49 protein-coding genes and 1 pseudogene are annotated in these 55,679 nt (G+C 70.9%); 18 read left to right on the top strand and 32 right to left on the bottom strand.

The features are described from left to right. The coding region (locus ABT360_RS22495) for a DUF6461 domain-containing protein (protein WP_351819281.1) at positions 1–121 on the bottom strand (121 nt) is incomplete at its 3' end. Positions 122–266: 145 nt separating this feature from the next. Between ABT360_RS22495 and ABT360_RS22490 the strand changes: the two genes are divergently transcribed. After that, a complete protein-coding gene (locus ABT360_RS22490) occupies positions 267–1,469 on the top strand; it encodes an amino acid deaminase/aldolase (protein WP_351819269.1) in 1,203 nt (400 codons plus the stop codon). Between the two features lie 7 nt (positions 1,470–1,476). On the opposite strand, the gene ABT360_RS22485 is transcribed toward ABT360_RS22490, so the two are convergent. The 4 genes from ABT360_RS22485 to ABT360_RS22470 form a co-directional block, all read right to left on the bottom strand. Beyond that, entirely contained in the window at positions 1,477–2,376 is a 900-nt protein-coding gene (locus ABT360_RS22485) for a DUF2510 domain-containing protein (RefSeq protein WP_351819266.1), read from the bottom strand. Positions 2,377–2,495: 119 nt separating this feature from the next. After that, complete coding sequence (locus tag ABT360_RS22480; RefSeq protein ID WP_351819263.1) at positions 2,496–3,278, bottom strand: 3-oxoacyl-ACP reductase; 783 nt, start codon at positions 3,276–3,278, stop codon at positions 2,496–2,498. A gap of 6 nt (positions 3,279–3,284) precedes the next feature. Further along, the gene (locus ABT360_RS22475; RefSeq protein ID WP_444852304.1) at positions 3,285–4,691 is read right to left on the bottom strand and encodes an aldehyde dehydrogenase family protein; all 1,407 of its coding nucleotides are present in this window, start codon (positions 4,689–4,691) and stop codon (positions 3,285–3,287) included. After that, complete coding sequence (locus ABT360_RS22470; protein ID WP_351819253.1) at positions 4,658–6,022, bottom strand: glutamine synthetase family protein; 1,365 nt, start codon at positions 6,020–6,022, stop codon at positions 4,658–4,660. Before ABT360_RS22470 ends, ABT360_RS22475 begins: the two co-directional genes overlap by 34 nt. A 78-nt stretch (positions 6,023–6,100) precedes the next feature. On the opposite strand from ABT360_RS22470, the gene ABT360_RS22465 reads away from it, so the two are divergent. The 3 genes from ABT360_RS22465 to ABT360_RS22455 all read left to right on the top strand — a co-directional run bounded on the left by ABT360_RS22465 (position 6,101) and on the right by ABT360_RS22455 (position 9,096). Continuing rightward, positions 6,101–6,847 (top strand): FadR/GntR family transcriptional regulator, encoded by a 747-nt coding sequence (locus tag ABT360_RS22465; RefSeq protein WP_351819251.1) that lies wholly within the window; start codon positions 6,101–6,103, stop codon positions 6,845–6,847. A gap of 113 nt (positions 6,848–6,960) precedes the next feature. Further along, positions 6,961–8,403, top strand: a complete 1,443-nt coding sequence (gene eat, locus ABT360_RS22460; protein WP_351819248.1) for an ethanolamine permease — start codon at positions 6,961–6,963, stop codon at positions 8,401–8,403. 12 nt (positions 8,404–8,415) lie between these two features. Then, positions 8,416–9,096 (top strand): gamma-glutamyl-gamma-aminobutyrate hydrolase family protein, encoded by a 681-nt coding sequence (locus ABT360_RS22455; RefSeq protein ID WP_351819245.1) that lies wholly within the window; start codon positions 8,416–8,418, stop codon positions 9,094–9,096. Positions 9,097–9,108: 12 nt separating this feature from the next. On the opposite strand, the gene ABT360_RS22450 is transcribed toward ABT360_RS22455, so the two are convergent. Further along, positions 9,109–10,008, bottom strand: a complete 900-nt coding sequence (locus ABT360_RS22450) for a LysR family transcriptional regulator (protein ID WP_351819242.1) — start codon at positions 10,006–10,008, stop codon at positions 9,109–9,111. A gap of 71 nt (positions 10,009–10,079) precedes the next feature. Between ABT360_RS22450 and ABT360_RS22445 the strand changes: the two genes are divergently transcribed. Beyond that, positions 10,080–11,201: a TDT family transporter gene (locus tag ABT360_RS22445; protein ID WP_351819239.1), complete on the top strand. Its 1,122-nt coding sequence runs from the start codon at positions 10,080–10,082 to the stop codon at positions 11,199–11,201. On the opposite strand, the gene ABT360_RS22440 is transcribed toward ABT360_RS22445, so the two are convergent. Together ABT360_RS22440 and ABT360_RS22435 are read right to left on the bottom strand one after the other, a co-directional pair. Continuing rightward, positions 11,119–11,844 carry a helical backbone metal receptor gene (locus ABT360_RS22440; protein ID WP_351819237.1) on the bottom strand — a complete coding sequence of 242 codons (726 nt, stop codon included), beginning with the start codon at positions 11,842–11,844 and terminating at the stop codon, positions 11,119–11,121. The genes ABT360_RS22445 and ABT360_RS22440 overlap by 83 nt on opposite strands. Continuing rightward, a complete protein-coding gene (locus ABT360_RS22435; protein WP_351819234.1) occupies positions 11,844–12,386 on the bottom strand; it encodes a helix-turn-helix domain-containing protein in 543 nt (180 codons plus the stop codon). The genes ABT360_RS22440 and ABT360_RS22435 overlap by 1 nt, the downstream gene beginning before the upstream one ends. Positions 12,387–12,618: 232 nt before the next feature. Between ABT360_RS22435 and ABT360_RS22430 the strand changes: the two genes are divergently transcribed. The 3 genes from ABT360_RS22430 (at position 12,619) to ABT360_RS22420 (ending at position 15,543) form a co-directional block, all read left to right on the top strand. Then, entirely contained in the window at positions 12,619–13,524 is a 906-nt protein-coding gene (locus ABT360_RS22430; protein ID WP_351819278.1) for a 5'-3' exonuclease, read from the top strand. Between the two features lie 47 nt (positions 13,525–13,571). Continuing rightward, on the top strand, positions 13,572–14,423 hold the full coding sequence (locus tag ABT360_RS22425; RefSeq protein WP_351819231.1) for a siderophore-interacting protein: 852 nt from the start codon (positions 13,572–13,574) through the stop codon (positions 14,421–14,423). 175 nt (positions 14,424–14,598) lie between these two features. Next, positions 14,599–15,543 carry an ADP-ribosylglycohydrolase family protein gene (locus ABT360_RS22420; protein WP_351819228.1) on the top strand — a complete coding sequence of 315 codons (945 nt, stop codon included), beginning with the start codon at positions 14,599–14,601 and terminating at the stop codon, positions 15,541–15,543. Positions 15,544–15,615: 72 nt separating this feature from the next. Here the strand turns inward: ABT360_RS22420 and ABT360_RS22415 are convergent, their stop codons facing one another. From ABT360_RS22415 to ABT360_RS22365, 11 genes and pseudogenes are all read right to left on the bottom strand, one after another. Continuing rightward, positions 15,616–18,438 (bottom strand): DEAD/DEAH box helicase, encoded by a 2,823-nt coding sequence (locus ABT360_RS22415; protein WP_351819225.1) that lies wholly within the window; start codon positions 18,436–18,438, stop codon positions 15,616–15,618. A gap of 155 nt (positions 18,439–18,593) precedes the next feature. Beyond that, positions 18,594–19,550 (bottom strand): twin-arginine translocase subunit TatC, encoded by a 957-nt coding sequence (gene tatC, locus ABT360_RS22410; protein WP_351819223.1) that lies wholly within the window; start codon positions 19,548–19,550, stop codon positions 18,594–18,596. 63 nt (positions 19,551–19,613) lie between these two features. Then, complete coding sequence (gene tatA, locus ABT360_RS22405) at positions 19,614–19,898, bottom strand: Sec-independent protein translocase subunit TatA (RefSeq protein ID WP_351819220.1); 285 nt, start codon at positions 19,896–19,898, stop codon at positions 19,614–19,616. A gap of 211 nt (positions 19,899–20,109) precedes the next feature. Then, the gene (locus ABT360_RS22400) at positions 20,110–20,307 is read right to left on the bottom strand and encodes a hypothetical protein (RefSeq protein ID WP_351819217.1); all 198 of its coding nucleotides are present in this window, start codon (positions 20,305–20,307) and stop codon (positions 20,110–20,112) included. Between the two features lie 20 nt (positions 20,308–20,327). Continuing rightward, complete coding sequence (locus ABT360_RS22395; protein WP_351819214.1) at positions 20,328–20,576, bottom strand: hypothetical protein; 249 nt, start codon at positions 20,574–20,576, stop codon at positions 20,328–20,330. A gap of 219 nt (positions 20,577–20,795) precedes the next feature. Next, positions 20,796–21,752 (bottom strand): helix-turn-helix transcriptional regulator, encoded by a 957-nt coding sequence (locus ABT360_RS22390; RefSeq protein ID WP_351819211.1) that lies wholly within the window; start codon positions 21,750–21,752, stop codon positions 20,796–20,798. A 15-nt stretch (positions 21,753–21,767) separates the two neighbouring features. Further along, positions 21,768–22,724, bottom strand: a complete 957-nt coding sequence (locus ABT360_RS22385; protein WP_351819208.1) for a helix-turn-helix transcriptional regulator — start codon at positions 22,722–22,724, stop codon at positions 21,768–21,770. Positions 22,725–22,908: 184 nt separating this feature from the next. Then, positions 22,909–23,280, bottom strand: coding sequence for an FKBP-type peptidyl-prolyl cis-trans isomerase (locus ABT360_RS22380; RefSeq protein WP_351819205.1), 372 nt, complete (start codon positions 23,278–23,280; stop codon positions 22,909–22,911). Between the two features lie 46 nt (positions 23,281–23,326). Next, positions 23,327–24,307: an FKBP-type peptidyl-prolyl cis-trans isomerase gene (locus ABT360_RS22375; RefSeq protein ID WP_351819202.1), complete on the bottom strand. Its 981-nt coding sequence runs from the start codon at positions 24,305–24,307 to the stop codon at positions 23,327–23,329. A 586-nt stretch (positions 24,308–24,893) separates the two neighbouring features. Then, positions 24,894–26,252 (bottom strand): annotated as a pseudogene (pafA, locus tag ABT360_RS22370) (Pup--protein ligase); the annotation flags it as partial. Between the two features lie 9 nt (positions 26,253–26,261). Beyond that, positions 26,262–27,542 (bottom strand): MFS transporter, encoded by a 1,281-nt coding sequence (locus ABT360_RS22365; RefSeq protein WP_351819199.1) that lies wholly within the window; start codon positions 27,540–27,542, stop codon positions 26,262–26,264. 455 nt (positions 27,543–27,997) lie between these two features. Between ABT360_RS22365 and ABT360_RS22360 the strand changes: the two genes are divergently transcribed. Further along, entirely contained in the window at positions 27,998–29,017 is a 1,020-nt protein-coding gene (locus tag ABT360_RS22360) for a LacI family DNA-binding transcriptional regulator (RefSeq protein ID WP_351819275.1), read from the top strand. Between the two features lie 52 nt (positions 29,018–29,069). Here ABT360_RS22360 and prcA read toward each other — a convergent pair whose 3' ends face one another. From prcA to arc, 5 genes are all read right to left on the bottom strand, one after another. Then, entirely contained in the window at positions 29,070–29,831 is a 762-nt protein-coding gene (prcA, locus tag ABT360_RS22355; protein WP_351819196.1) for a proteasome subunit alpha, read from the bottom strand. A gap of 49 nt (positions 29,832–29,880) precedes the next feature. Beyond that, positions 29,881–30,726, bottom strand: coding sequence for a proteasome subunit beta (gene prcB / locus ABT360_RS22350; protein WP_351819193.1), 846 nt, complete (start codon positions 30,724–30,726; stop codon positions 29,881–29,883). Positions 30,727–30,876: 150 nt separating this feature from the next. Beyond that, the gene (locus ABT360_RS22345) at positions 30,877–31,095 is read right to left on the bottom strand and encodes a ubiquitin-like protein Pup (RefSeq protein WP_016325855.1); all 219 of its coding nucleotides are present in this window, start codon (positions 31,093–31,095) and stop codon (positions 30,877–30,879) included. Between the two features lie 168 nt (positions 31,096–31,263). Beyond that, positions 31,264–32,775 carry a depupylase/deamidase Dop gene (gene dop / locus ABT360_RS22340; RefSeq protein ID WP_351819190.1) on the bottom strand — a complete coding sequence of 504 codons (1,512 nt, stop codon included), beginning with the start codon at positions 32,773–32,775 and terminating at the stop codon, positions 31,264–31,266. A gap of 269 nt (positions 32,776–33,044) precedes the next feature. Next, positions 33,045–34,811, bottom strand: a complete 1,767-nt coding sequence (gene arc, locus ABT360_RS22335; RefSeq protein WP_351819187.1) for a proteasome ATPase — start codon at positions 34,809–34,811, stop codon at positions 33,045–33,047. 232 nt (positions 34,812–35,043) lie between these two features. Here arc and ABT360_RS22330 point away from each other — a divergent pair, with 232 nt between their 5' ends. Then, positions 35,044–35,355, top strand: coding sequence for a ferredoxin (locus ABT360_RS22330; RefSeq protein WP_351819184.1), 312 nt, complete (start codon positions 35,044–35,046; stop codon positions 35,353–35,355). A 4-nt stretch (positions 35,356–35,359) separates the two neighbouring features. Here the strand turns inward: ABT360_RS22330 and ABT360_RS22325 are convergent, their stop codons facing one another. From ABT360_RS22325 to ABT360_RS22310, 4 genes are all read right to left on the bottom strand, one after another. Beyond that, the gene (locus ABT360_RS22325) at positions 35,360–35,935 is read right to left on the bottom strand and encodes a hypothetical protein (RefSeq protein ID WP_351819181.1); all 576 of its coding nucleotides are present in this window, start codon (positions 35,933–35,935) and stop codon (positions 35,360–35,362) included. Between the two features lie 194 nt (positions 35,936–36,129). Next, entirely contained in the window at positions 36,130–37,017 is an 888-nt protein-coding gene (locus tag ABT360_RS22320) for a tRNA (adenine-N1)-methyltransferase (protein WP_073758328.1), read from the bottom strand. An 18-nt stretch (positions 37,018–37,035) separates the two neighbouring features. Further along, positions 37,036–38,283, bottom strand: coding sequence for a site-2 protease family protein (locus ABT360_RS22315; protein WP_351819178.1), 1,248 nt, complete (start codon positions 38,281–38,283; stop codon positions 37,036–37,038). Positions 38,284–38,362: 79 nt separating this feature from the next. Continuing rightward, the gene (locus ABT360_RS22310) at positions 38,363–38,629 is read right to left on the bottom strand and encodes a hypothetical protein (RefSeq protein ID WP_351819175.1); all 267 of its coding nucleotides are present in this window, start codon (positions 38,627–38,629) and stop codon (positions 38,363–38,365) included. On the opposite strand from ABT360_RS22310, the gene ABT360_RS22305 reads away from it, so the two are divergent. After that, positions 38,628–39,413, top strand: a complete 786-nt coding sequence (locus ABT360_RS22305) for a RecB family exonuclease (RefSeq protein WP_351819173.1) — start codon at positions 38,628–38,630, stop codon at positions 39,411–39,413. The genes ABT360_RS22310 and ABT360_RS22305 overlap by 2 nt on opposite strands. Before the next feature lie 124 nt (positions 39,414–39,537). Further along, positions 39,538–40,209 (top strand): response regulator, encoded by a 672-nt coding sequence (locus ABT360_RS22300; protein ID WP_064069109.1) that lies wholly within the window; start codon positions 39,538–39,540, stop codon positions 40,207–40,209. A gap of 77 nt (positions 40,210–40,286) precedes the next feature. Here the strand turns inward: ABT360_RS22300 and ABT360_RS22295 are convergent, their stop codons facing one another. The 4 genes from ABT360_RS22295 to metH form a co-directional block, all read right to left on the bottom strand. Further along, the gene (locus ABT360_RS22295; RefSeq protein WP_351819169.1) at positions 40,287–41,876 is read right to left on the bottom strand and encodes an ABC transporter substrate-binding protein; all 1,590 of its coding nucleotides are present in this window, start codon (positions 41,874–41,876) and stop codon (positions 40,287–40,289) included. Between the two features lie 63 nt (positions 41,877–41,939). Continuing rightward, complete coding sequence (locus ABT360_RS22290) at positions 41,940–43,538, bottom strand: ABC transporter substrate-binding protein (protein ID WP_351819166.1); 1,599 nt, start codon at positions 43,536–43,538, stop codon at positions 41,940–41,942. 479 nt (positions 43,539–44,017) lie between these two features. Continuing rightward, positions 44,018–44,719 (bottom strand): HAD family hydrolase, encoded by a 702-nt coding sequence (locus tag ABT360_RS22285; RefSeq protein ID WP_351819164.1) that lies wholly within the window; start codon positions 44,717–44,719, stop codon positions 44,018–44,020. A 136-nt stretch (positions 44,720–44,855) separates the two neighbouring features. Beyond that, the gene (gene metH / locus ABT360_RS22280; protein ID WP_351819161.1) at positions 44,856–48,389 is read right to left on the bottom strand and encodes a methionine synthase; all 3,534 of its coding nucleotides are present in this window, start codon (positions 48,387–48,389) and stop codon (positions 44,856–44,858) included. A gap of 235 nt (positions 48,390–48,624) precedes the next feature. Between metH and ABT360_RS22275 the strand changes: the two genes are divergently transcribed. From ABT360_RS22275 to ABT360_RS22250, 6 genes are all read left to right on the top strand, one after another. Then, complete coding sequence (locus ABT360_RS22275) at positions 48,625–49,389, top strand: IclR family transcriptional regulator (RefSeq protein ID WP_351819272.1); 765 nt, start codon at positions 48,625–48,627, stop codon at positions 49,387–49,389. Between the two features lie 234 nt (positions 49,390–49,623). After that, positions 49,624–50,415: an MIP/aquaporin family protein gene (locus ABT360_RS22270; protein ID WP_351819159.1), complete on the top strand. Its 792-nt coding sequence runs from the start codon at positions 49,624–49,626 to the stop codon at positions 50,413–50,415. Between the two features lie 30 nt (positions 50,416–50,445). Beyond that, on the top strand, positions 50,446–51,972 hold the full coding sequence (gene glpK / locus ABT360_RS22265; RefSeq protein ID WP_351819157.1) for a glycerol kinase GlpK: 1,527 nt from the start codon (positions 50,446–50,448) through the stop codon (positions 51,970–51,972). A gap of 6 nt (positions 51,973–51,978) precedes the next feature. Then, positions 51,979–53,589 carry a glycerol-3-phosphate dehydrogenase/oxidase gene (locus ABT360_RS22260; RefSeq protein ID WP_351819154.1) on the top strand — a complete coding sequence of 537 codons (1,611 nt, stop codon included), beginning with the start codon at positions 51,979–51,981 and terminating at the stop codon, positions 53,587–53,589. Positions 53,590–53,679: 90 nt separating this feature from the next. Next, positions 53,680–54,381 (top strand): FadR/GntR family transcriptional regulator, encoded by a 702-nt coding sequence (locus ABT360_RS22255; protein ID WP_351819152.1) that lies wholly within the window; start codon positions 53,680–53,682, stop codon positions 54,379–54,381. Between the two features lie 141 nt (positions 54,382–54,522). Next, entirely contained in the window at positions 54,523–55,578 is a 1,056-nt protein-coding gene (locus ABT360_RS22250) for a PAC2 family protein (protein ID WP_351819149.1), read from the top strand. Positions 55,579–55,679 lie beyond the last annotated feature (101 nt).

Below are 55,679 nucleotides of genomic sequence, written 5' to 3'. Positions count from 1 at the left end.
TCAGGCCGAAGCCGATCTCACGCATCACGGGGACCAGGTCGTCCGGGGTGCTGCCGTACCTGTCGGTGGGCCATTCGAAGCCGGTCCGAAGCTCATCCGCCCCCCTCGGTGTCGTCCGGATCGCCTTGCGGGGCAGGCCCGTTCGTCAGCGCGTGGGTAACTCTACGGGCTGCGGCCGCGTGGACGGGAACGAGGCCGCAGGTCGGGGCGGATCTGACCGGAACATCCCCCTACCCCCAAGTAGGCGGGTCTGGCAGGCTCTGGCCATGACTCCCCGTGCCGCTGACCGAGCCCGGTACGACCGGGCCACCGCCCACCTCGACGCGCCCGTCGCCGTCGTCGATCTGGAGGCGTTCGACGCGAACGCCGACGATCTGGTCCGCCGGGCCGGCGGGAAGCCGATACGGGTGGCGAGCAAGTCCGTGCGCTGCCGGGCGCTGCTGGAGCGGGTGCTGGCCCGGGACGGGTTCGCCGGGATCATGTCGTTCACGCTGGACGAGTCGCTGTGGCTGGCGCGGGCCGGGTTCGACGACGTACTACTGGCGTATCCGTCGGCAGACCGGGCCGGTTTCTCGGAGCTGGCGGGGGACGCCAAGCTCGCCGGCGCGGTGACCGTGATGGTGGACGATCCGGCTCAGTTGGACCTGATCGACCAGGCGCGTGGCGGGGGTTCGGAGGAGGTCCGGGTCTGCCTGGAGCTGGACACCTCGCTGCACCTGCTGGGCGGTCGGGTACGGATCGGGGCGCGGCGTTCGCCGCTTCGTACACCGGCGCAGGTGGCGGAGCTGGCACGGTCGGTCGCACGCCGTCCGGGGTTCCGGCTCGTGGGGCTGATGGCGTACGAGGGCCATGTCGCGGGGGTCGGTGACGCGATCGCGGGGCGGCCCCTCCGCTCCCGTGCCGTGAGGTTGATGCAGGCCGCGGCCCGGAGGGAGCTGGCGGCGCGGCGGGCGGCCGTGGTGGCGGCGGTACGGGCGGTGGCGCCGGACCTGGAGTTCGTCAACGGGGGCGGGACGGGCAGCGTTCAGCACACCGCCGCCGAGGACGCGGTGACCGAGATCGCGGCCGGGTCGGGGCTGTACGTGCCGCGGTTGTTCGACAACTACACGTCGTTCGCGGGCCGTCCTGCGGCGCTGTTCGCGCAGCCCGTGGTGCGCCGGCCAGGCGTCGGTGTGGTGACCGTGCTGGGCGGCGGGTACCCCGCGTCGGGTGCGGCGGGGGCGGACCGGTTGCCGGTCCCGTACCTCCCGGAGGGGTTGCGCTACGACCCGCAGGAGGGCGCGGGCGAGGTGCAGACCCCACTGCTGGGCTCCCCCGCCGACGATCTGCTGATCGGCGACAAGGTGTGGTTCCGGCACGCGAAGGCGGGCGAGCTGTGCGAGCGGTTCGACGCGCTGCACCTGATCGAGGGCGACCGGGTCACGGCGACCGTACCGACGTACCGGGGCGAGGGCCGGACGTTCCTGTGACCGGCCCTCACGGCCCGATGGTGCTGCCGACGCCGCCTCCGGTCGAGCTGCCGATCGGACGGATGCCCCGGGTGATCTCGTCCATGGTGGTGAGCGGCAGGGCGCCCGGCCCGGCGGAGAAGGCGAACCGCACGATGACGGGCGACTCGCTGCCGAGCGAGGAGGGGAACACCAGGGACTGGACGTAGCCGCCGGGGCCCTGGTCGGTGGTGACCTGCCAGCGGACCAGGTAGCCGGTGCGTCCGGCGACCACGGCGGGGCGCTGGGCGAGCACCTTGTGGGAGCGGATGCCGCCGTGGGGCCGGGCGCCGAGGGTGTCCTCGCCGAACGCGCGTTCGGCGGCCTTGGCGATGTCCTCCTTGGCGATGGCCTCGGGGTCGGTGGTGCCGGTGGCCGTGGCGGTGCGGGAGGACACCGAGCCGCGCTTGCAGGAGCGGTTGCCGAGGGCGGGACACGGGTCGTCGGCGACCGTCGACACGGTCGGCACGTCGTCCGAGCCGAACTCCGGCTCCTCCCAGCCGTCGAGGATGGGCAGGGTGATGCCGTTGAGCTGGTCGACGACGACCGTGGGGTCCTCGGTGGGGGTGGCCGTCGTGAGCGTGGGCGCGGGCCCGGAACTCGTGGCCGGCGGCGGCGCGGGGCTGTTCCTGGCGTCCACGGGCGGCTGTTCGCCGGGACCGAGGACGACCGCCGCCACGGCGATCACCGCCACCACCGCAACGCCCGCGCCGGCGAACGCGACGAGGCGGCCGGTTCGCCGCGCCGGGCGCGTGGCGGCCATGACGGTGGTGGGGGCGCCGGTGCCGGCCGCTCGGGTGTGGCCGGTCCAGGCCGTGCCGTCCCACCAGTGTTCGACGGCGGGGTTGCCTGGATCGGGGTACCAGCCGGCCGGGGTCGTCATGCTCATGCGGTCACTTTAGGGGGCGTGCACGGAGTCTCTCCGATCCGGTACGACGCTCCTGGTGCATGCAGGACAGCCGGGCGTCCTGCGACGCCCGGCTGTCCTGGTGGCGGGAGAGAGGTGACCTACAGGGGGGTGACGTACGCGCCGGAGATACCGCCGTCGACCAGGAAGTCGGTGGCGTTGATGAAGGAGGAGTCGTCGCTCGCGAGGAACGCGACGGCGGCCGCGATCTCCTCGGCCTCGGCGAAGCGGCCGGCCGGGATGTGGACGAGGCGGCGGGCGGCGCGCTCGGGGTCCTTGGCGAACAGTTCCTGGAGGAGCGGGGTGTTCACCGGTCCGGGGCACAGGGCGTTGACGCGGATGCCCTCGCGGGCGAACTGCACGCCCAGCTCACGCGACATCGCGAGGACGCCGCCCTTGGAGGCGGTGTACGAGATCTGGCTGGTGGCCGCGCCCATGATGGCCACGAAGGAGGCCGTGTTGATGATGGAGCCCTTGCCCTGGCGCTGCATGTAGGGAATCGCGGCCTTGCAGCACAGGTAGACGGAGGTGAGGTTGACCTCCTGGACCCGCTTCCAGGCCTCCAGACCGGTGGTGAGGATGGAGTCGTCGTCGGGCGGCGAGATGCCCGCGTTGTTGAAGGCGATGTCGACGCTGCCGTAGGTGTCGTACGCGGTCTTGAACAGCGCCTCGACGTCTTCGGCGTCGGTGACGTCGACGCGTACGAAGGTGCCGCCGACTTCGTCGGCCGCCGCCTTGCCGGCCTTCTCGTCGATGTCGCCGCAGACGACGTTGGCGCCCTCGGAGGCGAGGCGGCGAGCGGTGGCCAGGCCGATGCCGCTGCCGGCGCCGGTGATGACGGCGGTCCGGCCGGTGAGGCGGCGGCACACAGTGTTCTCGGTCATGTCGGGTCAGGCCTCCGTGCTGATGAAGACGTTCTTGGTTTCGGTGAAGGCGGTGAGGGCGTCGGGGCCGAGCTCGCGGCCGAGGCCGGACTGCTTGTAGCCGCCGAAGGGGGTCCAGTAGCGGACGCTGGAGTGGGAGTTGACGGACAGGTTCCCGGCCCGGACCGCGCCGGAGACCCGCAGCGCGCGGCCGATGTCGCGGGTCCAGATCGAGCCGGACAGGCCGTACTCGGTGGCGTTGGCGAGCCGGACGGCGTCGTCCTCGTCCTCGAAGGGCAGGACGACGGCCACGGGTCCGAAGACCTCCTCGACGGCGGCGGGCGCGTCGGGCGCCAGGCCGGTGAGGACGGTGGGCGGGAACCAGAAGCCGGGGCCTTCGGGAGCCTTGCCGCGGATGGCGGCCGCGTCCTCGGGGACGTATCCCCGCACCCTCTCCAGCTGCGCGCGGGAGATGAGGGGGCCCATCTGGGTCCTCTCGTCCGACGGATCGCCGACGACGATCTCCTCGATGGCGGGCGTCAGCAGCTCCAGGAAGCGGTCGTACGCGCCGCGCTGGACGAGGATGCGGGTGCGGGCGCAGCAGTCCTGGCCGGAGTTGTCCAGGAAGGACAGGGGCGTGGCGGCGGCCGCGGCCTCGATGTCGGCGTCGGCGAACACGATGTTGGGGCTCTTGCCGCCGAGTTCGAGCGTCACGCGCTTCACCCGGTCGGCGCAGGTGGCCATGATGCTCTTGCCGACGCGGGTGGAGCCGGTGAAGACGATCTTGGCGACACCGGGGTGCTCGACGAGCGCGTTGCCCGCGACGGCACCCGCTCCGGGCAGCACCTGGAAGAGGTGCTCCGGGAGGCCCGCCTCCAGGGCGAGTTCGGCGAGGCGGAGGGCCGTGAGGGGCGTGGTCTCGGCGGGTTTGAGGACGACCGCGTTCCCGGCCGCGAGGGCGGGGGCGGTACCCCAGGCGGCGATGGGCATGGGGAAGTTCCAGGGGGCGATCACGCCGATGACGCCGAGGGGTTCGAGGATGGTGACGTCGAGGCCGCCGGGTACGGGGATCTGGCGGCCGTTCAGGCGTTCCACTCCCCCGGCCGCGTAGTCGAGCAGGTCGCGGACGTTGCCGGCTTCCCAGCGGGCGTTGCCGAGGGTGTGGCCGGCCTCGCGGACCTCGAGGCGGGCCAGTTCCTCGACGTGCTCGTCGACGACGGTGGCGAAGCGGCGCAGCAGTCGGGCCCGGTCGGCGGGGGCCGCCGTCGCCCACCCCCGTTGGGCGGCGGCGGCACGGGTGACGGCCGCGTCGACGTCGTCCGCGGTGGCGGCGGGGACGGTGGCGACGACCTCTTCGGTGGCGGGGTTGAGTACGAGGTGCTCGGTGCTCACATGGGTCCTTACAGGCGTTCGAAGGAGCGGCGCAGCTCCCAGTCGGTCACCGCGGCGTCGAAGGCTTCGAGCTCGACCCGCGCCATGTTGCGGTAGTGGGCGACGACCTCGTCCCCGAAGGCGGCCTTGGCGATGGGGCTGTTCTCCCACAGTTCGGCGGCCTCGCGCAGGGTGGTGGGGACGTGGGCGTAGTCGGCGGTGTACGCGTTGCCCTCGCACGGCTCGGGGAGCTCCAGCTCCTGCTCGATGCCGTGCAGACCGGCCGCGACCAGGCCGGCGACGGCGAGGTGCGGGTTGACGTCGCCGCCGGGGAGGCGGTTCTCGAAGCGCATCGAGCGGCCGTGGCCGACCACCCGGAGGGAGCAGGTGCGGTTGTCGTACCCCCACGCGACGGCGGTCGGCGCGAAGGAGCCGGGCTGGAAGCGCTTGTAGGAGTTGACGTTGGGCGCGTAGAGCAGGGAGAAGTCCCGCAGCGCGGCCAGCTGACCGGCGAGGAAGTGCCGCATGACCTGCGACATCCCGCCGGCTCCGTCACCCGCCATGACGTTGCGGCCGTCGGCGTCCTGCAGCGACAGGTGGATGTGGCAGGAGTTGCCCTCGCGCTCGTTGTACTTCGCCATGAAGGTGAGCGAGACGCCCTCTTGTGAGGCGATCTCCTTGGCACCGGTCTTGTAGATGGCGTGCTGGTCACAGGTGACCAGGGCCTCGTCGTACTTGAAGGCGATCTCGTGCTGGCCGGGGTTGCACTCGCCCTTGGCGGACTCGACAGTCAGTCCGGCGGCGGCCATCTCGTTGCGGATGCGGCGCAGCAGGGGCTCGATGCGGCCGGTGCCGAGGACGGAGTAGTCGATGTTGTACTGGTTCGCCGGGGTGAGGTCGCGGTAGCCGGCGTCCCAGGCCTGTTCGTAGGTGTCCTTGAAGACGATGAATTCGAGTTCGGTGCCGACGTGGGCGGTGAAGCCGTGTTCGGCGAGCCGTTCCAGCTGGCGGCGCAGGATTTGACGGGGGGCTGCGACGACGGGTGAGCCGTCGTTCCAGGTGAGGTCGGCGACGAGCATCGCCGTGCCCTCGTTCCAGGGGACGCGGCGCAGGGTCGACAGGTCGGGGCGCATCGCGAAGTCGCCGTAGCCCTTGGCCCAGGAGGACATGTCGTAGCCGTCGACGGTGTTGAGCTCCACGTCCACGGCGAGGAGGTAGTTGCAGCCCTCGGTGCCGTGCTCCAGCACGTCGGACAGGAAGAACGGTGCGGCGAACCGCTTGCCCTGGAGCCGCCCTTGCATATCGGGGAAGGCCAGGACCACTGTGTCGATCTCACCGCTCGCGACGAGGGCACGCAGTTCCTCGACGTCGAGCGGGGGTTTGCGGTCTGCCACGGGATTGCTCCTCCTTCGGTCAGCCGGAAGCCATAAGGTATTGCGGAAGACCATTGCTTGGGAAGGGGAAACCGCGAGGTGGCGAAGAAGAGCCCGGGTCGAGAGCCCGAGGACCGGTTGGCGCCCGTGCTGCGGCCGGTGCGGGCGGGCAACGGCTTCGAGGAGGCGCTGGAGCAGATCCTCCAGGTCGTACGGCTGGGCCTGGTGCCCGGCGGCGAGCGGCTGCCCGCGGAGCGGGAGCTGGCGGACCGGATGGGCATCAGCCGGGTCACGCTGCGCGAGGTGCTCAAGGTGCTCCAGGAGCAGGGCCTGGTGGAGAGCCGGCGCGGCCGCTACGGCGGAACGTTCGTGCTGCACCGGGACCGGGCGCCCGGGGACTCGGGCGAGGAGGAGCTGCGGCGCCGGATCGCGTCGGTCGACGTCGAGGACACGCTCCGCTTCCGTGAGGTGCTGGAGGTGGGCGCGGCGGGGCTGTGCGCGGCGCACGGGCTGTCGGAGGAGAGCGCCGAGCGGCTGCGTACGGCGCTGCGGGCGACGCACGACGCGCCGCTGGACGACTACCGGCGCCAGGACACGCTGCTGCACCTGACGCTGGCGGAGCTGTCCGGCTCACCGACGCTGACGGCGCAGTACGCGGCCGTGCGGGCGTCCGTGAACGACCTGCTGGACTGCATCCCGCTGCTCGTACGCAACCTGGAGCACTCGCAGCACCAGCACACCGCGCTGGTGGAGGCGGTGCTGGAGGGCGACGCGGACGCGGCGCGCGAGGTGATGCGGGAGCACTGCGCGGGGACGGCGGCCCTGTTGCGCGGCTTCCTCACGTGACTGCCGGGCGTAACCCGAAAGTAACGCACGGGTCTTGCGTTCACGCCCGGTCACCGCAAAGGTATGGGACCACTCCATTGGGCCCCGACAACTGACGCGGGAGCGCTGCTGCCATGACGCTGGAAGAAACCAAGGACACACCGGTCGCCGCGGACGACTATCTGAAACGCCGGGCCCTGCGGCAGGGCAGCGCCGGCTGGCTGCTGCTCACCGGGCTCGGTGTCGGGTACGTCGTCTCCGGCGACTTCTCCGGCTGGAACATCGGCCTCGCCGAGGGCGGCTTCGGCGGGCTCGCGATCGCGACCCTCCTGATGGGCGTGATGTACGCCTGTCTCGTCTACGCCCTCGCCGAACTGTCCGCCATCCTGCCCGCCGCGGGCGGCGGTTACGGCTTCGCGCGCCGGGCGCTCGGCACCTGGGGCGGGTTCCTCACCGGCACGGCCATCCTCATCGAGTACATCCTCGCCCCGGCCGCCATCTCCATCTTCATCGGCGACTACGTCGAATCCCTCGGCCTGTTCGGCCTGGAGTCCGGCTGGCCGGTCTACCTCGCCTGCTTCGTCGTCTTCATCGGCATCCACCTGTGGGGCGTCGGCGAGGCGCTGCGCTTCAGCCTGATCGTGACCGCCATCGCGGTGGCGGCGCTGCTCATCTTCGCGGCCGGCGCGTTCACCGAGTTCCGGGCGGACGGGCTCAATGACATCCCGGCCGATCCGACGGCGTTCGGGTCGAACTCCTGGCTGCCGTACGGGCTGCTCGGCATCTGGGCGGCGTTCCCGTTCGGCATGTGGTTCTTCCTTGGCGTGGAGGGCGTGCCGCTCGCCGCCGAGGAGGCGAAGGACCCGGTGCGGTCCATGCCGCGGGCGCTGTCGCTGTCGCTGCTGATCCTGGTGCTGCTCGCCGTGCTGACGTTCTTCGCCTCGACGGGCGTACGCGGGTCGGCCGCGATCCAGGACGCCGGCAATCCGCTGGTGGTCGCCCTCCAGGGGGACGGCGACCCGACCGCGCTGAGCCGGTTCGTCAACTACGCGGGCCTGGCGGGCCTCGTGGCGTCGTTCTTCTCGCTCATCTACGCCGGTTCGCGGCAGTTGTTCGCCCTGTCCCGGGCCGGGTACCTGCCCCGCTTCCTGTCGTTGACCAGCCGCCGCAAGTCCCCCTACCTGGGGTTGCTGATCCCCGGCGCGATCGGGTTCGCGCTGGCGGCGGGCACCGGGAACGGGGCGCGGATGCTGAACATCGCGGTGTTCGGCGCCACGATCAGTTACGCCCTGATGGCGCTGTCCCACATCGTGCTGCGGCGGCGCGAGCCCGACCTGCCCCGCCCGTACCGCACGCCCGGCGGAATCGTGACGTCCTCGGTCGCCTTCGTGTTGGCGCTTTCCGCGCTGGTGGCGACGTTCCTGGTGGACAAGGACGCGGCCTTCATCGCGCTGGGCGTCTATGGGGTCGCCCTGGCGTACTTCGCCTTCTACAGTCGGCACCGACTCGTCGCGAACGCGCCCGAGGAGGAGTTCGCGGCGCTGGCCGCGGCCGAGGCCGAGCTCGAACGCACCTGAGAGGAACCCGCTGTGCCTGCCAAGCCGCTGATCGGCCTCACCACCTACCTGGACCCGGCGAAGTGGGGCGTGTGGGAGATGCGGGCGGCGCTGCTGCCCGAGACGTACCCCCGTCTGGTCCAGGCGGCGGGCGGCATCGCCGCGATGCTCCCGCCGGACGAGCCGGCGGTCGCCGCGGAGGCGGTCGCCCGCCTCGACGGCCTCGTCGTCGCGGGCGGCGCGGACGTCGACCCCGCGCGGTACGGGGCCGACCGCGACCCCCGTACGGGGCCTGCGGCGGCGGAGCGGGACGCCTGGGAGCTGGCCCTGATCCAGGCGGCGCTGGCGGCCGGCACACCGGTGCTCGGCGTCTGCCGCGGTATGCAGCTGCTGAACGTGGCCCTCGGCGGCACGCTGGTCCAGCACCTGGACGGGCACACCGGCGGCGTCGGCGTGTTCGGCACCCACACCGTGAAGCCGGTGCCGGGCACCCGGTACGCGTCACTGATCGGCGAGGCGACGGCGGTCCCGACCTACCATCACCAGGCCGTGGACCGGCTCGGCGACGGCCTGACGCCTGCCGCCCACGCGGAGGACGGCACCGTCGAGGCGGTCGAGCTGCCGGGTGAGCGGTGGGCGCTGGGCGTGCAGTGGCACCCAGAGATGGGCAACGACCTGCGGGTGGTGGAGGGGCTGGTGCGGGCGGCGTCCTGACGGGCGGAGCGCTCAGCCCCGTGCCAGGGACAGCAGGTCGCGGGCCGGGCCGGTCGGGAGCGGGCCCGTGGGCCAGACGGCGCGGAGGGCGCGGTGGAGGTGGACGCCCTCCACGGGGACCTCGACGAGGCGGCGCGACGACAGTTCCTCGGTGACCGCCAGCTCGCTGAGCACCGCCGGTCCCGCTCCGCTGACCGCCGCCGCCTTGACGGCCGTCGTGGACGCCAGCTCCATGAGCGGATCGGCGAGCCCCCCGTGCTCCGCGAGCGCCGCGTCCAGCACCTGGCGGGTGCCCGAGCCGTACTCGCGCAGCACCAGCGGGGTGGCCGCCAGTTCCGCGGGCGCCAGCGGGGCGCGGCGGCGGGCCCACCGGTGGGACGGCGCCGTGACCAGCACGAGCCGGTCGTGGGCGACGACCACCGCGTCCAGCCCTTCCGGGACGGCGAGGCCCTCGACGTACCCCAGGTCCGCCTCCCCGGCCAGCAGGCTGGCCGCGACGACGGTCGAGTTGCCGGCCTGGAGCGAGACGGCCGTGTCGGGGCGCTCGGCGCGCAGGGCGATGAGCCAGCCGGGCAGGAGGTACTCGGCGATGGTCATCGAGGCCGCCACCCGCAGCCGCGAGTCGCGCCGGTCGCGCAGCGCCTGGGCGCCCGCGTCGAACGCCTCCGCCGCCTCGACGACGCGCCGCGCCCAGTCGGTGACCAGCGCGCCCGCGTCGGTGAGCCGGGAGCCGCGCGGGGAGCGGTCCACCAGGGCGACCCCCAGTTGCCGTTCCATGGAGCGGATGCGGCTGCTGGCGGCCGGCTGGGTGATGCCGACCTCGCGCGCGGCCCGGCCGAGGCTGCCGTGCCGGGCGACGGCGAGCAGCAGTTCCAGGGCCCCGAGGTCCGGCACGCGATGCGAGATGCTCATAAATTCAGTTTATGGGGTCATAGGGACATGATCTCTGGTGGGGCGCATCGGCGCAGGTCAGGGTTGGTCCCATGGCAACCCTCGCACCACCCCGTCTCCCACTCCCCCGCGTTACTCGCGCCGCGGCCGTCCGGCACCTCGGACCCAACTGGTACGCGACGGTGATGGGCACCGCGATCGTTGCCAACGCGGGCGCCACGCTGCCACTGCGGGTCCCGGGCCTGCGTACCGCCTGCGCCGCAGTCTGGGCACTGTCGCTGCTGATGCTGCTCACCCTGCTCGCGGCGCGCACACTGCACTGGACGCACCACAGGGACCAGGCCCGGGCCCATCTTCTGGATCCGGCCATTGCCCCGTTCTACGGGTGCCTCGCCATGGCGCTGGTCTCCGTCGGCGGTGGCGCCGTCATCGTCGGCCAGGACTGGATCGGCCCGGGCGCGGCGGTCGGTCTCGGCACGGCGCTGTTCGTGGCCGGGACGGCGATCGGCCTGACGGTCGCGGTGACGATTCCGTACCTGATGGCGGTGCACCACAAGGCCGGCTCGGCGTCCCCGGTGTGGCTGCTGCCCGTCGTGGCGCCCATGGTGTCCGCGGCGCTCGGCCCGCTCTTCGTACCGCATCTGCCGCCCGGCCAGTGGCAGCGGACGCTGCTGATCGGCTGCTACGGGATGTTCGGGCTGAGCCTGCTGGCGACCCTGGTGGTGCTGCCGCTGGTCTTCGGCCGGCTGATGACCGGCGGGCCGCTGCCGCTCGCCCAGACGCCGACGCTGTTCCTGGTGCTCGGGCCGCTGGGCCAGTCCACCACGGCCGCCGGCAAGTTCGCCGACGCGGCCCCGCCCGGCATGCCGTACGCCACCGGGTTCGCCGTCGTGTACGGCGTGCCCGTGATGGGCTTCGCGCTGATGTGGCTGGCGCTGGCCGGGGCGATGGTGCTGCGGGCGCGGCGCCGCGGCATGGGGTTCGGGATGACCTGGTGGGCGTTCACGTTCCCGGTGGGGACGTGTGTGACGGGCGCGGAAGGGCTGGCGCAGCACACCGGGCTCGCCGCGCTGCGGTGGCTGGCGGTGGGCCTGTACGTGCTCCTGGTGGCGGCGTGGCTGACCGCGGCCGTCAGGACGGCCCGCGGACTGGTCGGCGGAGCGCTGCTCGCAGCGCCTCCGGTGCCTGCCCCAGTGACGGCCCGTACCAGGTGAGGTGCCGCCCGTCGACGAGGGCGGCGGGCAGGGCGCCGAACGCCTCGGGCCCGTCGTCGGCGGTGAAGCGGTACGGCTCGTCCGGCAGGACGACGAGGTCCGCGCCCGAGGCACGCAGCTCGTCGAGCGGGATGCGCGGGTAGCGCTCGGCGTGGTCCGCGTACACGTTGGTGACGCCGAGGCGGGCCAGCAGGTCGCCCGCGAAGGTGTCGCGGCCCAGCACCATCCAGGGGCGGCGCCAGATGGGCACCACCGCCTTGCGGTACGCATCCGGCGCGACCGCCGCCCAGGCCGCCTCCGCCTCGTCCAGCCAGCGCGGCCGGGTGCGCACCGCGCAGGCCCGCAGCACCCGGTCCAGTTCGGTGAACGCCTGGTCCAGGCCGCGGATCTCGGTGACCAGGACGTCCAGTCCGGCGGCGCGCAGGGCGGCGAGGTCGGGGGGCCGGTTCTCCTCCTCGTTGGCGATGACCAGGTCGGGGCGGAGCGCGACGATCGCGGCGACGTCCGGGTTCTTGGTACCGCCGATACGGGTGACGTCGAGCCCGGCGGGGTGGGTGCACCAGTTCGTGGCACCGGCCAGTACGCCGGGGGCCGTGACCGCGACCGCCTCGGTGAGGGAGGGGACCAGCGACACCACCCGCATCAGGTCGCCGTCTCGATGTGCTCGGCGACCGAGACGACGAGGATGCGGGTGCGGGGGTCGCCGGCCCGCCAGCGGTGGCGGACCCCGCCGGAGAGGTAGAGCGTGTCGCCGCGTTCCAGCCGGTACGCCTGGCCCTCGGCCTCCACCTGGGCGGTGCCGTCGGCGACGTACAGCATGGCGTCGTTGCGCAGCACCAGCTCGCGTCCGGCGTCGTGCTCGCCGGTGAACTCCTCGGCGTGCATCTGGTGCTCGCCGCGCACCAGGGCCCGGGCGCCGGGCCGGCCGGGATCGTCGGCGGCGCGTACGAGATCGACGGTGCGCGCCGGGTCGGCGGCGTCCAGCAGCGCCACGGTCGTGGTCTCCAGGGCGTCGGCGATCTGCTGGAGCGACCGCTCGCTGGGCCGGGCACGCTCGTTCTCGATCTGGCTCAGGAAGGGCACGGACAGCCCGCTGCGCTCGGCGACCGCGGCGAGGGTGAGCGCCATGGCTCTTCGCCTCCTGCGGACGGCCACGCCCACCCGGAGCGTTTCCTTCTCGTCCATCTCTCGGCTCCCTCCCTCTGCGACCACCTTACGCAGCGGCGGTACCGCCTAGTAGCGCAACGGGAGGGAAAGGCGTGAAGGGGCGGGCCCCGCACGTCGAGGTCCCGCCCTCTTCCGCTGTCCGCCGCAGGCCCTGCACGGGAGCCGTCCCGTCGACGACACCCGGGTCCATGCCGTGCCCGGCCGGCTGTCAGTGCGGTGCGGCATGATCGGGGATGTGACGCGACGCCTGATGCTCCTCGACACCGCTTCCCTCTACTTCCGCGCCTATTTCGGGGTCCCGGACTCCGTGAAGGCCCCGGACGGCACGCCGGTCAACGCCGTGCGCGGGCTGCTGGACTTCATTGCCCGGCTGGTCCAGGACCGGCGCCCGGACGACCTGGTGGCCTGCATGGACGCGGACTGGCGGCCGGCGTGGCGGGTGGAGCTGATCCCGTCCTACAAGGCGCACCGGGTCGCGGAGGAGACGGAGGTCGGCCCGGACGAGGAGGAGATCCCGGACACGCTGTCGCCCCAGGTCCCGGTGATCGAGGCGGTGCTGGACGCGCTGGGGATCGCCCGGGTGGGCGTCGCCGGGTACGAGGCGGACGACGTCATCGGAACCCTGGCCGGACGGGCGACGGGCCCGGTGGACATCGTGACCGGTGACCGGGACCTGTACCAGCTGGTGGACGACGCCCGGGGCGTAAGGGTGCTGTATCCGCTCAAGGGCGTCGGCACGCTCCAGGTGACGGACGAGGCGTGGCTGCGCGCCAAGTACGGCGTGGACGGGCCGGGGTACGCGGACCTGGCGCTGCTGCGCGGTGACCCGAGCGACGGACTGCCGGGTGTGCCGGGCATCGGCGAGAAGACGGCGGCCAAGCTGCTGGACGCGTACGGAGACCTGGCCGGGATCATGGCGGCGGTGGACGATCCGGCGTCGAAGCTGACGCCCGCGCAGCGCAAGCGTCTGGACGAGGCCCGGGAGTACGTGGCGGTCGCGCCGAAGGTGGTACGGGTCGCCGGTGACGTACCGCTGCCGGAGTTCGAGCCCGCGCTGCCGGTCGAGCCGCGCGACCCGGCCGGGCTGGAGAGCCTCGCCGCGCGGTGGGGACTGGGCGGGTCACTCGACCGGCTCCTCACCACTCTCAAGGCCTGAGGTGTTAACTTAGGCAAGCCTAAGCAACCAACACCCGGGAGACCACCGTGGCGGAACAACCGGCCCGCAAGGCACCCACCGCATGGGAAGCACGTGTCGTGCACACCGAGCGACTCACGCCGCACATGGTGCGCATCGTCCTCGGCGGCGAGGGGCTGGCCGGGCTGGCCGCGGACGAGTTCACGGACCACTACATCAAGCTGATCTTCCCGGCGCCGGGGGTGACGTATCCCGAGCCGTTCGACATGACCCGGATCCGGGAGGAGTTCCCCCGCGAGCAGTGGCCCACGACGCGTACGTACACGGTACGGACCTGGGACGCCGTCCAGCGGGAGCTGACCGTCGACTTCGTCGTCCACGGCGACGAGGGGCTGGCCGGCCCGTGGGCGGCGCGGGCCCGGGTGGGCGAGACGGTGCGCTTCCTGGGACCGGGCGGCGGATACGCGCCGGACCCGGCGGCGGACTGGCACCTGCTGGTGGGCGACGAGAGCGCGCTGCCGGCGATCGCCGCGTCGCTGGAGCGGCTGCCGGAGGGCGCCGTGGGCCACGCTTTCCTCGAGGTCGAGTCCGCCGGTGACGAGCAGAAGATCGCGGCCCCGTCCGGCGTGGAGCTCCGCTGGCTCCACCGCGGCGGCCGCCCGGTCGGCGAGGCGCTCCTGGCCGCGGTCCAGGGCCTGGACTTCCCGGCCGGCGACGTCCACGCCTTCGTCCACGGCGAGGCGGGCTTCGTCAAGGACCTGCGCCGCCACCTCCGCCTGGAACGCGGGGTCCCCCGCGAACGCCTTTCCATCTCGGGTTACTGGCGCCTGGGAAAGACCGACGAGGCCTGGCGCGCGATCAAGCGGGACTGGAACGAGCAGGTGGAGAAGGAGCAGGAGAACCCGCCGACCGCCGCCTGACGCCCCCGCGCCCGGGGCCCGGGTCCGGCGGACGCCCCGGGCACGGGAACCGGCTCCGGAGTCCGCCCCGGGGACGGGCCGGTCCGCAGTCCCCGGGGACGGGCCGGTCCGCAGTCCGCCCCGGGGACGGGCCCGCACTTCGTCAGCGCCGGCCTTCCCGCCCTACGCTCACCCCATGTCACCCGCACACCACTCCGACCGCGTCGCCGGCACCGTTCTGGGCTCCGCCGTCGGCGACGCCCTCGGCGCGCCCTTCGAGTTCGGCCCGCCAGGTGTCTACTCCGCCCGCTTCCCGGACGGCGTCGGCGAGATGTGCGGGGGCGGTGGCTGGGACCCGGGCGAGGCGACGGACGACACGCAAATGGCCGTCCTCGTCGGGGAGTCGCTACGGGAACGCGGCGGGCTCGACCTCCCGGACGTCTTCGACCGGTTCCGGCGGTGGGCGGCCGGCGAGCCGAAGGACATCGGCCTGCAGACCGAGGACGTGCTGACGAACGGTCAGCCCTGGGACGTCGCGGCCGCGCTCCACTTCCAGGTCAACGGGCGGGCTGCGGGCAACGGTTCGCTGATGCGGGCCGCCACGTCGGCCGTGTACTTCGCGGGTGCCGGGCGCACCGGAACCATGGAGGCGGCACGGCGGCTTTCGGCACTCACGCACGGCGACCGGGCGGCGTGGGAGGGCACGGCCGTCCTGCACGACCTGGTCCGGGTCGCCCTGGCCGGCGCCGACCCGCTGGCGGCCGTGCCGGAGGCCCTGTCCGACGTCCACGCGGATCACCGGGCACGGTGGGCGACCGTGCTGGCCCCGGACTGGCACCCGGACGAAGCCACCGAGTTCAATGGAGCGGTGTGGCCGTGCCTGGGCTCGGCGCTCTGGGCGCTGCGCACGACCGGCTCCTTCGAGGACGCCCTGGCCGCGGCCATCGACCTGGGCGGTGACACCGACACCGTCGCGGCCGTCACGGGGATGCTGGCCGGGGCGGTGTACGGGGCGAAGACCATCCCGGCCCGCTGGACGGACCCGCTGCACGTGCCCCTGCCGGGCCATGGCGACCGGGTGCTGCGCGCACCGGATCTCGCCGCACTGGCAGAGGCCCTCGCGGGCGGCCCCGCGCAGTGACGCGGCCACAGTGACGTCAGGCCCGGCAGGAGACAACCCCCTGCCGGCCCTGACGTACTGCCAAGGGCCCTGTCAGCCCACCGAGCTGTAGGCGACGACACCCCGCAACAGCGCGTCGACCGCCTTGCGGGCGTTCTTGGCGACCGTGCTGTTCTCCTTCGGCGCGGCCGCCGCGATCTGGCCGAGGACGTCGATGACCTGCTTGCACCAGCGGACGAAGTCACCGGCCGGCATCTCGGCCTCGCGCAGCACCTCGTCGAGGCCCTTGTCGGAGGCCCACTGGTAGGCGGCCCAGGCGAAGCCGAGGTCCGGTTCGCGCTGGCCGACGCCCTCGGCCTGGTTGATCCGGAACTCCTCCTCCAGGGCGTCCAGCCGTCCCCAGATCCGCACCATCTCGCCCATCGCCGCCTTGGCCCTGCCCGACGGGAGCTTCGGCGCGACCGCGTCGTCCGCTTGCCTTGCCTCGTAGACCAGGGCCGAGACGCACGCGGCCAGCTCGGCCGGGTTGAGGCCCTCCCAGACACCGTCGCGCAGGCATTCGCTGGCCAGCAGATCCAGTTCGCCGTAGAGGCGGGCGAGCCGCTTGCCGTGCTCGGTGACCTCGTCGCCGCGCAGGTAGTCCATCTCCGTCAGCAGGGCGACGATCCGGTCGAAGGTGCGCGCGATGGTGTTCGTCCGCCCCTCGATACGCCGCTCCAACTGCCGTGTGTCGCGCTGGAGCCGGTGATACCGCTCGGCCCAGCGCGCGTGGTCCTCCCGCTCGTCGCACCCGTGGCAGGGGTGCGCGCGCAACGCGGCGCGCAGGCGGGTGATCTCGCGGTCGTCGGCGGCCGCGGAACGCTGCTTTCGGTGCCGCTCCGGGGCTATGTGCCCGGCCTTGGTGCGCAGCGCGGAGGCGAGGTCGCGCCGCGACTGCGGCGAGCGGGGGTTGAACGACTTGGGGATGCGCATCCGCTCCAGCGGCTCGACCGGCACCGGGAAGTCGATCGACGCGAGCCGCTTGACCTGCCGTTCGGCGGTGAGCACGAGCGGGCGCGGCCCGTCGACGTGCTCGAAGCCACGGTGCCCGTTGGACCGCCCGGCCGGCAGGCCCGGGTCCAGCACCAGGGCCAGCCCGGCGAACTTGCCGGTGGGCACATGGATGACGTCGCCCGGCTTGAGCCGCTCCAGAGAGGTGGCGGCCGCCACCCTCCGCTGCGCGGCACCCTGCTTGGCCAGCTCGGTCTCACGGTCCTTCAGCTCGCGGCGCAGCCGCGCGTACTCCTCGAAGTCACCGAGGTGGCAGGTCATGCCCTCCCGGTAACCTTCCAGCCCCTCCTCGTTCCGCTGGACCTGACGCGAGATGCCGACCACCGACCGGTCCGCCTGGAACTGGGCGAACGACGTCTCCAGCAGTTCGCGCGAGCGGTGCCGGCCGAACTGGTCGACCAGGTTGACCGCCATGTTGTACGAGGGCTTGAAGCTGGAGCGCAGCGGGTACGTCCGCGTGCCGGCCAGGCCCGCCAGGTGGCCGGGGTCCATGCCGCGCTGCCAGAGCACCACCGCGTGGCCCTCGACGTCGATGCCGCGCCGCCCCGCTCGCCCGGTCAACTGGGTGTACTCACCCGGGGTGATGTCGGCGTGCTGCTCGCCGTTCCACTTGACCAGCTTCTCCAACACGACCGAACGGGCGGGCATGTTGATGCCGAGCGCCAGTGTCTCGGTCGCGAACACCGCCTTGACCAGGCCCTTGACGAACAGTTCCTCGACGACCTCCTTGAAGGTCGGCAGCATGCCCGCGTGGTGGGCCGCGATGCCCCGCTCCAGGCCTTCCAGCCATTCGTAGTACCCAAGGACGTGCAGGTCCTCGGTGGGGATCGAGGCGGTGCGCTCCTCGACGATCTCCCGGACCCGGGCGCGTCCCGCCTCGTCGTTGAGGCGGAGTCCCGCGTAAAGGCACTGCTGTACGGCGGCCTCGCAGCCGGCCCGGCTGAAGATGAACGTGATGGCGGGCAACAGCCCCTCGGCATCCAGCCGCTCGATGACCTCGGGCCGTCCGGGCGTCCAGATCCGCGACCGCTGCCGCCGCTCCCGCTCCCGGTCGGCCTCCCGGCCACGGCGCCGGTCGCGGCCGTTGAACGACGGCCGCGAATTCTCCATGCGCGCCAGGCGGACCAGGTCGGGGTTGACCTCGCGCCGGCCGGCTCCCCGGCCGCCGTGGTCGGTCTCCTCCTCGAAGAGGTCGTAGATCCGGCGTCCGGCCAGGACGTGCTGCCACAGCGGCACGGGCCGGCTCTCGGAGACGATCACCTCGGTGTCACCACGGACCGTGTCGAGCCAGTCACCGAACTCCTCGGCGTTGGACACGGTCGCGGAGAGCGACACCAGCGTCACGGACTCCGGGAGGTGGATGATCACTTCCTCCCAGACGGCACCGCGGAACCGGTCGGAGAGGTAGTGCACCTCGTCCATCACCACATAGCCCAGGCCCCGGAGGGACTGGGAGCCCGCGTACAGCATGTTGCGGAGGACCTCGGTGGTCATGACGACCACCGGCGCCTCGGAATTGACGCTGTTGTCACCGGTGAGCAGGCCGACCTTGCCGGGTCCGTACCGCCTGACCAGGTCGGCGTACTTCTGGTTCGACAGGGCCTTGATGGGCGTGGTGTAGAAGCACTTGCGCCCCTGCTCCAGGGCGAGGTGCACGGCGAACTCACCGACGATGGTCTTGCCCGAGCCGGTGGGTGCCGCGACGAGTACCCCCTTGCCGGCCTCGAGGGCGCGGCAGGCCTCGATCTGGAACGGATCCAGCTCGAAGTCGTACAGGGCGCGGAAGGGAGCGAGCGCGGTTGCCTGCTCGGCGGCGCGGAGCCGGGCGGCCGCGTACGCCTCCGCGGGTGTGAGTTCTTCTGTCATCTTGCTATCGAGCCTACCCGCCGGCACTGACAGTCAGCCGATCTTTAATCACCACAACGGCCTGTGACCGGGGACGTACGCATCGGGAACGGCCGAAGGCCCTCCAGGTGCCTGGAGGGCCTTCAGTCCGCATGGGCGTGCGCCGGGCGCACCCGTCAGGTGATGTCGTCGTAGCCGCTTCCGTTGAGCCGCTGCGAACGGCCGCCGTCCGCCTGTTCGGGCAGGGCAGGGGCCGACGGGATGGGCTCGACGGCTCCGACGGCCTCGGGCGTGAGGTCCAGCTCGGAGGCTTCGTCGTCGGCGAGCCCGCGGTCGGGGTTCCTGAACTGCCGTCGTCTGTCGTTGAGCAGCGAGATGCCGACCGCGATGAAGTAGAGCACCGCCAGTGGGCCGGCCAGGAGGATCATCGAGAGGGGGTCGCCGCCCGGCGTCGCGATCGCGGCGAACGCCGTCAGGCCGATGATCATGCCTCGCCACCAGTGCAGCATGCGCCGGCCGGTGAGGACACCGGTGAAGTTGAGCAGGATCAGCAGCAGGGGCAGTTCGAAAGCCAGGCCGAAGACGATCACCATGCGGGTGATCAGGTCGAGGTAGTCGTCGAGCGGCAGCAGGTTCTTCGCGCCTTCCGGCGTGAAGCTCAGCATGATCTCCGCCGTCTGCGGCAGGATCGTGTAGGCGACCCACGCCCCGAGGACGAAGAGCGGGACACCGATGGCCGCGAAGCCGAGCGCGTAGCGCTTCTCCTGCTTGTGCAGACCCGGAGCCACGAAGGCCCAGAGCTGGTAGAGCCAGACCGGGGTGGCCACGAGGACGCCGGCCATCAGGGCCACCTTCAGCGCGATCGTGAACGGCGACAGCAGACCATTGGTCGTCATGTCCGCGCACGGCCTGCCGTCCCGCGTCAGGGTCTCGCCTCGCGCGCAGCCCACCGACTCCAGGATCGGCTTCATCAGGAACTCGAAGATGTCCTTCTGGAAGAAGGCCGCGACGATCACCGCTACCGCCACCGCGATGACCGACTTCAGCAGCCGGTTCCGCAGTTCACGCAAATGCTCGACAAGAGGCATCCGCCCCTCGTCGTCCTTCTCCCGCTTGCGGGCAGACTTGAGCAACCCACTTCCCTTGTCTCGTGCGAGTGCGGTAGCCGTCGGCGTGTAACGCTCAGCGCGTGTGCGTCAGCTCTTGGTGGTGTTCTGCTCGGCGACCGGGCGGGCGCTGCTCACGTCGCCGGGCGCGGCCTGGATGGTGCGCGGGGCGGGCTGCTGCTGGGCCGTCGCGTCCGTGGTGGACGCCGGGGCGGACTCGGTGTCGTCCTTCTTCATGGCCTTCGCCTCGCTCTTCAGAATGCGAGCCGACTTGCCCAGCGAACGCGCCATCTCGGGAAGCTTCTTGGCACCGAAGAGCAGCAGGATGACGAGGATGATCAGAACGATCTCGAGGGGCTTCAGATTGCCGATCATGTGCGACTTCCTTCTCACCGAGGCGGCTGGGGGAGTGGGACTTACCTGTGCGACCGGACGGCTGTCCAGCCCCATGCTGCAAGGATCGTAACTCGCACGGGTAAACGTCGGGCAATCCCTGTGCATACTCCGCGTTCCCGGCAAGAGCCTCAACACTTGTGCCGGGACCAGCAGCGTACCTCTCGCACCTGCGCGCGAGGAGACCGGCGACCTACCGCAAATCCTCGCTGGTACGGGCCAGATCGGTGGCCGCCCGCTCCAGATCCTCGGCGGCGCGATTGATCCGCTGTGTGGTGTGCGTCACTTGGCGGCCGAGGCGTTGGGCCTCGATGAACACCCGGATGCCGAGGATGCCGAGGACGGCGATACCGAGGAACCCCAGGGCGATGGCGAGCATGGGCCAGAACATGCGCAGAGCCTAGACGACGCTCAGACGGTGGAGTGGAGGCGCAGCGTCCGCACGCCGCCGCCGGTGAGGAGCTCCACGATGCGCTCACCGGCGGGTTTGCGCACGGCGGAGCCGCATTCGGGGCAGGTGAAGGAGTAGAACGTGGTCCGGCGGCTGGCGCCGATGGCGAGGCGCAGGGAGCCGGCCGAGAGTTCCAAGCGGGCCTGGCACTCGGGGCAGGCGGCCTTGAAGAGGACCGGGGCCGATGGTGACAAGATGGTTCCGGGCATCACGGACAATTCCCTCAATTCCCTCGACGACTCGCCGACTCGCCGACTCGACGACTGCCCCCCGCGGCGCGACCGGCGCGATTCCGCCGACCCGTTCCGGCCGGGCATTCCGCCGTCGCGTCCCCGTTGCGAGTTCCGCGGACGCGTTCCCGGCACGCGTTCTCGACACGCGATCCGCCTCCGTGTTCCGCCTCACTCGTCCCGCGTCACTCGCTCCGCCTACTCCCGGCCGTCGTACGCGGCCAGCGCCTCGCACGCCGCCTGCCGGGCACTCGCCGCCAGCTCCGGCGGGGAGACGATCCGGCCCTCCCTGCCCAGCCGCAGCGCGAGCCGCCGGAGCGAAGCCGGGTCCGGCGTACGCAGGGTGATGCGCAAGCCGCCGTCGGGCAGTTCCTCCGCACTGTCGTGGGGGTAGTACTCGGCCACCCACCGGCCGCCGGGCCCCACCTCGACGACGACCTCCGGATCGTCGGCGGACGGCTGGACCAGCCCCTCGGACAGGTCTCGCAGCTCGATCTCGGGCGGTGCGGACGGCTCGTCCAGCAGACGGATCTCGGCCACCCGGTCCAGGCGGAAGGTGCGCCGCGCCTCGGACAGGCGGCACCAGGCCTCCATGTAGGTGTGGCCGACGGCGAAGAGCCGGATCGGGTCGACCTCCCGCTCGGTCAGCTCGTCCCGCGCGGGCGAGTAGTAGCGCAGCCACAGCCGACGCCGCTCCGAGATCGCCCGGTCGACCTCGGCGAACACCCCGCCCTCGGACTCGAAGGTCACCGACAGCCGGGAGCTGGCGCCGGCCGCCTCCCCCGCCGCGGCCTCCAGCTTGGCGGTGGCGCGCAGCAGCGCCTCCCGGTCGCCCTCGCGCAGCCCGGGCAGGGTGGCGACGGCCCGTGCCGCGACCAGCAGCGCGGTCGCCTCGTCGGCGGCGAGCCGCAGCGGCTCGGCGACGTCGTCGGGGTTGTGCCACCAGATCTGCTCGCCGTCCGTGTCGATGTCGAGCAGATCGCCGCCGCGGAAGCTGGTTCCGCACATGGGCAGGACGTCGAGGTCGGAGATCAGCTCGTCCTCGGTGATACCGAACGCCCGGGCGACGTCCCCGACATGGGCGCCGGGGCGCTCACGCAGGTAGGTCACCAGGGAGAGCATCCGCCTGGTCTGGTCGATCGCGTTCGCGGCCATCGTTGTCCGTCCCCCTCAGCCTTTGGCCACGGCACGCAGCCGGTCCATCACATCGGCCCGCAGATCGGCGGGTTCCAGTACGACGACGTCCGGACCGAACTCCACGAGCCAGGCGTCCAGGCCGTGTCCGTACGGGATCTCCAACTCGTCCCAGCCGTCCCCCAGTTCCCGCACCGACAGGGCGCGGGCGCGAAGCGGGTAACCGCAGTCGGTGCGGAGCCGGATCAGGGCGGACCGGGTCGCGGTCTCCCCCGCCCAGCTCTCGACGGTCTCGCGGACGGTCGACACGTCCGGTACGGGCGCGGTGAAGGCCCCGGCACGGGAACGGACCTTGCCGGTGATCCGGGACAGCCGGAAGACGCGCTCGGCGCCGCGCTCGCGGTCCCAGCCGGCCAGGTACCAGTGGCCGCGCCAGCACTCCAGCGTCCAGGGCTCGACATGGCGGGTCTCGGGGCGGGCGGCGTTGGCCTTGCGGTACTCGAAGACGACGGGGCGCCGGTCGCGGCAGGCGAGCATCAGCGGCTCGAAGGCGGCCTCGCGGACGGGGATGCGCGGTTCGAGGGCGCTGTGCGGGGTGTCGTAGGTGTCCTCCGCCTCGGGCATGCCGGCGGCGCGCAGCTTCTGGAGGGCTCCGCTGGCGGCGCCGGCGAGGCGGGCCTGCTGCCAGACCTTGGCGGCCAGGCCGAGGGCCGCGGCCTCCTCGGCGTCGAGCTGGATGGGGGGCAGCCGGTTGGAGTCGCGGCGGGCGAGGTAGCCGGTCTCGCCGTCGAGGTTCTCCACGGTCTCGATGACGAGGCCGAGCTCGCGCAGATCGTCCTTGTCGCGCTCGAACATGCGGTTGAAGGAGTCGTCGGAGCCGGCTTCCAGGTAGGCCTCGATCGAGCTGCGCAGTTCCCGCTTGCTGAGCGGGCGCCGGGTCCCCAGCAGGCACAGCGCCAGATTCATCAGCCGCTCGGCCTTGGCAATGGCCATCGACGCCCTGCACCTCTTCTTATGGAGTCACTTTTCCCGCTCAACGTACCGCCCCGGGGTGTCGCGGCAAAAGTCACGGCAAGGCCGAGGGCCCGTGCCTGGAGGCACGGGCCCTCGAGGTGACCGGTTCCGGCCACGACGCGACGGCGATCACCCGCCGGTCATGCGAAGCGCAGGCGGCGGGTCAGACGCCGACCAGGTCGCAGACGAAGATCAGCGTCTCGCCCGGCGCGATGCGGCCACCGGCGCCGCGGTCGCCGTACGCGAGGTGCGCGGGGATGATCAGCTGGCGACGGCCGCCGACCTTCATGCCCTGCACGCCCTGGTCCCAGCCCTGGATGACCTGGCCGACGCCGAGCTGGAACTGCAGCGGGGTGCCGCGGTTCCAGGACGAGTCGAACTCCTCACCGGTGGAGAACGCCACGCCCACGTAGTGGACCTTGACCATGTCACCGGCCTTGGCCTCCGGGCCGTCGCCCTCCCAGATGTCCTTGATCTCCAGGTCCTTCGGCGGCTCGCCACCCGGGAAGTCGATCTCGGGCTTGTCGATGTTCACGAAAAACAGTGCTCCTCAAACGATGTACTGATCAACCGGGACAGTCTTACATCACGGCGAGGATGTCGAGGGAGAAGACCAGCGTCGAGTTGGCGGGGATGTCCCCGGACGCCTGCGCGCCGTAGCCCAGCTCCGGCGGGACGACGAGCATCACACGGCTGCCGACCTTCTTGCCCGCCAGGCCCTGCTGCCAGCCCTTGATCAGGCTCTGCAGCGGGAACTCCGCGAGCTGTCCGCCCTTGTAGCTGGAGTCGAATTCCTTGCCACCGTCCCACAGGACGCCCTTGTACTGGAGCAGCAGCTTGTCCGTGGGCTTCACGGCCTGGCCGTCGCCCTCCAGGATGTACTTCGCGACCAGGCCCTTGGGAGCGGGCTTCTTGGGCACCTCGATGGACGGCGCCGCACCGTCGGTGTTGGTGCCGACCTTGGGCAGGTCGATGTTGTCCTGGGCCACCTCGCGGCCCTTGGCCGAGCTCTTGGCGTTGAAGGTGCCACGGATGTCGACGACGAACACCAGCGTGTCGGTGCCCTTGATCCCGCCCTGCGGGTTGCCCTGCGTGCCGTAGCCGAGGGCCGGCGGGATGGCCAGCTCGACCCGGCTCCCGACGGTCTTGCCCGGCAGCGCCCGGTCCCAGCCCGGGATGAGCTGGCCGACGCCGATGGCGCTGGTCAGGGGCGCCTTGCGGTCGTAGGAGTTGTCGAAGACCTTGGCGGTGTCCCAGATCTGCCCGAGGTAGTCGAACTGCAGGTAGTCGCCCTTGGCCACCGTCTGGCCCTTGCCGGGGATGAGCGTCTTCACGGCGAGGTCGGACGACGGCTTGCCCGGGCCCTTGGCGACGGTCGGCTTCTGGCCGAACTTCGTTCCCGCGGTGACGGCGGGCAGCGGACCCTCCACGATCTTCGCGGAAGGCTCCGCGGGTGCGGACGGGCTCTCGTCGGTCTTGGCCTCGTCGGACTTGTCGTCGCCGCAGCCCGCGAGGGTGAGCAGGCCGGCCGGGACGGCGAGAAGGAGGGAGCGACGGCGCACGGAATGCCTCGTATCTTGGTCGGGATCTCGGGATCTGCAGGTCTTCGCAATCGAGTTCGCGAGGGTGTCGCGTCACTCTACGGCGTGACTCTACGACGTACGTGAGCCGCCGCACGAGCAACGCACGGCGCCCACAACGATGAGCCCTGACACCGACGAGCCCCCGAGCCCCCGGCCGGCCCCGCGCGAGCCCGGCACCCAGGCCCCGTCCGGGCCCGTCTCCCCCGCTCCCGGCGTCCGCAGCCCGCCCGCGGCTCGGCCGCCCGGATCCCACAGCCCGCCCCGGGCCGGCTCCCGCCAGGGCCCGGAGGACGGCGGCCCGGAGGGGCGCCGGGACAGCGGGCGCCGGGCCGGAGGACGGCGGGACAGCGGGCGCCGGGCCGGAGGACGGCGGGACAGCGGGCGGCGGACCGTGAGCAGCGGCCGGAGGACGCGCCCTGGTGGGAGCCGGGCCGGGGGACGGCGGGCCCGCCCGCGGCTCGGCACGGGTGCCGGCCCCGGCGTCCGGCACCCGTGCCCACTGACGGCCGCCCGGCCGAGGGCTCGCCCCGGCCACTGCGGCCCGGCCGCGGCCCGCCCTCGGCCACATGCCGGCGATGAGCTTCTCCACCCGGTCGTCGACCGACCGGAAGGGGTCCTTGCACAGCACCGTGCGCTGCGCCTGGTCGTTGAGCTTGAGGTGCACCCAGTCGACGGTGAAGTCCCGTCGCTGCTCCTGCGCCCGGCGGATGAAGTCGCCGCGCAGCCGCGCCCTGGTGGTCTGCGGGGGCACCGACTTGCCCTCGAAGATCTTCAGGTCGTTGCAGATGCGGGCGGCCTGTCCCTTCTTCTCCAGCAGGTAGTAGAGCCCGCGCCGACGGTGGATGTCGTGGTACGCGAGGTCTATCTGGGCGACCCTCGGGTGCGACATGGTCATGTTGTGCTTGGCCCGGTACCGCTCCAGCAGCTTGTACTTCATGACCCAGTCGATCTCGGTGCCGATCCGGTCGAGGTCCTCCTCCTCGATGGCGTCCAGCGTGCGGCCCCACAGCTCCAGGACCTGCGCGACGGTACCCGTACGGATGCCGCGCCGGTCGACGAAGTCGGCGGCCTTCTCGTAGTACTCGCGCTGGACCTCCAGGGCGGATGCCTCGCGTCCGCTGGCGAGGCGGACCTTGCGCTGTCCGGTGATGTCGTGGCTGACCTCACGGATCGCCCGGATCGGATTCTCCAGGGTGAGGTCGCGCATCACCGTGCCGGCCTCGATCATGCGCAGGACGAGGTCGGTGGCGCCGACCTTCAGCAGCATGGTCGTCTCGGACATGTTCGAGTCACCCACGATGACGTGCAGGCGGCGGTACCGCTCGGCGTCGGCGTGCGGTTCGTCGCGGGTGTTGATGATCGGCCGGGAGCGGGTCGTCGCGGAGCTGACGCCCTCCCAGATGTGCTCGGCCCGCTGGCTGACGCAGTAGACGGCGCCGCGCGGGGTCTGCAGCACCTTCCCGGCGCCGCAGAGCAGCTGCCTGGTGACGAGGAACGGAATGAGGATGTCCGCGAGCCGCGAGAACTCCCCGTGGCGGGCGACGAGATAGTTCTCGTGGCAGCCGTAGGAGTTTCCCGCCGAGTCGGTGTTGTTCTTGAAGAGATAGACGTCGCCCGCGATTCCCTCCTCGTGCAGGCGGCGTTCGGCGTCGACGAGCAGGCCCTCGAGAATGCGCTCGCCGGCCTTGTCGTGGGTGACCAGTTCCGTCACGTTGTCGCATTCGGGAGTTGCGTATTCCGGATGCGATCCCACGTCGAGGTAGAGGCGGGCGCCGTTCCGCAGGAAGACGTTGCTGCTGCGGCCCCATGACACGACACGGCGGAAGAGGTAGCGCGCCACTTCGTCAGGAGACAGTCGGCGCTGTCCCCTGAACGTGCACGTGACGCCGTACTCGTTCTCCAGCCCGAAAATGCGGCGGTCCATGACTGAACATTACGCCTGATGGCCTGTGCTGAAACCGGGTTCGACAGCACCGTTTCGATCATTTTCCGATGCCGCCACGACATCTCCGGCATGTTGGGCTCCGCGAAGGGGGACCGCCAGTACGCGCCGGGTCGCCAGCAGGACCAGCAGGGCGACGAATCCCCCGGCACCCGCCACGGCGAAACTCGCGGTGGTGCCGGAGAGCTGGACCACCGGACCCGCCGCGGCCGTTCCGGCGGCGGCCCCCACGCCGAAGGTGGTCACCAGCCAGGAGAACGCCTCGGTGACCGTGCCGCGCGGGGCGTGCCGGTCGACGACGATGAACGCGCAGGCGATGGCCGGGGCCAGGAACACGCCCGCCAGGGCCGCCAGGGCCGTCATGGGCAGTACGCCGGGGGTGAGCAGCAGCGGCAGATACCCGAGGGCCAGCAGGCCGACGAGGACCTGCAGGCGGCGCTCCGGGGCGCCCGCCCACTGCCGGGCTCCGTAGAGCGTGCCGCCGGCCAGCGCGCCGAGGCCCAGGGCGGCCATCAGCCAGCCGTACACGGAGTCACTGCCGTGGTCCTCGGCGTAGGCGTAGGCGGCGACGGTGATGGAGCCCATGGCGAGGCCGACGAAGAAGAACGAGCCGAGCAGGGCCAGCAGCCCGGGTGAGCGCAGCGCGCCGAGCCAGTGTGCCTCACGGGGGGCGGAGCGCCAGGCGCGGGACGGTTCGGCCAGGACGACGGACAGGGCGCCGAGTACGCCGATGGCGTTGATGACGAGCAGGGCGGCGGCCGGCGACCAGAGCGAGACGAGCAGCGTGACCATCAAGGGGCCGACGGTGAACATGACTTCCTGGGCGACCGCGTCCATGGCGTACGCCCGGTGGACCCGGTCCTCGCGGCCCAGGACGCTCGGCCACAGGGCCCTGAGACCGCCCTCCAGGGGCGGGGTGAACAGTCCGGCCACGGCGACGGCGGCGTACGTGAGCGGCAGCGGGTCGATGCCGGTGAGGACCAGCAGCGCCATGCCCAGGGCGGAGACCAGGGCCGCCGGGAGCTGGACCCGGGGTTGGCCGTACAGGTCGACGGCGCGGCCGAGGAGGGGCTGGCCGATGGCGTTGCCGATGCCGTACACGGCGGCGAGCCCGCCGGCGAGGCTGTAGCTGCCGCCCTCGGCACGCGTGAACAGCATCAGGGCGATGGGCCCGGTGCCGTTGGGGAGGCGTCCCACGAGGGTGCCTATGAGCAGCCTGGCGGCATGGGGTGCCTTCAGGATGTCGGCGTATCCGCCCGACGCGGCGGCCATGTGCTGCCCCTCTCCCCCGGCACTCGAACCGAGGTTTTACGTATAACTTCCTTCGTCATACGTACCATGTCGGCATCCCGCGGGTCCACCCTCGCGGTCCGATCGTCGAAGCGGAGGCGTGCGTGCACCACCCGGACCGAGCGGTTCCCGAGCCGGCGTCCCGGCCGGCGCCCGGCGGGGACGACTCCCGGCGGAACGCCGGCCCCTCGCCCCGCGCGACGGCCGCGTCGGCGCGCCCGTCGGTGCCCGGCCGTGCGGCGGGCGCTCCCGGGGCCGCGACACCGCCCGCGGCGGACCCCGCCCGGCCCGCGGCGGTGCCGGAGGCGGACCCGAGCACCTCCGCGGGGCGGCGTGCCCAGTCCGGGCGTGCCCAGCCCCAGGGAGCCGAGCCCCGGCCCGCCGAGCCGAGGGATACCGGGGTCGCCGAGGGCACCGACGCGGCCGGGGACGCCCCCGTGCCCGCCGTCGGCGGTGCGCGGCCCACCAGCCGGGACGTCGCGCGGGCCGCGGGGGTGTCGCAGGCCACCGTGTCGCTCGTCCTCGGCGACAAGTGGCGCGGGCGGGTCTCGGAGCGCACGGCGCGGCTGGTACGGGAGGCGGCCGACGAGCTCGGCTACCGCCCCAACCTCGCGGCCCGCAACCTCCGCCTCGGCAGTACCAGGACCGCGCTGCTGGTGGTGCCCGCCCTCACCAACGAGTTCTTCGCCCGGGTCTACACCGGCGCCGCCGCGGTGGCCGCCCGCCACGGCTTCGGGGTGGTCCTGTACCCCTCCCCCGAGGGCGTCGGCCCGGCGAGGGACCCGTTCGCCTCGGCGCGGGCGGCACTGGACGGGGTGATCGCCTCCTCCATGGCCGCCGACGCGCTGCGGGCGATCCGCGGCACGGACCTGCCGCTGGTCATGCTCGACAGCGACCCGGCCGACCCGGGCGCCGCGGCCCATGTGAACCTCGACATCGCCGACGGCATGCGGCAGGTGACGGACCATCTGCTGGCGCTGGGTCACCGCCGCTTCCTGCACCTGTCGTCCGCCGTGCCCTCCTGGACCTTCGACGTACGCGGGCGGGCCCTGGCCGCCTGCCTGGACGGCCTCCCCGGCGTCTGTGTACGGACCGTTCCGGTGCCGCTGGAGGTGAACGGCGCCCGCGAGGCCGCCGAACGCGCGCTGACCGCGCCGGGGGCGCGTCCGACGGCACTGGTCTGCGACGACGACATCGTGGCGGCGGGCGCCTGCAAGGCGGTACGGAGACTGGGGCTGCGGGTCCCGGAGGACCTGTCGGTCACCGGGTTCGACGACCTCGCCCTCGCCACCGCGGTGGAGCCCGAGCTGACCACGGTCCGGCTGCCCGCGGAGCGGATCGGCGAGCGCGGGATGACGGCCCTGCTGGACGTCCTCGCGGGCCGCCCGCCGGAGCACGGCGACCTCCCGGTCACTCTGATGCCCCGCGGCTCCTCGGGCCCGGCCCCGGCCCCCTGACACGCCGGTGCCCCGGCCGCGCGGGCGGTCCGGGGCACCTGTCGGCCGGGGGTCAGTCCTCCGACTCCTCCGGCTCCTCGTCCGAGGGGGCGTCGGTCGGGGTGGACGCCGAGGCGTCCGCCTCCAGGAGGCGGGCCAGCTGGCGGCCGACGATCCGCTTGAACTTGCGCTGCTGGGGGCGCGTGCGGTCCAGGATGGCCACCTCCAGCCGCTCCGCGGGGATCTCCCGCTCGCTGCCGTTGGTGTCCCGGGACAGCGCCTGTACGGCGAGCTTCAGCGCCTCGGCGAGCGACATCCCGTCGCGGTGCCGCTGGTCGAGGAAGGTGCTGATCTGCTCGGCGTTGCCGCCGACCGCGACCGAGCCGTGCTCGTCGACGATCGATCCATCGTGCGGCAGGCGGTAGATCTGGTCGCCCTCGGGGGAGGTCCCCACCTCGGCGACGACCAGCTCCACCTCGTACGGCTTCTCCCCCGCGCTGGAGAAGATGGTGCCCAGCGTCTGGGCGTACACGTTGGCGAGGCCACGGGCCGTCACGTCGTCGCGGTCGTAGGTGTAGCCCCGCAGGTCCGCGTAGCGCACGCCGCCGATCCGCAGGTTCTCGTACTCGTTGTACTTACCGGCCGCGGCGAAACCGATCCGGTCGTAGATCTCGCTGAACTTGTGCAGCGCACGGGACGGGTTCTCACCGACGAAGACGATGCCGTCGGCGTACTGCAGCACAACCAGGCTGCGTCCACGGGCGATGCCCTTGCGGGCGTATTCCGCCCGGTCCTGCATGGCCTGTGCGGGCGAGACATAGAACGGCGTCGTCACCGGCTATCCGTCCCTTTCTTCAGGTGGAAAAACATCAAGAGCGCGAACGTCAGAGCAGCGCGGCGCGCGGGCCGTCGGGCTGTTCGAGGCGGCGCTCCAGGATCGCGCGGGCGGTCTCGGACGACTCGGCCTCGGTGAGCCGCCGGAAGCCCTCGTCGGTGATCACGGTGACGATCGGGTAGATCCGCCGGGCCACGTCCGGGCCGCCGGTCGCCGAGTCGTCGTCCGCCGCGTCGTAGAGCGCCTGCACGACCAGGGTGATGGCCTGCTGCTCCGTCAGGTCGTCGCGGTAGAGCTTCTTCATGGCACCCCGGGCGAAGATCGAACCGGAGCCGGTGGCCGCGAAGCCGTGCTCCTCGGAGCGGCCGCCCGTCACGTCGTAACTGAAGATCCGGCCCTTCTCGCGCTCGACGTCCCAGCCGGCGAAGAGCGGAACCACGGCCAGGCCCTGCATCGCCATGCCCAGGTTGCTGCGGATCATCGTGGAGAGGCGGTTCGCCTTGCCCTCCAGGGAGAGCTGCGCGCCCTCGACCTTTTCGAAGTGCTCCAGCTCCAGCTGGAAGAGCTTGACCATCTCCACGGCGAGGCCGGCGGTGCCGGCGATGCCCACGGCCGAGTACTCGTCGGCCGGGAACACCTTCTCGATGTCGCGCTGGGCGATCATATTGCCCATCGTGGCGCGCCGGTCACCGGCGAGCACCACGCCGCCGGGGAAAGTGGTGGCGACGATGGTGGTGCCGTGCGGTGCTTCGATGGCGCCCTGCAGGGGCGGCAGGGTCCGCCTGCCGGGCAGCAGGTCGGGCGAGTGGTCGGCCAGGAAGTCCATGAACGAGGAGGAGCCGGGCGTCAGGAAGGCTGCCGGCAGACGCCCGGTGCTACGAGGGTTGGCTTCCACGCGTTTCCTTCCGAAATGAGGCGGCGGCCCGCCGCTGCGGCGGTCGGGCCGATCATGCGTGCTGTGCACGGACCTTACCCGTGCCGTCGCCGGTCATCCGTCCCGGTGCCGTCGGCTTTCACCGACGGCACCGGGGAAGGACAACGAGCTCTACTGTCCGCCCTTTTGCACGAAGGACCGTACGAAGTCCTCGGCGTTCTCCTCGAGGACGTCGTCGATCTCGTCGAGTACGGAGTCGACGTCGTCGGACAGCTTCTCCTGGCGCTCCTTGAGGTCCTCGGACGCCTGCGCGTCCTGCGCCTGCTCCTCGACCTCCTCGGTGGAACGTGTGGCCTTCTGCTGCCCGCCGCCGGTGTCCTTGGTCGCCATATCCCTCACCCCGCTCGGTTTGCCCGCTTGGTTCGGTCTCTCAAGATCAGACCCTACAAGGACGGTCTGACATCGGCCCTGTACTTTCTCCAACGTCCAGGGAGTATCCCCATGATTCCCGGAGATCTCCGGGCCAAGCTCTTTTTCGTACGCGTACTCGGCCGCCGCTCAGTGGCCGGACAGCACGCGGACCAGGTCCTCCGCCGTACGGCAGCGGTCCAGGAGCTCCTTCACATGGTTACGTGTACCGCGCAACGGTTCCAGTGTGGGCACCCGCTGCAGGGAGTCGCGACCGGGCAGGTCGAAGATCACCGAGTCCCATGAGGCCGCGGCCACGTCATCGGCGTACTGCTCCAGGCACCGGCCCCGGAAATAGGCCCTGGTGTCCTCCGGAGGCTTCGCCTGCGCCCGCGTGACGGCGTCCTCGTCCAGCAGCCGCTTCATCCGCCCACGGGCCGCCAGACGGTTGTACAGGCCCTTGTCGGGCCGTACGTCGGCGTACTGCAGGTCCACCAGGTGGAGCCGCGCGGCGTCCCAGTCGAGCCCGTCGCGGCGCCGGTAGCCCTCCATGAGCTCCCGCTTGGCCACCCAGTCCAGCTCGCCCGCCAGGCTCATCGGGTCGTTCTCGAGCCGGTTGAGGGTGTCCTCCCACCTGACCAGCACGTCCTTGGTCTGCTCGTCGGCATCGGCGCCGAACCGCTCCTCCACGTACTTGCGGGCCAGCTCGAAGTACTCCATCTGCAGTTGTACGGCGGTGAGTGTCCGGCCGCTGCGCAGCGTGATCAGGTACTGGAGCGAGGGGTCGTGCGAGACCTGGTGCAGGGTGCGCACCGGCTGGTCGACGGCGAGATCGACCGTGATGAAGCCGTCCTCGATCATCGACAGCACCAGGGCCGTCGTGCCGAGCTTCAGGTACGTCGAGATCTCCGAGAGGTTCGCGTCCCCGATGATCACATGGAGCCGGCGGTACTTCTCGGCGTCGGCGTGGGGCTCGTCCCGGGTGTTGATGATCGGCCGCTTGAGGGTGGTCTCCAGGCCCACCTCGACCTCGAAATAATCGGCGCGCTGGCTGATCTGGAAACCGTGCTCATGGCCGTCCTGACCGATGCCCACGCGGCCGGCGCCCGTGACGACCTGCCGGGAGACGAAGAACGGCGTCAGGTGGCGCACGATGTCCGAGAAGGGGGTCTCCCGCTTCATCAGGTAGTTCTCGTGCGTGCCGTAGGAGGCGCCCTTGTTGTCGGTGTTGTTCTTGTAGAGGTGGATCGGCTGGGCGCCCGGCAGCTGGGCCGCCCGCTCCGCGGCCTCCGCCATGATCCGCTCGCCCGCCTTGTCCCACAGGACGGCGTCGCGCGGATTGGTGACCTCGGGGGCGCTGTATTCGGGGTGCGCGTGGTCGACGTAGAGCCGCGCCCCATTGGTGAGGATCACATTGGCCAGGCCGATGTCCTCGTCGGTGAGCTGGCTGGAGTCGGCGGCCTCGCGGGCGAGGTCGAAGCCGCGGGCGTCCCGCAGCGGGTTCTCCTCCTCGAAGTCCCAGCGGGCGCGCCGCGCCCGGTGCATCGCCGCCGCGTAGGCGTTGACGATCTGGGACGAGGTGAGCATGGCATTGGCGTTCGGGTGGCCGGGAACGGAGATCCCGTACTCCGTCTCGATGCCCATTACTCGCCGTACAGTCATGCGGCCCTCCTTGCCCGGCGGCGTCCCCGTCCGGGAACGGCGCTCAAGTACCGCTGCTTCTCCGATGCGTGTGCGGTGCCCGTCCCCGCACTGCGCGACTCGGCGGTACGGAAGAGCCTAGAACGCCTCTGCGCTGGTGGGGAGATCAATTGCGTCATTGCTGCGGTCTGGTCGGAATGCGGCCAGGGACCGGTGAAAGCAACCGGCCGCGGATGCCCTCCCCCGCCGTGGGCGGGGGGAATCCGGGGCACCCGCAGCCGGAATGCGATCTACAGGTACTGACCGGTGTTCGCCACCGTGTCGATGGACCGACCGGTGTCGGCGCCCTGCTTTCCGGTGACGAGGGTGCGGATGAAGACGATCCGCTCGCCCTTCTTTCCGGAGATCCGGGCCCAGTCGTCCGGGTTGGTGGTGTTCGGCAGGTCCTCGTTCTCCTTGAACTCGTCCACGCAAGCCTGGAGGAGGTGGGAGACCCGAAGGCCTTTCTGGTTGTGGTCGAGGAAGGCCTTGATGGCCATCTTCTTGGCCCGGTCGACGATGTTCTGGATCATCGCGCCGGAGTTGAAGTCCTTGAAGTACAGGACTTCCTTGTCACCATTGGCGTACGTCACCTCGAGGAACCGGTTCTCCTCGGATTCCGCGTACATCTGCTCCACGACCGACTGGATCATCGCCTGAGCCGCGGCTTCCTTGGACCCATTGTGCTCGGCCAGGTCGTCCGCGTGCAGCGGCAGCGAAGGTGTCAGGTACTTGGCGAAGATGTCCTTGGCCGCCTCCGCGTCCGGACGCTCGATCTTGATCTTCACATCGAGCCGGCCCGGCCGGAGGATGGCGGGGTCGATCATGTCCTCGCGGTTGGAGGCGCCGATGACGATGACGTTCTCCAGGCCCTCCACACCGTCGATCTCGGCGAGCAGCTGCGGGACGATGGTGTTCTCCACGTCCGAGCTGACACCGGAGCCACGGGTGCGGAAGAGGGACTCCATCTCGTCGAAGAAGACGATCACCGGGGTGCCCTCGCTCGCCTTCTCACGAGCACGCTGGAAGACCAGGCGGATGTGCCGCTCGGTCTCGCCGACGTACTTGTTGAGGAGCTCGGGGCCCTTGATGTTGAGGAAGTAGCTCTTCCCCGCGGGCTGCCCGGTCACCTCGGCGACCTTCTTGGCAAGGGAGTTGGCGACGGCCTTCGCGATCAGCGTCTTGCCGCAGCCGGGCGGGCCGTACAGAAGGATGCCCTTCGGCGGCCGCAGTTCGTGCTCCTGGAAGAGGTCGGGGTAGAGGTACGGAAGCTCGACCGCGTCACGGATCAGCTCGATCTGGTTCCCCAGACCGCCGATCTTGGTGTAGTCGACGTCCGGGACCTCCTCGAGGACGAGTTCCTCGACCTCGCTCTTCGGGATCACCTCGTAGACGTAACCGGACCTGGGCTCGAGCAGCAGGGCGTCGCCGGGCCGGATGGTGATGTCCAGCAGCGGCTCGGCGAGCCTCACCACCCGTTCCTCGTCGGTGTGCCCGATCACCAGGGCCCGCTCGCCGTCCTCGAGGATCTCCTTGAGGGTGACGATGTCCCCGGCGCGCTCGAACTCCATGGCCTCGACCACGTTGAGCGCTTCGTTGAGCATCACTTCCTGGCCGCGCCGGAGCTCGTCGAGCTCGACGCTGGGGCTGACGTTCACCCGGAGCTTGCGGCCCCCGGTGAAGATGTCGCAGGTGCCGTCCTCGTTCGCCTGCAGGAAGACACCGAAGCCGGCCGGGGGCTGCGCGAGCCGGTCGACCTCCTCCTTGAGGGCCACGATCTGGTCGCGGGCCTCACGGAGCGTATTGGCGAGTCGCTCGTTCTGTGCGGACACGCCGGCCAGGTTGGTCTGCAGCTCGACGATCCGCTCTTCGAGAATCCTCGTGTGACGCGGAGAGTCGGCGAGCTTACGTCGCAGGACGGCGATTTCCTGCTCGAGATAGGCAACCTGGCCGGCAGGGTCTTCAGACCCCCGCCCCGGCCGGATGCCGCGGTTGATGTCGTCGTCGTGGGCTGCCACGGTCCTCACCTCCTCCAAGGGGAGCTGGACGCTTCCTGACCCTACCTGGGTGGGTGGTGATTGAAACCCCTAGATCACAAAGACTCTCGAGGTGTGTCCGATCTTCACCCTTGCGCTCTCCCTCGCACCAGGGGGATACCCACCCATCAACACTTGAAAGCGGGCGGTTGTATCGTCGGAGTGGTCAACACCCGTCAGGGTTGGCCCGACTTACCACACCAGAGGCAGGAACATGACCGTGCAGCACGAGGCTCCGACCACGGGCGCCGGCGAGGCCCTGGAGGTCTGGATCGACCAGGACCTCTGTACCGGCGACGGAATCTGCGCGCAGTACGCCCCCGAGGTCTTCGAGCTGGACATCGACGGCCTGGCGTACGTGAAGAGCGCCGACGACGAACTGCTGCAGGCCCCCGGGGCCACGACGCCCGTTCCGCTGCCCCTGCTCCAGGACGTCGTCGACTCCGCGAAGGAGTGCCCCGGCGACTGCATCCACGTGCGGCGCGTGGCGGACCGGGTCGAGGTCTACGGCCCTGACGCGGAGTGACCGATCAGGCACTCCGGGCTTCGGCCGGGGTGGAGCGGACGAACTTGTCCCCCTCCCACCGCCACTTGACGGTCTCCCGCTGGTCGGGACAGCAGCTCGGTACGTCCGGTGAGGAGTAGCCGAGCAGGGTCGCGGTGACCACCCCGTCACGTACGGCGATCCCGCCGACGCTGCGGCGCTCGGCAGGCTCCACCAGCGTGGCCACCACACGGGACCCGGTGCCGGTGCCGCGGGCCAGGACGTACACGCCGCTGGGCGGTGTTCCGGAGCCCGCGCGGCAGTGCGCCGCCACGACCGTCTCCGGCCGGCCGTCGCCGTCGATGTCCCCCGTCGCGCGCTTCGCCACCACGCTGGCCGCGCCCGCGCATTCGAGGGGGTACGTCACCGCCGCCGGGTCGGGGGCGGGGGCCGGCGCGGGAGCCGCCGCTGTCCGGATACCGCCCGTCTGGGAGGCGGTGGCGGCTTCGGGCTGGAGCACCCCGGCGCCGGCGACCACCGCGGCCATCGCCGCGGCGGTGGCGAGCCAGTGCACCGGGCGGGCGTGGGTGTGCGCGAGTTCCTGAAGGGCGGAGGTCTGCACGCGGAGTGCCTCCTGTGGGCTGTGCGGTGGGGGTGGCCAGCATCGTGCCATACGTCACAGGTGGGCGGAACCGCGGGGTCGGGCTGCGTTCCCGCGCGGTGCCGAACGTAAAGGCGCCGCCGTCGAGTTCTCCCACCGGTGGCGGGAACTCGACGGCGGCGCCGTCGCCTTGTCGGGGCGTCAGTCCTGGGGCGTCAGCCCTTGTTGGGGCCTTCGTAGTCCTCGCCGTACGCGCCCTTGGCGGGACGGCGGCGGCGCATCGGAGGCTCCACGCCGTCGGCGAGGCGGCGTGCGGTGAGCAGGAAACCGGTGTGGCCGATCATGCGGTGGTCCGGGCGGACGGCCAGGCCCTCGACGTGCCAGTTGCGGATCATCGACTCCCAGGCGGCCGGCTCGGCGAAGCAGCCGATCTCGCGGATGGACTCCACGGTGCGGGCCAGCTGGGTGGTGGTCGCGACGTAGCAGCAGAGGATGCCGCCGGGGACGAGGGCCTTGGAAACGGCCTCCAGGCACTCCCAGGGCGCGAGCATGTCCAGGATCACCCGGTCGACGTCGGTGTCGGACAGGTTGTCCTGGAGGTCACCGACCGTGAGCTGCCAGGCGGGGTGCGGGCCGCCGAAGTAGCGCTCCACGTTGCCCTTGGCGATCTCGGCGAAGTCCTCGCGTCGCTCGTAGGAGTGCAGCATGCCGTCGTCGCCGATGGCGCGGAGCAGGAAGCTGCTGAGCGAGCCGGAGCCCACACCCGCCTCGACGACGCGTGCGCCGGGGAAGATGTCGGCGAAGGCCAGGATCTGCCCCGCGTCCTTGGGGTAGACCACGGCGGCGCCGCGGGGCATGGACAGGACGTAGTCGGGGAGCAGGGGGCGCAGCGCGAGGTAGGCGACGTTTCCCGTGGTACGGACAACACTGCCCTCGGGAGCACCGATCAGCTCGTCGTGCGGGAAGGAACCCTTGTGGGTGTGGAAATTCTTCCCGGCCTCGAGCGTGAACGTGTAGTGGCGTCCCTTGGGGTCGGTGAGCTGGACCTGGTCCCCGACCTCGAAGGGCCCGCGACGGCGGGCGGCACCGGTCGGTTCGGACATGTGACCAGTGTATGGGCTTCAGGAACCCGGCCGTGCCATCGCCTGGACGAAGGCCCGCTCGACGTCCGCGGTGGACAGGACGCCGTAGATCTCGCCGGACTCCTCGACCACCAGGTACTCCGTGGCCGGAGTCGTGCGCAGCTTGTCCAGGAGCGCCTCGCCGGCGAGGTCCGCCGGAACCCTCATGCCCTCGGTGAGGTCCTGGGCGAGGCCGCTGACGGCGACCCAGGGACGGCGGTGCTGGGGGATGCCGACGATGGCCGTTTCGCGGACCAGGGCCGTGGGCTCTCCCTGGCCGTCGACGACGACGAGGGCGCGGGCCCCGGCCTCGTTGGCGCGGCGGAGCGCTTCGGAGAGGGGGGTGTCGGACTCGACCGGGACGGCGCGCCGGGTGAGGGTGCGGGCGCGCAGCTCGGGGAGGTGCTCGCGCAGCCGCGCCATGCGGAGGCTGTTGCCGGCGCCGGTCCAGATGATGGCGGCGAGGATGGCGGCGAGGAGCGCGTCGGTGACGGTCTCGAGGCCGCTGATGTCCTCGGTCGCGTTGCCGAGGGCACCGGTGTGGGTGAGCAGCGGGAGGCCGATGAGGACGGTGACGGCGAGGGCGCGGCCGACCCAGGCGGCGGCGACCGTGCCGCTCATGGGCTTGCCGGTGATCTTCCATACGACGGCGCGGAGCATGCGGCCGCCGTCGAGCGGGAGGCCGGGCAGCAGGTTGAACGCGGCCACGATGAGGTTGGAGATCATGAGGCCGGCGAGCAGGACACCGGGCACGGTGTCGGGTTCGGCGGCGTACATCCCGGCGTAGAAGACCCCGGCGAGGACCAGGGAGAGCAGCGGGCCGACGACGGCGAGGACGAACTCGCGGCCGGGGGTCTCGCACTCCTTCTCGATCTCCGAGACGCCGCCGAAGAACTGGAGCTGGATGCGGCGCACCGGCAGTTTGAAGCGGAGCGCGGCGACCGTGTGGGCCAGTTCGTGCACGAGCACGGAGGCGTAGAAGGCGACCGCGAAGAAGAGGGAGACCAGGTAGCGGGCGCTGCCGAGCTCGGGCAGGACCCGGTCGATCTGGCCGCCGAAGACCCAGGTGATCAGGGCCGCGACCAGGAACCAGCTGGGGGCGACGTACACGGGCACGCCGAAGATGCGGCCCATCAGGATGCCGCCGCCTTCCCGTGGCCGCTGCGGTTTTCCGCTGTCGGGAGCGGTGGTTCCGGCCGGATCGGACCGCGGGCGGAGGTGCTCGCCGCTCTCGTCGTCCTTGTTCACAGGTTCCCTTCGGTGTGAAGCGTCACACGACGATCATGCATGGTGGGAGGCTCTGGCGTCGATGGTATGCCGCGCGGTGTCAGTGGCGGGCCGTAGGGTTCTGAACCATGACCACGAGCCCGTCCAGCTCTCCGAGCCCGCCCGCCGATGCCGGCCCGTCCAGCTCTCCGAGCCCGCCCGCCGATGCCGGCCCGTCCGCCTCTCCGAGTCCGTCCGCCGATGCCGGGCCGTCCGCCGGTCCCGGCCCGTCCACGGACTCCGGCCGGTCCACGGACTCCGGCTGCGGCGACGCCCGGGGCCCGCGGCCGCCGGCGTCGCTCTCGCCGTCGCGGGCGAGCGACTTCATGCAGTGCCCGCTGCTGTACCGGTTCCGGGTGATCGACAAGCTGCCGGAGAAGCCGAGCCCGGCGGCGACGCGCGGCACGCTGGTGCACGCCGTGCTGGAGCGGCTCTTCGACGATCCGGCGGTGGACCGGACGGTGCCGCGGGCCAAGGCGATGGTGCCGGGGCAGTGGACGCGGCTGCTGGAGTCCAGGCCGGAGCTCGGGGAGCTGTTCGAGGGGGACGCGGACGGGGAGCTGCTGGCTCGCTGGCTGGCCGAGGCGGAGCAGCTGGTCGAGCGGTGGTTCACGCTGGAGGACCCGACGCGGCTGGAGCCGGCGGAGCGCGAGCTGTTCGTGGAGACCGAGCTGGAGTCGGGGCTGCGGCTGCGGGGGGTGATCGACCGGGTCGACGTGGCGCCGACGGGCGAGGTGCGGATCGTCGACTACAAGACGGGCAAGGCCCCGCGTCCGGAGTACAGCGAGGGCGCGCTGTTCCAGATGAAGTTCTACGCCCTGGTGGTGTGGCGGCTGAAGGGCGTGGTGCCGCGCCGGCTCCAGCTGGTGTACCTGGGCAGCGGTGACGTGCTGACGTACGACCCGGTGGAGGCGGACCTGCTGCGGGTGGAGCGCAAGCTCCAGGCGCTGTGGGAGGCGATCGCGCACGCCACGGAGACGGGCGACTGGCGGCCACGTCCGACGAAGTTGTGCGGGTGGTGCGACCACCAGTCGGTCTGTCCCGAGTTCGGCGGCACTCCCCCGGTCTACCCGCTCCCGATCGTCCCAGCGCCGCGGACGGACGAGCCGTAGGGACCGCGGCGGGCGGAGGGCGCGGTTCCGTGTCGACACGGGGTGCGGCGCCGGGACCGGCGGAGTCCCGGCGGGGCGGTCAGGGCAGAATGGGCCCGGTCAGCTGAGCCTTGAAGGAGTACCTGTGGCTATCCGCGTCCTACTGGTCGACGACCAGCCGCTGCTGCGCACCGGCTTCCGGATGATTCTGGAGGCGGAGCAGGACATCGCGGTCGTCGGTGAGGCCGGGGACGGCCTCCAGGCTCTCGACCAGGTCAGGGCGCTGCAGCCCGATGTGGTGCTGATGGACATCCGGATGCCCCGCATGGACGGCGTGGAGGCGACCCGGCAGATCACCGGACCCGGCCGCGACGGACCGGCGAAGGTGCTGGTGCTGACGACGTTCGACCTGGACGAGTACGTGGTGGAGGCGCTGCGCGCCGGGGCCAGCGGCTTCCTGCTGAAGGACGCGCCGGCCAACGAGCTGGTGCAGGCGATCCGGGTGGTCGCGGCGGGCGAGGCGATGCTCGCGCCGAGCATCACGCGCCGGCTGCTCGACAAGTACGCGGACCACCTGCCCTCGGGCGAGGAGCCCGTGCCGGACGCGTTGAACACGCTGACCGACCGTGAGGTCGAGGTGCTGAAGCTGGTGGCGCGCGGGCTGTCGAACGCCGAGATCGCCGCCGACCTGTTCGTCAGTGAGACGACGGTCAAGACCCATGTGGGCCATGTGCTCACCAAGCTGGGCCTGCGCGACCGGGTCCAGGCCGCGGTGTACGCGTACGAGAGTGGTCTGGTGCGCCCCGGCGCCCAGTGACCGCTGCGGAAACCTCCGGTACCGAGAAGCGGGGTGCCCGACGCCGGTCGGGCACCCCGCTTTCGTATCGGCTCGGATCAGCCCTTCTTGATCTCCCAGAAGCGGAAGACGGTGGACGCGTCCAGCGTCCACTCCAGGCCCGTGATGCCGTCGCGGGCGACCGCGTACTGCTTGCCCTGCCACAGCGGCAGGATCGGCACGTCCTTGGCCACCAGGTCCTGGAGCTTGCCGAAGTCCTCCTCGGCGGCGGTCCGGTCGGCGGTCGCGGCGGTGCGCGGGACGAGCGTGCCGGTGATCTTGCTGTTCTCGTAGTTGTTGTTGAGGACGTTGCCCTCGCCGAAGAACGGCTGCGTGAAGTTGTCCGGGTCCGGGTAGTCGGGGACCCAGCCCTTCACGTACACGCCGTACTTGCCGGCCTTGATGTCCTTCTCGTACTGCTCGAACTCCACGGACTTGACGGTGGCGTCGAACAGCTTGCTGTCGTTGAGCTGCTTGGCGATCGCCTTGAGCTCCTCGTCGGTGGAGGGGCCGTAACGGCTGGGCGTCGACCAGAGGGTGAGCTTCACCTTGCCGTCGATGCCGGCGGAGCGCAGCGCCTGCGCGGCCTTCTCGGGCTGCGGCTCGTCGCCGTACTCGTTGACGAAGGCCGTGTTGTGGCCGACGACCCCCGCCGGGATGATCGAGTAGAGCGGGGTGGCGGTCGACCGGTAGATGTCGTTGACGAGGGCGTCACGGTCGACGAGGTAGGCGATGGCCTTGCGTACGCCGAGCTTGCCGACGACCGGGTCGTCGACGTTGAACACCAGATGCTGCACCTCGGCGCTGGAGCCCTCGACGACCTCGATCTCGCGCTCCGACGACGTGCTGGACGCCTCGATCCCGGCGATGTCGGCCGCGGCGAGGCCACGGTAGGCGACGTCGACCTCGCCCTTCTGCAGGGCCGTGCCCAGCGCCTTGCGGTCACCGTGGAAGAGCTTCAGCGTGACGCCGCCGTTCTTCACCTTGACCGTGCCCCGGTAGTCGGGGTTGGGCGAGAAGACGGCCTCGCCGTCGCTGAACGAGTCGAGCTTGTACGGGCCGGAGCCGACGGCCTTGCCGTCCTCGCGCAGCTCCCCGTCCTTGTACTCGCGGTGGTCGACGATGGAACCGGCACCCGAAGCGATCTTGCTCGGGAAGGTGGCGTCGGGGACCTTCAGCGTGAACACGACGGTCTTGTCGTCCGGCGTGTCGATCTTGTCGATCGTGCTGAGCAGCGGCGCGGGGCCGGTCGGGTCGTTGATCTTCAGCGCCCGCTCGAAGGAGAACTTGACGTCCTTGGAGGTGAGGGGGTTGCCGTTGCTGAACTTCAGCCCGTCGCGCAGCGTGCAGCGGTAGACCTTGCTGCCGCCCTGGTCGAAGCCGCACTTGTCGGCCGCCTCCGGCTGGGGCACCGAGGCGCCCTTGGGGAAGCTGAGCAGGGACTGGAAGACGTTGTTGAACAGCAGCCACGAGCCCGGGTCGTAACCGGCGGCGGGGTCCGTCGCCAGAACCTCGTCGGACATGCCGACGATCACCGAGCCACCGGAGCCACCGGCGTCGCCGCTCTTCTCCTCGCCGCAGCCGCTCAGCATGGCGGCCGCAAGTCCCGCAGCCAGCGGGGCCGTCAGCCACTTGTTGTGTGCCTTCACAGGAACCTTGCCTCTGGATCTCATCGCCGGCCGAGCCCGTGTGCGCGGCCGGGTACAGCAGGGTCAGGCGATACCTCGGGCGAGCTCCCAGAGCTGCAGATCCGAGGAGGTGTTCAGCGCCCACTCGACACCGGTCAGCTCGTCGCGGGCGGCGACGTACTGCTTGCCCTGCCACAGCGGCAGCACAGGGACGTCGGTGGCGACGATGTCCTGGATCTGCGCGAAGGCGGACGAGGCGGCGTTGCGGTCTGCCGCGCGGCGCGATTCGGGGAGGAGCCGGCTGCGCGTGGCGCTGTTGACGTAGGGGGTGTTGAGGAAGTTGTCCGCGTCGAGGAACGGCGCGATGTAGTTGTCCGGGTCCGGGAAGTCGGGGAACCAACCGAGGCCGTACACGGCGTACTCACCGCGCTTCTGGGCGGGGCGGAACTCGGACCACTTGGCGCCTTCGATGGTGACGTCGAAGAGCTTGGTGGCGTTGAGCTGGTCGCGGAGCGCCTTGAACTCCTTGGCGGTGCCGGCGCCGTAGTGGTCGCTGGTGTAGTGCAGCGTCAGCTTCACCGGGGTGGTGATGCCGGCGTCGCGGAGGATGCCTGCGGCCTTCTTGGTGCTGGGCTCGCCGTACTTGTTGAGGAACGAGTTGGTGTGCGCGGTGATGCTGGAGGGGATCAGCGAGTACAGCGGGGTGGCGGTCGACCCGTACACCTTGCCGGCGATCTGGCCGCGGTCGACGACGGCGGCCATGGCCTGGCGGACCGCCTTGTCCTTGACGGCCGGGGCGTCGGTGTTGAAGCCGAGGTAGCGGATCTCCAGGCCGGGAACCTCGGTGATCTTGATGCCCGGCTTGGGGTTCTCGTTCAGCTCCTTGACCTGCTCGGGCGACATCGTCCGGGTCATCATGTCGATGTCACCGGATTCGAGGGCCTTACCCATGGCGTCGGCGTCCTCGAAGGAGCGCAGCTCGACCTTCTCGTTCCGGAGCTTGATGTCGCCCTTGTAGTGGGCGTTCTTGGTGAAGACGACCTTGGTGACCCGGTCTCCGCTGACTTCGGCCTTCATGGTGTACGGGCCGGAGCCGTCGACCTGGAAGCCGTCGCGGAGCTTCTTCGCCTCGTACTTCTCACTGCTGAGGATGCCGGCGACAGGGGTGGAGAGCTTGTACGGGAAGGTGGCGTCCGGGCTCTTCAGGTGGAAGACGACCTCGGCGTCACCCTTGGTCTCGATCGTGTCGATGTTCGACAGGAGGCCGGCGGCGCCGTTGTCCGAGTTGATGGCGAGCGCCCGCTCGATGGAGAACTTCACGTCCTTGGAGGTGACCGGCGTGCCGTCCGCGAAGGTCAGGCCGTCGCGGAGGGTGCAGCGGTAGCTCTCGCTCGCCCGGTCGGTGAAGCCGCACCGGGAGGCCGCCTCGGGGACCGGGGCGCCACCGCCGCGAGGCACGCGCATCAGGGTCTGGACGGTCTGCCGCAGCACGTTCCAGACGCCGGTGTCGTACGCGAAGGCCGGGTCGAAGGGGGCGGAGGCGTCCTTGCCGGCGGCGAACTGGTCCGTCGTACCGACGACGATGGCGTCGCCGCCGGAGCCGCCGCCCGAGCCGCCACAGGCGACGAGCACGGGGGCGAGCAGGCCGAGCACGGCCGGCAGCACCAAGGTCTTGCGGTTCATTCTGGACGTTCTCCTCATCCGGCACTGGGTACAGCGGCGTACGGACACTCCGCCGCGTCCGCCCGGTCGGGGCGGAGCGATCGGGCCGGGATACAGAGCGATCGATCCTGTGTTCCCGTGGGCCTGGTGGGCCGGACGGGACACGCGGAAACTGCGGCGAAGTTCTCGGCAAGAGATTAGTAGGCGACGCCACGCGCGCAGGAACGGGGCCGAGTTGAGGCCACATCAGACAGTGATCAGTAATGCATGGCGGTCGATCACTATGCGTGGGAATGTTTCGTACGCCACTCCATCAAACAGGACACATCGACAGTGCCGAAGTGTGGTGTTCCGGGCATGCGGGCCCATCCGTTCATGCGGCCCGCGCCACGCTGAGTGACCAAGGTCACTTCGGAAATCCTTGGTCGGGGTAAGGGAAAATGCATGATCCGTCGCCCTGGGTTCGGGGTGCTATTCCCCGGCGCACGCTGGGTGCGCGATCAGTTCATTCGCGTGATCAATGTCCGCAGAAAACGCAGGTCGACTTCTTCCAGCGACCGCACGACGACCCGTCCGTCCGCGGGTGCGATGGGCGCGACGGACGGCACGGCGACCACCCGGCAGCCGGCCGCCTCGGCGGCCGCGACACCGGTCGCGGTGTCCTCGATCACGGCACATCTGCCCGGTTCGGCGCCCACCCCGCGCGCGGCCAGGAGGTACGGGTCGGGGTGCGGCTTCGTACGGGACACCTCGTCGCCCGCCACGGTGAGCGTGAAGCGGTCGCGGCCCAGCGAGTGCAGGACCCGGTCGATGATCCGGCGGTGCGAGGCGGAGACCAGTGCGGTGGGGACGTTGTGCGCGGCGAGCTCGGCGAGCAGCCGCTCGGCGCCCGGCATGAGGGGGACGCCGCGAGCGATGCGCTGCTCGAAGCGCTCGTTGAGCAGTACGGTCAGCTCGGCGAGGGTGATGTCGGCGCCGGTGGACTCGATGAGATAGCCCGCACTGCGGGTCATCGGCCCGCCGACGACCACATCGCGCCACGACTCGTCGAGGGTGTGACCCAGCTCACCGAAGACCTCGACCTCCGCGTCCCACCAGAACCCCTCGGTGTCGACGAGCGTGCCGTCCATGTCGAGGAACACCGCCTGCAGGGCGGAACCCCCGGTCATGCGGGTCAAGGACGCGGGGACCGTACTGGTCATCCGGCACACCTCCATAGAGGGACGAGAAGGCCGATCGCTTCCCCGGTGGGAAGTCCCCCGGGATGTTCCGCTGGGAATTCCCGCTGGGAAAGCGACCGGCCTGCACTGGACCGACCAGTGTACGTCGCGCCGTGTGTTAACGCGCGTTGAAGTACTTCGCCTCCGGGTGGTGGATGACGATGGCGTCGGTGGATTGCTCCGGGTGGAGCTGGAACTCCTCGGAGAGGTGGACGCCGATCCGCTCCGGCTGGAGCAGGTCGGCGATCTTGGCGCGGTCCTCGAGGTCGGGGCAGGCGCCGTAGCCGAGCGAGAATCGCGCGCCGCGGTACTTCAGCGCGAACATGTCCTCCACGTCGGCCGGGTCCTCGCCCGCGAAGCCCAATTCCGCGCGCACGCGCGCGTGCCAGTACTCGGCGAGCGCCTCGGCCAACTGGACGGACAGGCCGTGCAGTTCGAGGTAGTCGCGGTAGGAGTCGGAGGCGAACAGCTCGGCGGTGGCCTCGCCGATCCGCGATCCCACGGTGACCACCTGGAGACCGACGACGTCGGTCTCGCCGGATTCCTCGGGACGGAAGAAGTCGGCCAGGCACAGGCGGCGGCCGCGGCGCTGGCGCGGGAAGGTGAAGCGGGTCCGCTCGTTGCCGCTCTCGTCGAGGAGGATCAGGTCGTCGCCCTTGGACACGCACGGGAAGTAGCCGTAGACGACCGCGGCTTCCAGCATGTTCTGGGTGTGGAGCTGATCCAGCCAGCCGCGCAGCCGCGGCCGCCCCTCGGTCTCGACGAGCTCCTCGTACGTCGGTCCTTCGCCGGTGCGGGCCTGCTTCAGGCCCCACTGGCCCTTGAAGAGGGCGCCTTCGTCCAGCCAGGACGCGTACTCCTTGAGCTGGATGCCCTTGACGACCCGGGTCCCCCAGAACGGCGGGACGGGTACGGGATTGTCGGTGGCCACGTCGGAACGGACACCGCTCTCCGGAGCCGGCTCCTCCACCACCGCCCCGGCAGCGGGGCGCACCCGTCGCTGCTTGAGCTCGGGCAGGGTCGCCCCGGGGACGCCGCGCTTGACGGCGATCAGGGCGTCCATCAGGCGCAGGCCCTCGAACGCGTCGCGGGCGTAGCGGACTTCGCCCTGGTAGATCTCGTGCAGGTCCTGCTCGACGTAGGCGCGGGTGAGGGCGGCGCCGCCGAGGATGACGGGGTAGTCGGCGGCCAGGCCCCGCTGGTTGAGCTCTTCCAGGTTCTCCTTCATGATCACGGTGGACTTGACCAGGAGACCCGACATGCCGATGACATCGGCCCTGTGCTCGTTCGCGGCTTCGAGGATGGCCGAAACCGGCTGCTTGATACCGAGGTTGACGACGTTGTAGCCATTGTTGGACAGAATGATGTCGACGAGGTTCTTGCCGATGTCGTGGACATCGCCACGGACGGTGGCCAGGACGATGGTGCCCTTGCCCTCGTCGCCCTCCACCTTCTCCATGTGCGGTTCGAGGTAGGCCACCGCCGTCTTCATCACCTCAGCGGACTGCAGCACGAACGGCAGCTGCATCTGACCGGAGCCGAACAGCTCACCGACCACCTTCATGCCGTCCAGCAGGGTGTCGTTGACGATGTCCAGGGCCGGACGGGTGGTGAGCGCCTCGGCGAGGTCGGCCTCCAGGCCGTTCTTCTCCCCGTCGATGATCCGCCGCTTGAGCCGCTCCTCCAGCGGCAGCGCCGCCAGCTCCTCGGCCTTGCCCGCCTTCATCGACTTCGTCGTGGCGCCCTCGAACAGCTCCATCAGTTTCTGCAGCGGGTCATAGCCCTCAGCACGCCGGTCGTAGATCAGGTCCAGGGCGCAGGTGACCTGCTCCTCGTCGAAACGGGCGATCGGCAGGATCTTGCTGGCGTGCACGATCGCCGAATCCAGACCCGCCTTGACGCACTCGTCGAGGAAGACGGAGTTCAGCAGGATCCGGGCAGCCGGGTTCAGACCGAAGGAGATGTTCGACAGACCCAGCGTGGTCTGCACCTTCGGATGGCGCCGCTTCAGCTCGCGGATGGCCTCGATGGTGGCGATGCCGTCCTTGCGGGACTCCTCCTGACCGGTGCAGATGGTGAAGGTCAGGCAGTCGATGAGGATGTCCTCCTCGTGGATGCCCCAGTTGCCCGTCAGGTCGGCGATCAGCCGCTCGGCGATGGCAACCTTCTGCTCAACCGTGCGGGCCTGGCCCTCCTCGTCGATCGTCAGCGCGATCAAAGCGGCGCCGTGCTCCCTGGCCAGCGCGGTGACCTTCGCGAAACGCGACTCCGGCCCGTCGCCGTCCTCGTAATTGACGGAGTTGATCACCGCGCGGCCGCCGAGCTTCTCCAGCCCCGCCCGGATGACCTCCACCTCGGTGGAGTCCAGCACGATGGGCAGCGTGGAGGCGGTGGCGAACCGGCCCGCCAGCTCCTCCATGTCCGCCACACCATCCCGGCCGACGTAGTCCACGCACAGGTCCAGCATGTGGGCGCCCTCGCGGATCTGGTCCCGGGCCATCTCCACACAGTCGTCCCAGCGGCCCTCCAGCATCGCCTCACGGAACTTCTTCGAACCATTGGCGTTCGTCCGCTCGCCGATCGCCATGTACGCGGTGTCCTGACGGAACGGCACCGTCTGGTACAACGACGCGGCACCCGGTTCGGGGCGCGGCTCACGCGGGGCCGGGGCGAGGTCCCGGACACGCTCGACGACCTGACGCAAGTGCTCCGGCGTCGTACCGCAGCAGCCCCCCACCAGAGACAGCCCGTACTCGCGCACGAACGTCTCCTGCGCGTCCGCCAGCTCGGGTGCCGTCAGCGGGTAGTGCGCGCCGTCCTTGCCCAGGACCGGCAGACCGGCGTTGGGCATGCACGACAGCGGGATACGCGAGTGGCGGGCCAGGTAGCGCAGGTGCTCGCTCATCTCCGCCGGGCCGGTGGCGCAGTTCAGACCGATCATGTCGATACCCAGCGGCTCCAGCGCGGTCAGCGCGGCACCGATCTCCGAACCCAGCAGCATCGTGCCAGTGGTCTCCACGGTCACGGAGACGATCAGCGGCAGGTCCACGCCGGTGGCGTCCAGGGCGCGGCGCGCCCCGAGGACGGCGGCCTTGGTCTGGAGCAGGTCCTGGGTGGTCTCGACGAGCAGCGCGTCGGCGCCGCCGGTGATCATGCCCTCGGCGTTCTGCTGGTAGGCGTCGCGCAGCTTGACGTACGGGGCGTGCCCCAGGGTCGGCAGCTTGGTGCCGGGGCCCATGGAGCCCAGCACCCAGCGCTGCCGGCCGGTGGAGGCGGTGTACTCGTCGGCCACCTCACGGGCGATCCGGGCACCGGCCTCGGACAGCTCGTACACCCGCTCGGCGATGTCGTACTCCCCCAGCGCCGAGAGGTTCGCACCGAAGGTATTGGTCTCGACGCAGTCGACGCCGACCGCGAAGTACTCCTCGTGGACCGACCGGACGATGTCGGGCCGGGTGATGTTGAGGACCTCGTTGCACCCTTCGAGGTTCTGGAAGTCCTCGAGGGTGGGGTCCTGCGCCTGGAGCATGGTGCCCATGGCTCCGTCGGCCACCACCACACGGGTGGCGAGTGCCTGGCGGAGGGCTGCGGCTCGAGTCCGGCTGTCAGTGTTGCTGGTGCTGTCAGCGGAAGGGGTCGGCGACGAGGCCATGGATGTGCTCCCTGGAGTGCGACGGCTGTCGGCTTTGCGTCTTCAGTGGAAGGCGCACCGGGTCAGAGTAACCGCGTACCCGCCGGGGCGGACATCTTGTTCCAGGGGGTGGGACGGCATGCTGGGGCGGCGCCGTCCGTTCGCGCGAGTGCCCGAGGGCTTCCTCGATGTGGCTCAAGGTCGGCAACGACCGATAGTGTTCAGCATTGTCGAACTGAGGGAGAAGGGCCGGGCGATGCCGAAGAACATCCAGTCGCTGGAACGGGCGGCGGCGATGCTGCGACTGCTCGCCGGTGGCGAGCGCCGTCTCGGACTGTCGGACATCGCGTCGTCGCTGGACCTGGCCAAGGGCACCGCGCACGGAATCCTGCGCACCCTCCAGGCGGAGGGCTTCGTCGAGCAGGACGCGGCGTCGGGCCGCTATCAGCTGGGCGCGGAGCTGCTGCGCCTGGGCAACAGCTACCTCGACGTCCACGAGCTGCGGGCCCGTGCCCTGGTGTGGACCGACGACCTGGCCCGCTCGAGCGGCGAGAGCGTCCACCTCGGGGTGCTGCACCAGCACGGCGTGCTGGTCGTCCACCACGTGTTCCGCCCGGACGACAGCCGCCAGGTGCTGGAGGTCGGCGCCATGCAGCCGCTGCACTCCACCGCCCTGGGCAAGGTGCTGTCCGCGTACGACCCGGTGGCCCACACCGAGGCCCTGGAGGTGGAGCGCGAGGCGTTCACCCCGCGCACCGTCACGGACCTGGAGGACTTCGAGGCCGTACTGGACATGACCCGGGCACGCGGCTGGGCGGCGGACGTGGAGGAGACCTGGGAGGGCGTGGCGTCGGTGGCCGCGCCCATCCACGACCGGCGCCGGATGCCGGTCGGCGCGGTGGCCATCACAGGCGCCGTGGAGCGGGTCTGCAACGGCGAGGAGCTGCGGCAGGAGCTGATCGCGGCGGTGCGCGACTGCGCCCGCGCGGTCTCCCGCGACTTGGGCGCCGGGCGCTTCTGACGCACCAGGCGCATCATCGGTAACGAACGCATTTCGGCCAACAGAACTCTTGACGCCGCGTTTACCAGGGGGCAAAACTGCCGTTCATCGGTCGGCATTGTCGAACACCTACCGGCAATACGCGCTAGAGTGTGGCAACGCCAGAAGGCCGGTTAACGCCCCCACCTGAGGGCGCGGACCACCGGAGGGACCCGGGGTTCGCCTTCCCCTGGACGAAGGACAAAGGAGTCGCGGGTGTCCAGCTCCGACATCTTCATCGGCGAGATCATTGGTACCGCCGTACTCATCCTGCTCGGCGGTGGCGTGGTCGCCGCCGTCGTGCTCAAGCGCTCGAAGGCGCAGAACGCCGGCTGGCTGGCCATCACCTTCGGGTGGGGCTTCGCGGTCCTGACCGCCGTCTACATGACCGGCTCTCTCTCCGGCGCCCACCTCAACCCCGCCGTCACGGTCGGCATCGCGATAAAGGACGGGGACTGGAAGAACGTCCCCGTCTACTTCGCGGGACAGCTCCTCGGCGCCATGATCGGCGCGGCGCTGGTGTGGATCGCGTACTACGGCCAGTTCCACGCGCACCTCACGGACCGCGAGATCGTGGGCGACCCGGCCGACAAGGCCATCGAGGGCCCGCACAACGAGGCCGCCGGCAAGGCCGGACCCGTCCTCGGTGTCTTCTCCACGGGACCCGAGATCCGCAACGTGTGGCAGAACCTCGCCACCGAGATCATCGGCACCCTCGTGCTCGTCCTCGCGGTGCTGACACAGGGCCTCAACAACAGCGGTGAGGGTCTCGGCGTCATCGGCGGCCTGATGGTGGCCCTGGTCGTGGTCGGCATCGGCCTCTCGCTCGGCGGCCCGACCGGTTACGCGATCAACCCGGCCCGTGACCTCGGACCGCGCATCGTGCACGCCCTGCTCCCGCTGCCGAACAAGGGCGGCTCCGACTGGGGCTACGCCTGGATCCCCGTCGCCGGCCCGCTGATCGGCGGAGCCCTCGCCGCGGGTATCTACAACATCGCGTTCGCCTGAGCCGTCCCTCACCGACTTACGGGAGCAACCGTGACCGACGCACACACCACCGGCCCGTTCATCGCGGCCATCGACCAGGGCACCACCTCCAGCCGCTGCATCGTCTTCGACCGCGACGGGCGCATCGTCTCCGTCGACCAGAAGGAGCACGAGCAGATCTTCCCCAAGCCGGGCTGGGTGGAGCACGACGCCGCCGAGATCTGGACCAACGTCCGGGAAGTCGTCGCCGGCGCCATCGAGAAGGCCGGCATCACCTCCGCCGACGTCAAGGCCATCGGTATCACCAACCAGCGCGAGACCACGCTGCTGTGGGACAAGAACACCGGTGAGCCGGTCCACAACGCCATCGTCTGGCAGGACACCCGCACCGACGCGCTCTGCAAGGAGCTCGGCCGCAACGTCGGCCAGGACCGCTTCCGCCGCGAGACGGGCCTGCCGCTCGCGTCGTACTTCGCCGGCCCCAAGATCCGCTGGATGCTCGACAACGTCGAGGGCCTGCGCGAGCGCGCCGAGCGCGGCGACATCCTCTTCGGCACCATGGACTCCTGGGTCATCTGGAACCTGACGGGCGGTGTCGAGGGCGGTCACCACGTCACCGACGTCACCAACGCCTCCCGCACCATGCTGATGAACCTGCACACCATGGAGTGGGACCGGAAGATCCTGGAATCCATGGGCGTCCCGGCGGCCGTGCTGCCGGAGATCCGCTCCTCCGCCGAGGTGTACGGCCACGTCAAGGGCGGCGTCCTGGACGGCGTCCCGGTCGCCTCCGCCCTCGGCGACCAGCAGGCGGCCCTGTTCGGCCAGACCTGCTTCGCCGAGGGCGAGGCCAAGTCGACGTACGGCACCGGCACCTTCCTGCTGCTGAACACCGGCGAGAAGATCATCAACTCGTACTCGGGTCTGATCACCACCGTGGGCTACAAGATCGGCGACCAGGCCCCGGTGTACGCCCTGGAGGGCTCCATCGCCGTCACCGGCTCGCTGGTGCAGTGGATGCGCGACCAGATGGGCCTGATCAACTCCGCCGCCGAGATCGAGACCCTCGCGTCGTCGGTCGAGGACAACGGCGGCGCGTACTTCGTGCCGGCCTTCTCCGGCCTGTTCGCCCCGTACTGGCGCTCCGACGCCCGTGGTGTGATCGCCGGCCTCACCCGGTACGTCACCAAGGCGCACATCGCGCGTGCCGTGCTCGAGGCCACCGCCTGGCAGACCCGCGAGATCACCGACGCCATGACGAAGGACTCCGGCGTCGAACTGGCCGCGCTCAAGGTCGACGGCGGCATGACCTCCAACAACCTGCTGATGCAGACCCTCTCGGACTTCGTGGACGCACCCGTGGTGCGCCCCATGGTCGCCGAGACGACCTGCCTCGGCGCCGCCTACGCCGCCGGCCTGGCCGTCGGCTTCTGGCCCGACACCGACGCGCTGCGCGCCAACTGGCGCAGGGCCGCCGAGTGGACCCCCCGCATGGACGCTGACAAGCGTGCCAGCGAGTACAAGAACTGGCTCAAGGCCGTCGAGCGGACCATGGGCTGGATCGAGGACGAGGAGTAAATCGACATGACCACCCTGCAGAGCGTCCCCTCCCTCGGGACGCACCCGGCTGCCGGTTCCCTGCCGAGCCGTGCCGAGACGCGGGAGCAGCTCTCCAAGGCCACCTACGACCTCCTGGTGATCGGCGGCGGCATCCTGGGCATCTCCACGGCCTGGCACGCCGCGCAGTCCGGGCTGCGGGTGGCCCTGGTGGACGCCGGTGACTTCGCCGGCGCCACCTCCTCCGCCTCCTCCAAGCTCCTCCACGGCGGTCTGCGCTACCTGCAGACCGGCGCCGTGAAGCTGGTCGCGGAGAACCACTTCGAGCGCCGTGCGGTCTCCCGCCAGGTCGCCCCGCACCTGGCCAACCCGCTCACCTTCTACCTGCCGGTGTACAAGGGCGGCCCGCACGGGGCCGCCAAGCTCGGCGCGGGCGTCTTCGCCTACTCGGCCCTGTCCGCCTTCGGCGACGGCGTCGGCCACCTGCTCAGCCCCGCCAAGGCCGCCCAGGACGTGCCGGAGCTGCGCACCGACAACCTCAAGGCCGTGGCCGTGTACGGCGACGACCAGATGAACGACGCGCGCATGGCCCTGATGACGGTCCGCGCCGCCGTCGACGCGGGCGCCACCGTCCTCAACCACGCCGAGGTCACCGGCCTGCGCTTCACCAAGGGCCGGGTCACCGGCGCCGACCTCCGGGACCGCACCAGCGGTGACGAGTTCGGCGTCGACGCCCGCCTGGTCCTCAACGCCACCGGCCCCTGGGTCGACCACCTGCGCCGGATGGAGGACCCGAACGCGGCCCCCTCCATCCGCCTCTCCAAGGGCGCGCACCTCGTCCTGAAGCGCACCTCCCCCTGGAAGGCCGCGCTCGCCACCCCGATCGACAAGTACCGCATCACCTTCGCCCTCCCCTGGGAGGACATGCTGCTGCTCGGCACGACCGACGAGGAGTACGAGGGCGACCCCGGCGAGGTCGCGGTCAACGACAAGGACATCACCCAGATCCTGGACGAGGCCGCGTTCTCCATCCGCGACCAGCAGCTGTCCCGGGACCTGATCACGTACTCCTTCGCGGGTCTGCGGGTACTGCCGGGCGGGCCCGGGGACACCTCCAAGGCCAAGCGCGAGACGGTCGTGACCGAGGGCCGCGGCGGCATGCTGTCGGTCGCCGGCGGCAAGTGGACGACCTTCCGCCACATCGGCCGTACGGTGATGAACAAGCTGGCCTCCCTCCCCGGCCACCCGCTGGGCGAGGACATGGAGCCGATCTCCCAGCTCCCGAAGAAGCTGCCGCTGCCGGGCATAGCCAACCCCAACGCGGTCGCCCACCGGCTGCTGGTCGACGGGGGTACGCCCGGTCCGCGCATGGCCGCCGACACGGCCCGTCACCTGGCCACGCACTACGGCTCGCTCTCCTTCGACATCGCGCGCCTGGCCAACGACAACCCCGAGCTGGCCGAGCGCATCCACCCGGACGCGCCGGAGATCTGGGCGCAGGTCGCCTACGCCCGGGACCACGAGTGGGCCGAGACGGCGGACGACGTGCTGCGCCGCCGTACGACGCTGACGATCCGGGGCCTGGCGACGGACGAGATCCGCACCAGGGTCGAGGACATGCTCGGCAAGAAGGCCTGACGGCCGACAGCCGGTTGACCGAGGGCGGCCCCTCCCGGGGCCGCCCTCGCTGTACGCTCAGACATCGGACGTCTGGAGGGGGGCGCTGCGATGGCCGTGACCGACGAGGCGATCGAGAAGATCAAGGGGATGATCGTCTCGGGCGCCCTGCGCCCCGGCGACCGGCTCCCCAAGGAGAGCGAACTCGCCGCCGAGCTGGGCCTGTCGCGCAATTCCCTGCGGGAGGCCGTGCGCGCCCTGTCGCTGATCCGCATCCTCGACGTACGCCAGGGCGACGGCACGTACGTCACGAGCCTCGATCCCCAACTGCTGCTGGAGGCACTCGGCTTCGTCGTGGACTTCCACCGTGACGACACCACGCTGGAGTACCTCGCCGTACGCCGCCTCCTGGAGCCCGCCGCGACCGCCATGGCCGCAAGCCGCATCACCGACGCCGAACTGGACAGACTGGCCGGCCTGCTGGACGCGCTGGACGCGCCGGCCGGCGAGCCGTCGGTGGAGGAACTGGCCGCCGCCGACCTGGAGTTCCACCGGACGATCGTCGGGGCCGCCGGCAACGCGGTCCTCTCCGCGCTCCTGGACGGTCTGTCGGGGCCGGCCACCCGGGCCCGCGTCTGGCGCGGCCTGGTCCGGCAGGGCGCGGTCGCCCGGACCCTCCACGAGCACCGCGCGATCCTGGCGGCGCTCCGCGACCGCGACGCCGAGGCGGCCCGCTCCTGGGCGACGGTGCATGTGGCGGGCGTGGAGCAGTGGCTCAGGGCCACGAGCGCGGCGCTCGGACGAATCGGCTGACTTCCCGCCGTGTTTCCGCCGGTCGTCGTGGGTAGTGGCTCCCGGTCGGTACAGCACTCGGACCTGTACGGGGGCTGCGGGCGGGGCCCCGGAAAGCCGTAAGGTTGGTCCGTACGCACGGAACTTCGGAAGGAGGCCTGGGTGATCGAGCTCGAGGGGGTTCCCGAGCTGATCGACCCGGTCATGGTGGCCGCGTTCGAGGGCTGGAACGACGCCGGCGACGCCGCCTCCACCGCGGTCGCGCACCTGGAACGGGAGTGGAAGGGCGAGGTGTTCGCGGCGCTCGACGCCGAGGACTACTACGACTTCCAGGTCAACCGTCCCACGGTGTACCTGGACGGCGGGGTACGGAAGATCACCTGGCCCACCACCCGGCTGTCGGTGGTCCGGGTGGGTGGTGACAAGCCGCGCGACCTGGTGCTGGTCCGCGGTATCGAACCGTCGATGCGCTGGCGTTCGTTCTGCAACGAGCTGCTCGGCTTCGCCCACGAACTGGGCGTGGAGATGGTGGTGATCCTGGGCGCGCTGCTCGGCGACACCCCGCACACCCGGCCGGTACCGGTCAGCGGCGTCACGTCCGACCCGGACCTGGCGCGCACCATGGACCTGGAGGAGACCCGGTACGAAGGCCCGACGGGCATCGTCGGCATCCTTCAGGAGGCCTGCACGCACGCGGGCGTTCCGGCAGTGAGCCTGTGGGCTGCGGTGCCGCACTACGTGTCGCAGCCGCCGAACCCCAAGGCGACGCTGGCGCTGCTCAACCGGCTGGAGGACCTCATCGGCCTGCGCATCCCGCTGGGTGAGCTGGCCGAGGACGCGCGGGCCTGGCAGGTCGGCGTGGACCAGCTGGCCTCGGAGGACAGCGAGGTGGCGGAGTACGTGCAGACGCTGGAGGAGGCGCGGGACACCGCGGAGCTCCCGGAGGCGTCGGGCGAGGCCATCGCCCGCGAGTTCGAGCGGTACCTGCGGCGGCGGGACGGCGGCCCGGGGCACGCGACCGAGCTCGGCGACAGCACATACCTGCGCGAGACGTCGAGCGGGCTGACGCGCCCGCCGAAGCCTCCGAAGGCGGAGGACACCGGCTCCGACAGCGGGGCGGCCGAGGACACCGAGGACGGTGATTCCGCCGGCTCCTCCGGCTCCCCGGATTCCCCCGGCTCCCCGGACGCCGGATCCCCGGATTCCTCCGAGGACTGACGGACGCGGACGGACACACGACGGCCGCTCCGTACCTCGTCGAGATCATCCGGTCCGTCCGCCCGCAGGTGCTGGTGACGTACGACCCGGACGGCGGCTAC

This window comes from Streptomyces sp. NPDC000229, assembly GCF_040300825.1.
GTDB lineage: Bacteria > Actinomycetota > Actinomycetes > Streptomycetales > Streptomycetaceae > Streptomyces.
Note: the sequence above shows the minus strand (reverse complement) of the source record. Positions and strands in the feature narration are given on the sequence as shown.

Bases quoted from the DNA above. Each gene is read 5' to 3' on its own strand.
- ABT360_RS22490 (WP_351819269.1), top strand. From the start codon at position 267: ATGACTCCCCGTGCCGCTGACCGAGCCCGGTACGACCGGGCCACCGCC.
- ABT360_RS22485 (WP_351819266.1), bottom strand. From the start codon at position 2,376: ATGAGCATGACGACCCCGGCCGGCTGGTACCCCGATCCAGGCAACCCC.
- ABT360_RS22480 (WP_351819263.1), bottom strand. From the start codon at position 3,278: ATGACCGAGAACACTGTGTGCCGCCGCCTCACCGGCCGGACCGCCGTC.
- eat (WP_351819248.1), top strand. From the start codon at position 6,961: ATGACGCTGGAAGAAACCAAGGACACACCGGTCGCCGCGGACGACTAT.
- ABT360_RS22450 (WP_351819242.1), bottom strand. From the start codon at position 10,008: ATGAGCATCTCGCATCGCGTGCCGGACCTCGGGGCCCTGGAACTGCTG.
- ABT360_RS22445 (WP_351819239.1), top strand. From the start codon at position 10,080: ATGGCAACCCTCGCACCACCCCGTCTCCCACTCCCCCGCGTTACTCGC.
- ABT360_RS22440 (WP_351819237.1), bottom strand. From the start codon at position 11,844: ATGCGGGTGGTGTCGCTGGTCCCCTCCCTCACCGAGGCGGTCGCGGTC.
- ABT360_RS22435 (WP_351819234.1), bottom strand. From the start codon at position 12,386: ATGGACGAGAAGGAAACGCTCCGGGTGGGCGTGGCCGTCCGCAGGAGG.
- ABT360_RS22430 (WP_351819278.1), top strand. From the start codon at position 12,619: ATGCTCCTCGACACCGCTTCCCTCTACTTCCGCGCCTATTTCGGGGTC.
- ABT360_RS22420 (WP_351819228.1), top strand. From the start codon at position 14,599: ATGTCACCCGCACACCACTCCGACCGCGTCGCCGGCACCGTTCTGGGC.
- ABT360_RS22415 (WP_351819225.1), bottom strand. From the start codon at position 18,438: ATGACAGAAGAACTCACACCCGCGGAGGCGTACGCGGCCGCCCGGCTC.
- tatA (WP_351819220.1), bottom strand. From the start codon at position 19,898: ATGATCGGCAATCTGAAGCCCCTCGAGATCGTTCTGATCATCCTCGTC.
- ABT360_RS22400 (WP_351819217.1), bottom strand. From the start codon at position 20,307: ATGTTCTGGCCCATGCTCGCCATCGCCCTGGGGTTCCTCGGTATCGCC.
- ABT360_RS22395 (WP_351819214.1), bottom strand. From the start codon at position 20,576: ATGCCCGGAACCATCTTGTCACCATCGGCCCCGGTCCTCTTCAAGGCC.
- ABT360_RS22390 (WP_351819211.1), bottom strand. From the start codon at position 21,752: ATGGCCGCGAACGCGATCGACCAGACCAGGCGGATGCTCTCCCTGGTG.
- ABT360_RS22385 (WP_351819208.1), bottom strand. From the start codon at position 22,724: ATGGCCATTGCCAAGGCCGAGCGGCTGATGAATCTGGCGCTGTGCCTG.
- ABT360_RS22365 (WP_351819199.1), bottom strand. From the start codon at position 27,542: ATGGCCGCCGCGTCGGGCGGATACGCCGACATCCTGAAGGCACCCCAT.
- ABT360_RS22345 (WP_016325855.1), bottom strand. From the start codon at position 31,095: ATGGCGACCAAGGACACCGGCGGCGGGCAGCAGAAGGCCACACGTTCC.
- dop (WP_351819190.1), bottom strand. From the start codon at position 32,775: ATGACTGTACGGCGAGTAATGGGCATCGAGACGGAGTACGGGATCTCC.
- ABT360_RS22330 (WP_351819184.1), top strand. From the start codon at position 35,044: ATGACCGTGCAGCACGAGGCTCCGACCACGGGCGCCGGCGAGGCCCTG.
- ABT360_RS22320 (WP_073758328.1), bottom strand. From the start codon at position 37,017: ATGTCCGAACCGACCGGTGCCGCCCGCCGTCGCGGGCCCTTCGAGGTC.
- ABT360_RS22305 (WP_351819173.1), top strand. From the start codon at position 38,628: ATGCAGTGCCCGCTGCTGTACCGGTTCCGGGTGATCGACAAGCTGCCG.
- ABT360_RS22310 (WP_351819175.1), bottom strand. From the start codon at position 38,629: ATGAAGTCGCTCGCCCGCGACGGCGAGAGCGACGCCGGCGGCCGCGGG.
- ABT360_RS22290 (WP_351819166.1), bottom strand. From the start codon at position 43,538: ATGAACCGCAAGACCTTGGTGCTGCCGGCCGTGCTCGGCCTGCTCGCC.
- ABT360_RS22285 (WP_351819164.1), bottom strand. From the start codon at position 44,719: ATGACCAGTACGGTCCCCGCGTCCTTGACCCGCATGACCGGGGGTTCC.
- metH (WP_351819161.1), bottom strand. From the start codon at position 48,389: ATGGCCTCGTCGCCGACCCCTTCCGCTGACAGCACCAGCAACACTGAC.
- ABT360_RS22275 (WP_351819272.1), top strand. From the start codon at position 48,625: ATGCCGAAGAACATCCAGTCGCTGGAACGGGCGGCGGCGATGCTGCGA.
- ABT360_RS22260 (WP_351819154.1), top strand. From the start codon at position 51,979: ATGACCACCCTGCAGAGCGTCCCCTCCCTCGGGACGCACCCGGCTGCC.
- ABT360_RS22255 (WP_351819152.1), top strand. From the start codon at position 53,680: ATGGCCGTGACCGACGAGGCGATCGAGAAGATCAAGGGGATGATCGTC.